This is a genomic window from Nostoc sp. EspVER01, assembly GCF_034530635.1.
Taxonomy (GTDB): Bacteria; Cyanobacteriota; Cyanobacteriia; order Cyanobacteriales; family Nostocaceae; genus Nostoc.
The window spans coordinates 115,344-173,014 of sequence record NZ_JAVRCS010000012.1 but is presented as its reverse complement, the minus strand read 5'-3'; the positions used below and the strand labels follow the sequence as shown (position 1 = coordinate 173,014).

53 protein-coding genes and 2 pseudogenes (2 of these 55 cut by a window edge) are annotated in these 57,671 nt (G+C 42.0%); 26 read left to right on the top strand and 29 right to left on the bottom strand.

The features are described 5' to 3' along the window. From RMX69_RS13495 to RMX69_RS13475, 5 genes are all read left to right on the top strand, one after another. A protein-coding gene (locus tag RMX69_RS13495) for an ABC exporter membrane fusion protein (protein ID WP_322637735.1) crosses the window boundary here: on the top strand, positions 1 to 1,168 show its 3' portion. The gene continues 32 nt to the left of window position 1, outside the view; 1,168 of the gene's 1,200 nt are visible here — the last part of the coding sequence; the start codon falls outside the window, past its left edge; its stop codon occupies positions 1,166 to 1,168. Positions 1,169 to 1,274: 106 nt separating this feature from the next. Continuing rightward, positions 1,275 to 2,447, top strand: coding sequence for an ABC transporter permease DevC (gene devC, locus RMX69_RS13490; protein ID WP_322637734.1), 1,173 nt, complete (start codon positions 1,275 to 1,277; stop codon positions 2,445 to 2,447). Positions 2,448 to 2,535: 88 nt separating this feature from the next. Next, positions 2,536 to 3,234, top strand: coding sequence for a DevA family ABC transporter ATP-binding protein (locus RMX69_RS13485; RefSeq protein WP_289798341.1), 699 nt, complete (start codon positions 2,536 to 2,538; stop codon positions 3,232 to 3,234). Positions 3,235 to 3,745: 511 nt separating this feature from the next. Continuing rightward, positions 3,746 to 4,681: a M23 family metallopeptidase gene (locus RMX69_RS13480; protein WP_322637733.1), complete on the top strand. Its 936-nt coding sequence runs from the start codon at positions 3,746 to 3,748 to the stop codon at positions 4,679 to 4,681. Between the two features lie 121 nt (positions 4,682 to 4,802). Next, positions 4,803 to 5,342: a late competence development ComFB family protein gene (locus tag RMX69_RS13475; RefSeq protein ID WP_190909652.1), complete on the top strand. Its 540-nt coding sequence runs from the start codon at positions 4,803 to 4,805 to the stop codon at positions 5,340 to 5,342. 62 nt (positions 5,343 to 5,404) lie between these two features. Here the strand turns inward: RMX69_RS13475 and RMX69_RS13470 are convergent, their stop codons facing one another. Continuing rightward, complete coding sequence (locus RMX69_RS13470) at positions 5,405 to 6,052, bottom strand: L,D-transpeptidase (protein ID WP_289800067.1); 648 nt, start codon at positions 6,050 to 6,052, stop codon at positions 5,405 to 5,407. A 657-nt stretch (positions 6,053 to 6,709) separates the two neighbouring features. Between RMX69_RS13470 and RMX69_RS13465 the strand changes: the two genes are divergently transcribed. The 3 genes from RMX69_RS13465 to RMX69_RS13455 all read left to right on the top strand — a co-directional run bounded on the left by RMX69_RS13465 (position 6,710) and on the right by RMX69_RS13455 (position 8,665). Next, complete coding sequence (locus RMX69_RS13465; protein WP_289798340.1) at positions 6,710 to 6,862, top strand: hypothetical protein; 153 nt, start codon at positions 6,710 to 6,712, stop codon at positions 6,860 to 6,862. A gap of 365 nt (positions 6,863 to 7,227) precedes the next feature. After that, complete coding sequence (locus tag RMX69_RS13460; RefSeq protein WP_289798339.1) at positions 7,228 to 7,884, top strand: sigma-70 family RNA polymerase sigma factor; 657 nt, start codon at positions 7,228 to 7,230, stop codon at positions 7,882 to 7,884. A 166-nt stretch (positions 7,885 to 8,050) separates the two neighbouring features. Beyond that, positions 8,051 to 8,665: an anti-sigma factor family protein gene (locus tag RMX69_RS13455; RefSeq protein ID WP_289798338.1), complete on the top strand. Its 615-nt coding sequence runs from the start codon at positions 8,051 to 8,053 to the stop codon at positions 8,663 to 8,665. Positions 8,666 to 8,681: 16 nt separating this feature from the next. Here the strand turns inward: RMX69_RS13455 and RMX69_RS13450 are convergent, their stop codons facing one another. Beyond that, complete coding sequence (locus tag RMX69_RS13450) at positions 8,682 to 9,137, bottom strand: gamma-glutamylcyclotransferase family protein (RefSeq protein ID WP_289798337.1); 456 nt, start codon at positions 9,135 to 9,137, stop codon at positions 8,682 to 8,684. A gap of 309 nt (positions 9,138 to 9,446) precedes the next feature. On the opposite strand from RMX69_RS13450, the gene leuS reads away from it, so the two are divergent. The 4 genes from leuS (at position 9,447) to RMX69_RS13430 (ending at position 15,283) form a co-directional block, all read left to right on the top strand. Next, positions 9,447 to 12,065, top strand: coding sequence for a leucine--tRNA ligase (leuS, locus tag RMX69_RS13445; protein WP_289798336.1), 2,619 nt, complete (start codon positions 9,447 to 9,449; stop codon positions 12,063 to 12,065). A gap of 173 nt (positions 12,066 to 12,238) precedes the next feature. Beyond that, a complete protein-coding gene (locus RMX69_RS13440) occupies positions 12,239 to 12,565 on the top strand; it encodes a DUF433 domain-containing protein (RefSeq protein WP_322637732.1) in 327 nt (108 codons plus the stop codon). Between the two features lie 3 nt (positions 12,566 to 12,568). Continuing rightward, positions 12,569 to 12,910, top strand: coding sequence for a DUF5615 family PIN-like protein (locus RMX69_RS13435; protein WP_094352559.1), 342 nt, complete (start codon positions 12,569 to 12,571; stop codon positions 12,908 to 12,910). Between the two features lie 1,218 nt (positions 12,911 to 14,128). Beyond that, positions 14,129 to 15,283, top strand: a complete 1,155-nt coding sequence (locus RMX69_RS13430) for a pyridoxal-phosphate-dependent aminotransferase family protein (RefSeq protein WP_289798334.1) — start codon at positions 14,129 to 14,131, stop codon at positions 15,281 to 15,283. A 340-nt stretch (positions 15,284 to 15,623) separates the two neighbouring features. Here RMX69_RS13430 and RMX69_RS13425 read toward each other — a convergent pair whose 3' ends face one another. From RMX69_RS13425 to RMX69_RS13400, 6 genes are all read right to left on the bottom strand, one after another. After that, positions 15,624 to 15,851 (bottom strand): DUF2949 domain-containing protein, encoded by a 228-nt coding sequence (locus tag RMX69_RS13425; protein WP_012410503.1) that lies wholly within the window; start codon positions 15,849 to 15,851, stop codon positions 15,624 to 15,626. 510 nt (positions 15,852 to 16,361) lie between these two features. Continuing rightward, on the bottom strand, positions 16,362 to 16,868 hold the full coding sequence (locus RMX69_RS13420; protein WP_289798333.1) for a DUF192 domain-containing protein: 507 nt from the start codon (positions 16,866 to 16,868) through the stop codon (positions 16,362 to 16,364). Positions 16,869 to 17,015: 147 nt separating this feature from the next. Continuing rightward, a complete protein-coding gene (gene nblR, locus RMX69_RS13415; protein WP_289798332.1) occupies positions 17,016 to 17,702 on the bottom strand; it encodes a response regulator transcription factor NblR in 687 nt (228 codons plus the stop codon). 280 nt (positions 17,703 to 17,982) lie between these two features. After that, a complete protein-coding gene (locus RMX69_RS13410; protein ID WP_322637731.1) occupies positions 17,983 to 18,900 on the bottom strand; it encodes an NAD(+) kinase in 918 nt (305 codons plus the stop codon). Positions 18,901 to 19,030: 130 nt separating this feature from the next. Then, entirely contained in the window at positions 19,031 to 20,029 is a 999-nt protein-coding gene (locus RMX69_RS13405; RefSeq protein ID WP_289798330.1) for an SDR family oxidoreductase, read from the bottom strand. A gap of 224 nt (positions 20,030 to 20,253) precedes the next feature. Beyond that, positions 20,254 to 20,358, bottom strand: coding sequence for a PetM family cytochrome b6-f complex subunit 7 (locus RMX69_RS13400; protein WP_109009093.1), 105 nt, complete (start codon positions 20,356 to 20,358; stop codon positions 20,254 to 20,256). 205 nt (positions 20,359 to 20,563) lie between these two features. Here RMX69_RS13400 and pdxA point away from each other — a divergent pair, with 205 nt between their 5' ends. Then, on the top strand, positions 20,564 to 21,655 hold the full coding sequence (gene pdxA, locus RMX69_RS13395; protein ID WP_322637730.1) for a 4-hydroxythreonine-4-phosphate dehydrogenase PdxA: 1,092 nt from the start codon (positions 20,564 to 20,566) through the stop codon (positions 21,653 to 21,655). Positions 21,656 to 22,221: 566 nt separating this feature from the next. On the opposite strand, the pseudogene RMX69_RS13390 reads toward pdxA, so the two are convergent. Both RMX69_RS13390 and RMX69_RS13385 read right to left on the bottom strand, forming a co-directional pair. Then, a pseudogene (locus RMX69_RS13390) lies at positions 22,222 to 22,851 on the bottom strand (protein rep). A gap of 138 nt (positions 22,852 to 22,989) precedes the next feature. After that, positions 22,990 to 23,709, bottom strand: coding sequence for a response regulator transcription factor (locus RMX69_RS13385; protein WP_289798328.1), 720 nt, complete (start codon positions 23,707 to 23,709; stop codon positions 22,990 to 22,992). A 1-nt stretch (position 23,710) separates the two neighbouring features. On the opposite strand from RMX69_RS13385, the gene RMX69_RS13380 reads away from it, so the two are divergent. Further along, positions 23,711 to 23,887, top strand: coding sequence for a hypothetical protein (locus tag RMX69_RS13380; protein WP_289798327.1), 177 nt, complete (start codon positions 23,711 to 23,713; stop codon positions 23,885 to 23,887). An 886-nt stretch (positions 23,888 to 24,773) separates the two neighbouring features. Then, positions 24,774 to 25,220 (top strand): annotated as a pseudogene (locus RMX69_RS13375) (rhodanese-like domain-containing protein); the annotation flags it as partial. A gap of 514 nt (positions 25,221 to 25,734) precedes the next feature. Here the strand turns inward: RMX69_RS13375 and RMX69_RS13370 are convergent. The 7 genes from RMX69_RS13370 to alaS all read right to left on the bottom strand — a co-directional run bounded on the left by RMX69_RS13370 (position 25,735) and on the right by alaS (position 34,490). After that, positions 25,735 to 26,364: a ribonuclease H-like domain-containing protein gene (locus RMX69_RS13370; protein ID WP_322637729.1), complete on the bottom strand. Its 630-nt coding sequence runs from the start codon at positions 26,362 to 26,364 to the stop codon at positions 25,735 to 25,737. A gap of 89 nt (positions 26,365 to 26,453) precedes the next feature. Next, positions 26,454 to 27,002, bottom strand: coding sequence for a CAP domain-containing protein (locus RMX69_RS13365; protein ID WP_289798326.1), 549 nt, complete (start codon positions 27,000 to 27,002; stop codon positions 26,454 to 26,456). Between the two features lie 424 nt (positions 27,003 to 27,426). After that, a complete protein-coding gene (locus RMX69_RS13360) occupies positions 27,427 to 27,957 on the bottom strand; it encodes a CAP domain-containing protein (RefSeq protein ID WP_322637728.1) in 531 nt (176 codons plus the stop codon). A 434-nt stretch (positions 27,958 to 28,391) separates the two neighbouring features. Further along, entirely contained in the window at positions 28,392 to 28,673 is a 282-nt protein-coding gene (locus RMX69_RS13355) for a hypothetical protein (protein WP_289798324.1), read from the bottom strand. Between the two features lie 251 nt (positions 28,674 to 28,924). Next, a complete protein-coding gene (locus RMX69_RS13350; protein ID WP_322637727.1) occupies positions 28,925 to 30,082 on the bottom strand; it encodes a class I SAM-dependent methyltransferase in 1,158 nt (385 codons plus the stop codon). A gap of 31 nt (positions 30,083 to 30,113) precedes the next feature. Further along, positions 30,114 to 31,349, bottom strand: a complete 1,236-nt coding sequence (gene trpB, locus RMX69_RS13345; RefSeq protein WP_322637726.1) for a tryptophan synthase subunit beta — start codon at positions 31,347 to 31,349, stop codon at positions 30,114 to 30,116. A 498-nt stretch (positions 31,350 to 31,847) separates the two neighbouring features. Further along, entirely contained in the window at positions 31,848 to 34,490 is a 2,643-nt protein-coding gene (gene alaS, locus RMX69_RS13340) for an alanine--tRNA ligase (protein WP_322637725.1), read from the bottom strand. Between the two features lie 401 nt (positions 34,491 to 34,891). Between alaS and RMX69_RS13335 the strand changes: the two genes are divergently transcribed. Beyond that, on the top strand, positions 34,892 to 35,131 hold the full coding sequence (locus RMX69_RS13335; protein WP_289798321.1) for a heavy-metal-associated domain-containing protein: 240 nt from the start codon (positions 34,892 to 34,894) through the stop codon (positions 35,129 to 35,131). Positions 35,132 to 36,018: 887 nt separating this feature from the next. After that, on the top strand, positions 36,019 to 37,044 hold the full coding sequence (locus tag RMX69_RS13330; protein ID WP_289798320.1) for a GGDEF domain-containing protein: 1,026 nt from the start codon (positions 36,019 to 36,021) through the stop codon (positions 37,042 to 37,044). 192 nt (positions 37,045 to 37,236) lie between these two features. Here the strand turns inward: RMX69_RS13330 and purN are convergent, their stop codons facing one another. Next, positions 37,237 to 37,899 carry a phosphoribosylglycinamide formyltransferase gene (gene purN, locus RMX69_RS13325; RefSeq protein ID WP_289798319.1) on the bottom strand — a complete coding sequence of 221 codons (663 nt, stop codon included), beginning with the start codon at positions 37,897 to 37,899 and terminating at the stop codon, positions 37,237 to 37,239. 25 nt (positions 37,900 to 37,924) lie between these two features. Between purN and RMX69_RS13320 the strand changes: the two genes are divergently transcribed. Then, positions 37,925 to 38,806: a sugar ABC transporter permease gene (locus RMX69_RS13320; protein WP_322637724.1), complete on the top strand. Its 882-nt coding sequence runs from the start codon at positions 37,925 to 37,927 to the stop codon at positions 38,804 to 38,806. An 86-nt stretch (positions 38,807 to 38,892) separates the two neighbouring features. Here RMX69_RS13320 and RMX69_RS13315 read toward each other — a convergent pair whose 3' ends face one another. Continuing rightward, complete coding sequence (locus tag RMX69_RS13315) at positions 38,893 to 39,459, bottom strand: thermonuclease family protein (RefSeq protein ID WP_322637723.1); 567 nt, start codon at positions 39,457 to 39,459, stop codon at positions 38,893 to 38,895. A gap of 296 nt (positions 39,460 to 39,755) precedes the next feature. Between RMX69_RS13315 and RMX69_RS13310 the strand changes: the two genes are divergently transcribed. After that, entirely contained in the window at positions 39,756 to 40,115 is a 360-nt protein-coding gene (locus RMX69_RS13310) for a winged helix-turn-helix transcriptional regulator (protein WP_289798315.1), read from the top strand. A 126-nt stretch (positions 40,116 to 40,241) separates the two neighbouring features. On the opposite strand, the gene RMX69_RS13305 is transcribed toward RMX69_RS13310, so the two are convergent. From RMX69_RS13305 to obgE, 4 genes are all read right to left on the bottom strand, one after another. Then, positions 40,242 to 40,637, bottom strand: coding sequence for a salt stress protein, Slr1339 family (locus RMX69_RS13305; RefSeq protein WP_289798314.1), 396 nt, complete (start codon positions 40,635 to 40,637; stop codon positions 40,242 to 40,244). A gap of 27 nt (positions 40,638 to 40,664) precedes the next feature. Next, on the bottom strand, positions 40,665 to 41,270 hold the full coding sequence (locus tag RMX69_RS13300; protein WP_289798313.1) for a vWA domain-containing protein: 606 nt from the start codon (positions 41,268 to 41,270) through the stop codon (positions 40,665 to 40,667). A gap of 157 nt (positions 41,271 to 41,427) precedes the next feature. Next, positions 41,428 to 42,033, bottom strand: a complete 606-nt coding sequence (locus RMX69_RS13295; RefSeq protein ID WP_322637722.1) for a VWA domain-containing protein — start codon at positions 42,031 to 42,033, stop codon at positions 41,428 to 41,430. A gap of 559 nt (positions 42,034 to 42,592) precedes the next feature. Next, positions 42,593 to 43,621, bottom strand: coding sequence for a GTPase ObgE (obgE, locus tag RMX69_RS13290; RefSeq protein WP_289798312.1), 1,029 nt, complete (start codon positions 43,619 to 43,621; stop codon positions 42,593 to 42,595). A 207-nt stretch (positions 43,622 to 43,828) separates the two neighbouring features. Here obgE and aroA point away from each other — a divergent pair, with 207 nt between their 5' ends. Beyond that, complete coding sequence (gene aroA, locus RMX69_RS13285; RefSeq protein ID WP_322637721.1) at positions 43,829 to 45,109, top strand: 3-phosphoshikimate 1-carboxyvinyltransferase; 1,281 nt, start codon at positions 43,829 to 43,831, stop codon at positions 45,107 to 45,109. An 18-nt stretch (positions 45,110 to 45,127) separates the two neighbouring features. On the opposite strand, the gene RMX69_RS13280 is transcribed toward aroA, so the two are convergent. Then, positions 45,128 to 45,790, bottom strand: coding sequence for a class I SAM-dependent methyltransferase (locus RMX69_RS13280; protein WP_289798310.1), 663 nt, complete (start codon positions 45,788 to 45,790; stop codon positions 45,128 to 45,130). Between the two features lie 180 nt (positions 45,791 to 45,970). Here RMX69_RS13280 and RMX69_RS13275 point away from each other — a divergent pair, with 180 nt between their 5' ends. Then, positions 45,971 to 46,159: a CoA-binding protein gene (locus RMX69_RS13275; RefSeq protein ID WP_322637749.1), complete on the top strand. Its 189-nt coding sequence runs from the start codon at positions 45,971 to 45,973 to the stop codon at positions 46,157 to 46,159. Between the two features lie 211 nt (positions 46,160 to 46,370). Then, a complete protein-coding gene (locus tag RMX69_RS13270) occupies positions 46,371 to 47,309 on the top strand; it encodes a phosphoribulokinase (protein WP_289800064.1) in 939 nt (312 codons plus the stop codon). 326 nt (positions 47,310 to 47,635) lie between these two features. Here RMX69_RS13270 and RMX69_RS13265 read toward each other — a convergent pair whose 3' ends face one another. Both RMX69_RS13265 and RMX69_RS13260 read right to left on the bottom strand, forming a co-directional pair. Continuing rightward, positions 47,636 to 47,902, bottom strand: coding sequence for a hypothetical protein (locus tag RMX69_RS13265; protein WP_289798308.1), 267 nt, complete (start codon positions 47,900 to 47,902; stop codon positions 47,636 to 47,638). Continuing rightward, complete coding sequence (locus RMX69_RS13260; RefSeq protein ID WP_289798307.1) at positions 47,850 to 48,188, bottom strand: DUF6972 family protein; 339 nt, start codon at positions 48,186 to 48,188, stop codon at positions 47,850 to 47,852. The genes RMX69_RS13265 and RMX69_RS13260 overlap by 53 nt, the downstream gene beginning before the upstream one ends. A 269-nt stretch (positions 48,189 to 48,457) precedes the next feature. On the opposite strand from RMX69_RS13260, the gene radC reads away from it, so the two are divergent. Then, positions 48,458 to 49,189, top strand: a complete 732-nt coding sequence (gene radC / locus RMX69_RS13255) for a RadC family protein (protein WP_289798306.1) — start codon at positions 48,458 to 48,460, stop codon at positions 49,187 to 49,189. 284 nt (positions 49,190 to 49,473) lie between these two features. Here the strand turns inward: radC and RMX69_RS13250 are convergent, their stop codons facing one another. The 3 genes from RMX69_RS13250 to RMX69_RS13240 form a co-directional block, all read right to left on the bottom strand. Next, complete coding sequence (locus RMX69_RS13250; RefSeq protein WP_289798305.1) at positions 49,474 to 50,265, bottom strand: SDR family NAD(P)-dependent oxidoreductase; 792 nt, start codon at positions 50,263 to 50,265, stop codon at positions 49,474 to 49,476. A gap of 102 nt (positions 50,266 to 50,367) precedes the next feature. Further along, the gene (locus tag RMX69_RS13245) at positions 50,368 to 51,840 is read right to left on the bottom strand and encodes a lipase/acyltransferase domain-containing protein (RefSeq protein WP_322637720.1); all 1,473 of its coding nucleotides are present in this window, start codon (positions 51,838 to 51,840) and stop codon (positions 50,368 to 50,370) included. 157 nt (positions 51,841 to 51,997) lie between these two features. Beyond that, the gene (locus tag RMX69_RS13240; RefSeq protein ID WP_289798303.1) at positions 51,998 to 53,953 is read right to left on the bottom strand and encodes a hypothetical protein; all 1,956 of its coding nucleotides are present in this window, start codon (positions 53,951 to 53,953) and stop codon (positions 51,998 to 52,000) included. A gap of 720 nt (positions 53,954 to 54,673) precedes the next feature. On the opposite strand from RMX69_RS13240, the gene RMX69_RS13235 reads away from it, so the two are divergent. From RMX69_RS13235 to RMX69_RS13225, 3 genes are all read left to right on the top strand, one after another. Continuing rightward, positions 54,674 to 56,068 carry an NADH:flavin oxidoreductase gene (locus RMX69_RS13235; protein ID WP_289798302.1) on the top strand — a complete coding sequence of 465 codons (1,395 nt, stop codon included), beginning with the start codon at positions 54,674 to 54,676 and terminating at the stop codon, positions 56,066 to 56,068. A 66-nt stretch (positions 56,069 to 56,134) separates the two neighbouring features. Further along, on the top strand, positions 56,135 to 57,601 hold the full coding sequence (locus RMX69_RS13230; protein ID WP_322637719.1) for a cytochrome c: 1,467 nt from the start codon (positions 56,135 to 56,137) through the stop codon (positions 57,599 to 57,601). A gap of 12 nt (positions 57,602 to 57,613) precedes the next feature. Further along, positions 57,614 to 57,671, top strand: the start of a protein-coding gene (locus tag RMX69_RS13225) for a hypothetical protein (RefSeq protein ID WP_289798300.1). It continues 353 nt past the right edge of the window; only the first 58 of its 411 coding nucleotides appear in the window; its start codon is at positions 57,614 to 57,616; the stop codon falls past the right edge of the window.

Genomic DNA, 57,671 nt, shown 5'->3' with positions numbered 1-57,671 from the left:
GTTCCCTAAGTCTATTCTGCGTCCATCCGTTGCTATAGGTATAATTGCATCTTTATTGATTGGCGGAATAAGTTTTTATATAGTAAAACGCTGGCAAAATTATGCAAATCCAGAGGCACAAGTACCAGCAACACAATTACCACAGTTAACAACGGTAACGGCTTTAGGACGACTCGAACCACAGGGCAAGATAATTAAACTCTCAGCTGCGGTGTCTGCGGAAGGAAGTCGGGTAGAAAAGTTGTTAGTAAAGGAGGGGGATAGGGTAAAAACAGGACAAGCGATCGCAATTTTAAACAGCCGCGATCGCCTCCAAGCAGCATTTAAAGAGGCACAAGAACAAGTAAAAGTAGCCCAGGCAAACCTAAACCGCATCCAAGCAGGTGCTAAACGCGGTGAAATTGCCGCCCAAAAAGCTGCGATCGCTCGTCTAGAAGCCGAACGCCAAGGTGATATTAATGCCCAAGCCGCGACAATTGAGCGATTTCAAGCCGAAGTGCGTAACGCCCAAGCAGAAGACGAACGTTATCAGCAACTATATCAACAGGGCGCAATTTCCGCTTCTCAACGGGATAGTAAGCGTTTAAACTTGGAAACCGCCCAAAAAAGCTTGCAAGAAGCCCAAGCACAATTAAATCGTACCCAATCAACTAGTCAGCAACAAGTTAAACAAGCCACAGCAACACTCGATGAAATCGCTGAAGTGCGCGGAGTGGATGTAGAAGCAGCTAAAGCAGAAGTCAATCGTGCTGTAGCAGCTATGAATTTGGCAAAAGTCAATCTTGAACAGGCAGAGGTGCGATCGCCCCAAAATGGACAGGTATTTGAGATCCATACTCATCCTGGGGAATTAGTCTCAAATGATGGCATTGCAGATATTGGGCAAACCAGCCAGATGTATGTCATCGCCGAAGTCTACGAAAGCGATATCGGCAAAGTACATTCAGGGCAGCAAGTGCGAATCTTTGGTGATAACCTCCCGATTGAATTGCAGGGAATCGTAGATCGCAAAGGTTTACAAGTGCGACGACAGAATGTCATTAACACAGATCCCGTCAGCAATATCGACAACAGAGTAGTAGAAGTCCACATCCGACTAGATGAAACTTCCAGCCAAAAAACCGCCACCTTAACCAATATGCAAGTTAAGGCAGTAATTGAATTGTGAAAAATCCGGGATTGGGCATGGAGAAGCGTGCAGAGGAGAAGAATTTTCTCCTCCCTGCTTCCCTGCCCCCCTGCCCCCCTGCCCACCTTGCCCCCACTACCTAATTATGGGATTGTTCAAACAACTGCAACGGCGAACCCCTCTAGGATGGCTGCAACTAAATCATGAAAAAAGCCGTCTTTTAGTGGCATTATCAGGCATTGCCTTTGCGGATCTTCTGATGTTCATGCAGCTAGGTTTTCAGACTGCGCTATATGACAGTAACACCAGACTACATCGCAGTTTGCAAGCAGACATTGTTTTAACCAGTCCCCAAGCCCGTAATTTACCAAGCTTGTCTACATTTTCTCGTCGGCGACTTTACCAAGCAATGGATATACCAGGGGTGAAGTCGGCCCAAGCAATGTATTTCAACAACACAATCTGGAAGAATCCCCAAACGCATCGGGAGACGGGGGTGTTAGTTATTGGTTTTAACCCAGATAAGCCAGCCTTTGATTTACCAGATGTTAATCAGCAATTGCAAGCGATCAAACTACCCGATACCGTCTTGTTCGATCGTGGTGCAAGAGGAGATTATCAAAAAGCGATCGCTCAAATTGACCAAGGTAAAACCCTGACTGCCGAAATTGAAAGGCGCACAATTACCATTAGTGGCTTATTCCAAGTTGGGGCTTCCTTTGGCTTTGATGGCAACCTGATTACCAGCGATCAAAATTTTTTGCGGCTATTTTCTGGGCGACAGTCCAGTAGTGTCAGTCTAGGTTTGATTGTTCTGAAACCAGGCTATGAACCGAAAAAAGTAGCCGCAATGCTCAAAGCCTACCTCAAAGATGATGTCAGAGTATTCACCCACGCTGAATTTATTGAATTTGAGAACAATTTCTGGAGAACAAATTCCCCAATTGGGTTTATCTTCAGCCTGGGTGTATCGATGGGGTTTGTGGTGGGCGTGATAATCGTTTATCAAGTCCTCTCCACCGATGTTAATGCCCACGTTCGAGAATACGCCACCTTCAAAGCAATGGGATATCGCAATTACTACTTGCTAGGTGTGGTGTTTGAAGAATCGTTGATATTAGCAGCACTGGGCTTTTTCCCCGGATTAGGAGTGTCCTTAGTGCTTTACCAACTGACTCGCAGTGCCACAAATTTGCCTATGTACATGACTGCGATTCGGGCATTGCAGGTATTAGTACTGACCATCATTATGTGTACCATTTCTGGTGCGATCGCTACCCGCAAACTCCAAGCCACCGATCCTGCTGATATGTTTTAAATTTGTCATTCGTCATTGGTCATTGGTCATTTGCAAAGGACAAAGGACAAATGACCAATGATGATCGTCACGAGTAATTGAGCTATTTATGACTAGCAAACCCGTCATCTCTATTAAAAATCTCGACCACCACTTTGGTCACGGCTCACTCCGCAAGCAAGTTTTATGTAACATCAACTTAGAGATTAACGCTGGTGAAATTATTATCATGACTGGGCCCTCTGGTTCTGGAAAGACTACCTTGCTGACCTTAGTGGGTGGGTTGCGTTCTGCCCAATCTGGTAGCTTGCGAGTGTTGGGACGAGAACTTTATGGTGCGAACGCTGAACAATTAGTGCAAGCACGACGCCGTAATGGTTATATTTTCCAAGCACATAACTTGCATGGTAGTTTGACGGCACTCCAAAACGTCAAAATGGCTTTAGAATTGCACAAGCATCTTGGGTTAAAAAAGATGCGAGCTAGGTCAGCCCAAATGTTAGAGCAAGTAGGATTAGGAAATCATTTGCATTATTACCCTGATAAACTGTCTGGAGGGCAAAAACAAAGAATAGCGATCGCTCGTGCTTTAGTCAGTCATCCTCAAATAATCCTTGCGGATGAACCCACCGCCGCCCTTGACAGTCAATCGGGACGAGATGTAGTCAACCTCATGCAAAAACTCGCAAAAGAACAAGGTTGTACCATCTTGATGGTTACTCATGACAACCGCATCCTAGACATTGCCGATCGCATCGTTCAGATGGAAGATGGCAAATTCAAGTCAAAAGTAATACTATCAGCCTAAAGTTAATTAGTGTATTCTCTCATTCAGAGTTGATTTATAAAGTAAATCTTAAATTTGGAGTGTCAGAATCACATTTTTCCCTTAATATCATAGTTTTTGGCGAATCAAGACCTACTCTCACCAAATTTTAAAATATTTACGACTAGTCCTATAGTTTAATTTATCCTCACTGACTTACTTACCTAGTTTAAGTAATTTCCCCATACCGATTTCAACCTAACAATGTGATATTAGTGTCCAGTTGAAAAAGTGTCCAGTTGATTCCAAGATTTCCTTCAAGTACTATTTATGTAATGAAAGTTAAATTTTATGCTCATTGCCAATGTCATACACCTTGGTTATTAAAGTTAAGACCAATTTCCTAAGATTACAGATAAAATGATTTGCCCTTGCAATCCATAAGTACCTGGAGAATTTCCGAAAATTTATGGTTATCGGCTTCAAACAGGAAACACTAGCGATAATAAGCTAATCTATTTTCCAATACAAGCAAGGGTTTTTTTGTAATTCTATGATTCTTGAGAATAGCACTAGTAGTTCAAACAAAAAGTTGCTCGGTTTTGATGTCAAAACTTTGACAGCCAACTGCCGTGGAATAAATGTGTTAAAGGGAATATTTGCTGTTCTCCCCATCGCTTTGGCATTGCCTGTAGATGCTTTGCAAGTAAAGGTGATTCCAACTAATCCGAAATTAGGGGATACACTCTCGGTGGAGATTAATCTAGATAATCCAGAGAATGGTACAAATCCAACAGTAGCTAGTGGTAAGAATACATACCCAGCCTTTGAAATTGCGCCTAATCGGTATCGGGCTTTTGTTCCCACAACTCCATTAGAAAAAGCTGGAACTAGAACACTTCGGGTTGCAGGGGATGGTCAAGTGCAAAACTTGGCAGTGAATGTGCTTAATCGCAAATTCCCCGTACAACGCATTACTTTGCCACCTGGCAAAGCTGGAGTGGATGCCACAGAGTATGAACTTAAGCGGGTGGCAGCTTTTAAGGCACTACAAACACCAGAAAAGTTTTGGAATGGAGTATTCCTAAGGCCAAATGCAGGGCGGATGAGTACAACCTATGGTGTGCGTCGCTACTATAATGGTACATTTGCAAAAGACTACTATCATCGTGGTCTTGACTACGCTGGTGCTGCCGGTTCATCGGTAATTTCCCCAGCCGCTGGGCGAGTTGCTTTGGTAGGTAGGGTATCCCAAGGGTTTCGGGTACACGGTAACGTAGTTGGCATTGACCACGGTCAAGGAGTAACCAGTATTTTCATGCACCTGAGTCGTATTAACGTTAAAGAAGGTGATTTTGTGAAAGCTGGTCAACTAATTGGTGCAGTAGGTTCAACAGGCGCTTCTACGGGACCGCACTTGCACTGGGGTCTGTATGTCAACGGACAATCTGTTGATCCAACACCTTGGCGAACTAAGGTCGTTAACTAGTAGAGGCAGAATTGATCGTGTCTTTGCATAATTTGTGTATTTTTTGCTGAGAATTAGGCAAAATAAATTGGATTGATACCGTCCCTACCAAGCTTTGCCAACATAAATGATGATAAGCGTTATGAGTATCGAAAAAATTGTAGAACAAGCTCTCCAAGATGGTTATTTGACACCAGCAATGGAAGCAGAAGTCGGTAGAATCTGTGATAACGCCTCGGAACTCTCAATTGAAGAGTATATGGCGTTGGATCGGCTGATGGGTGCGCTATTGACTGGTGAGGTAGTGGCGGTACCTCGCAAACAATTCATTAACGTTATGGAAGAATTGGTGCTGACAGAAGCGATCGCACGAGTCGCAGAAATTGAAGCCACCAGCGAAAGTTCTTTAGATGTCGGAGATATTGCCGCTTACGCTCTCAATCGGCTACCGCCTTTATATGCTACCACAGAAGAAGGTGCTAACTTCCAGCGCCAAACGGCTCAGGCACAGCTGCAAGACTTAATTTCTCAACAAATAAGTGAGGCGATTAACCGTTATCTCGATCGACCCAATTTCTTCCCAGAACGTCAAGCCTTGGGTAAAAATACTGGTAACGAGGTTGTGCGCCAAGTCAGTGCTTTACTCCAAACATACGCACCTAACTTTGAGCAAAAATTATAATTTTCAGAGTCATTAGTCATTAGTTTTAGACAAAGAACAAAGGACTAATGACTCTTAACTAATTAATCACGGACTAAAACTGTTGTCCCTAAACTTACTTGCTCATATAACAATCGGACATCAGAATTACGCATTCTTAAGCAGCCGTGGGATACAGCTGTTCCTACCAGGTCAACATCCGGCGTGCCATGAAAGCCAATTTCATTCCGTCCATCTGACCAAAAACCAATCCATCTATCTCCCAAGGGACTATCCGTACCAGCCTCAAATACTTTACCAGTAATCGGGTGACGCCAAATTGGATAGTGTCGCATGTGGATCACCTGGAAAGAACCTGTGGGCGTTTCCCAACCCTTCTTGCCGATAGCAATCGGGTAGCTGGCTATCACCTCATCTCCTGCGTATACATAAGTCCGCCGATCGCTTAAATCAACCACCACCTGCGTCTTGACATTTGCCAGCCTACTAGATGGTACTTGTTGGGCTGAAGCCTGAGACCACAAACCTTTTGGCCAACTATCTGCAACTGGATTTTGTCTTTCTACTTGCGCCACCAGCCGCGTCTGAGTTGGGAGGTCGCTTGCTTTAGCTACATTATTCTTAATAATTTGGGGCTTAGTTTGAGGCTTAATGGTAGAAGGCTTGAGTTTAGAAGCCCTACGAGTAGTTGTTTTAACTAGATTCTTCTTAATTATTTGCGACTTCTTAATGGTAGAAGGCTTGAGTGTAGAAGCCCTACGAGTAGTTGTTTTAACTTTAATTATTTTTGATTTAGTTTTAGGTTTAATAGCAGAGGACTTTGGTGTAAACGTCCTCTGGGCAGTCGAGCCTTGGGTAACTTCATCAGGTGGCACAGATCCACCCAGCGCAATTTCCCCCAAACTCACTTGGGAAAGATTCTTGTAGACTCCCTCTGGTCGGCTTCCCTTAAGATTGGTTCGGGTAGAATCTCGCCGCATCGAAGTAGATGCAGACTTCTCATACTGCCGTTCCGCCGTACTAATGCGCCAATGGACAGCTAAGGATAAAAATGCTGTGCCAAAACAAAGCAGCATTACCATACGCCCTACAGATTCGTTTCTTACCATTGCCATCGCCTATTGTTTATCCCTGACATATCCAGCCGAGTAATTGAATGAGTTCATCATCCGATTATCAAAAATTTATCAATACTTATCATTTCCGCTGTAAATCTGCCAACACCTCTGGGCAAACTAAGACTATACAAATTATCCCAGCGGCAAAAATCCAAGTAAGCAACCTCATTCCTCAAAAGTTCTGAGGGTCGTAAGCCTCTCCTCGGACTTTTTAGTGGAACTCTTGAAATGTAGTAATCAATCATTAATGGTGTAGGTGGATGAAAAACCATGTTTGAAAAACTATTGCTAGCGGTAACAATTACATTTTCCCTCAATTTATTTTTTCAAGTTCGCGTACCAGAGCAACATAACTCTAGTGCTGCCTTCAAGCCACAACCAGAACAATCAGCAACTATTCTGGTAACGAAATCAAAAAATTAAATCACCATCTTAGCAACCACAGCAACTTAACTTCCAGAAATTATTACCCGAATTTTAAAGGTATCAAGAAGTTAGAATTACAAAATTTTATCTTCATTTTTATAGCTAAATTTAATTATCTCGATCAAGCGTATATACCCAGTTGCTAAAAGTACTAAAATGTGCATTACATCGCGCCTTTATTCGTTGATGGGTCTTAGGCAACTATGGGAGCAGTATAAGGAAAAGTGGCTCTGCTTATTGCTATAAATGTATCCAAAATTGTATGCTTCAGTGTTCCAGTCATAAATCCGTCACCTGAGCATGGAACTTCTGTCCCATTAGCAGGTCTAATAGATAGGGATGATTTAGAGCCAGTACGATCTATGAGTCAATCGATTACTGTATCCTGGTCAACGGTTGATGCAAAGTATCCAGAAGCATCAGTGCAAGTTGACAAACTCCCTAACCACGATTTAATTTTGCGCTGTCAAGCCGGACTGCGACCAGATCGTGTTGCTTTTGCGGAACTATTACGCCGCTATCAAAGTCAAGTCGATCGAGTTCTATACCACCTGGCTCCAGATTGGCCTGATAGGGCCGATTTGGCTCAAGAAGTTTGGATTCGAGTGTATCGGAATATTAACCGATTACAAGAGCCTGCTAAATTTCGGGGCTGGTTAAGCCGCATTGCCACCAATTTGTTTTACGACGAGTTACGGAAACGCAAGCGGGTTATGAGTCCTTTGTCACTGGATGCTCCCCGTTCCTTAGAGGACGGGGAGATGGATTGGGAAATCGCTGGTGATACCCCAGGTCCTGAAGAAGAACTGACAACTAGAGAATTTTACGAGCAATTACGGGAAGCGATCGCGGATTTACCAGAAGTTTTTCGTACTACCATTGTCCTCAGAGAAATCGAAGGCATGGCTTATGAAGAAATTGCCGAAATCACTGGAGTTTCTCTAGGAACTGTGAAGTCCAGAATAGCCAGAGCTAGATCGAGGCTGCAAGCCCACTTGCAGAATTATCTAGACTCTTAATTTTCTTAATTTACAGTATCTTGCCTCTGCCCAATGGCAGAATTTAAGCATAGATTAAGAATTACTAGAAAGACGTAGATTGTTTCTGCCTTTAGGAGGAAAATCGGCTAATTTTCCCGAAATTCCCGCCCAGTTTACCCGTGTATGAATTGGTAATAATGTTAAGATGACTACTGATTCTCAGTTTTACGACCGTTCTCCTTTGCAACTTCCTCAAGATTTGTCAGATGGAATGGCCAAGCATACCAATGAATCAACGGGTCTTATGGATATGGTGAAGCGCGATCGCTTCGAGTTATTGAGTGCTTACCTCGATGGTGAAGTCACAGCCACCGAACGTAGGCAAGTAGAAGAATGGCTGGCAAATGATGCCTCGGTTCAGTGTTTGTATGCCCGACTGTTAAAACTGCGCCAAGGCTTGCGGACGCTCCCAGTGCCAGCAGCCCAACAGTCGCCAGAAGAGACAGTTCAGCAAGTATTGTCACGTTTGCGCCGCCGCTCCCGTTTAAACTGGATGGTGGGGAGTGCAGCCGTTGCTGCTTGTGCGATCGGTGCAATATCTGGCTTAGTAGGTGGTGGTTCGATGGTGCAACAACTAGCACAACGACCACAAAGAGTACCGATACAAACGTCCTCAGCGTCTATAGTTCCCCCTTCGCCGCTGATGGTGGGGCTAAATAACCCGGTAATTGAAATTCCGAAAGCAGCAGTAGCCTCTCCAGAAAATTCAATTTATCAGGTACAGCCGCAAGGACACGACCCCAAACAGGACATAAACTAATCGCAAAGTTAACAGTTTACAGTTGATAACTGGACTTTGGGGTTATACCACAGCCGCTCCACCAGCCCCCAGGTTGGAGGAAGCCGCCTAATTGATCGACTTCCTGTAAAGTCATTAAATAAACCCAAGCCCAACTATAAGAGAGCGACTGTGGCTCATAAACCTCGATAATTTGTCGATTATAGAGGTTTTCTGGCGTTTGTCTATTGGGCTGGTAATCTTCCAGCACATCTAGCTCATTTAAAATCTTTGGGTGGGAAAAAGAAAGTAAATATCCGTAAACTTGGCTATCCCCTAGCGTCATCGCTGGGTAGCCCATTGGCAGAGAAAATAATTTGCCTTGTACAAGAGCTATTTTGACATCAAAGACTTTGCCAGCACAGTATCTTTTATAGTTAGCTTCACCTGGTTTGAGCGCGCCGTAGACAAAAACCCGCACCAAATCAGACAATTTTATATTTGATTCAACCATTTAAGGGACTTCCAAAAAATAAATTATCCCAAATTATTTGTAGATTTGTAGGGGCGCAAGACCTTGTGCCCCTACCTTCGCGGAGCGTCCCGCAAGGATGGGATGTTTTTTTAACTGAAAGTCCCTAAAACCTTCATCAAATAATTCTTGCGATATCTGAAAGAGTTGCAGTTTGAGCATAATCAGGCTGCTCCTCAACCGCACTGATATATATAAATCTGTGAGTAGTTGACCTACAATATTAGATTAACCTGCTATGTTGACATAGGTAGGTTGACATAGTAAGTAGACCCAGTAGGAGAATTTTTGGTGGATTCCCGATATAACCCAGCAGCAATTGAGGAAAAATGGCAAAAAACATGGGTAGAACTTGGCTTAGATAAGACACCGACAGTTAGCAATAAGCCAAAATTCTACGCTCTTTCCATGTTCCCTTATCCATCGGGCAGCCTACACATGGGTCACGTCCGTAATTATACGATTACCGATGTGATTGCCCGCCTCAAGCGAATGCAGGGGTATCGGGTAATACACCCAATGGGTTGGGATGCCTTTGGCTTGCCAGCAGAAAACGCCGCTATTGATCGTGGTGTACCACCAGCCAAGTGGACTTATCAGAATATGGCTCAGATGCGGCAACAATTGCAGCGTCTTGGTTTATCCATTGATTGGGAATGCGAACTTGCTACCTGTTCGCCAGATTATTACAAATGGACACAATGGATTTTCTTGCAGTTTTTGCAAGCAGGATTAGCTTATCAAAAAGAAGCAGCAGTAAACTGGGACCCTATCGATCAAACTGTACTAGCAAATGAGCAAGTTGATAACGAAGGACGTTCTTGGCGGAGTGGGGCAATAGTTGAGCGCAAATTATTACGCCAGTGGTTTTTCAAGATTACCGAATACGCCGAAGAATTGCTTAATGACTTACATAAATTGACAGGTTGGCCGGAACGCGTCAAGTCAATGCAGGCAAACTGGATTGGCAAATCTACAGGCGCTTACTTAGAATTTCCCATCATTGGGATAGATGAAAAAATTGGAGTGTACACCACACGCCCAGATACCGTTTATGGTGTCAGCTATCTAGTGTTAGCACCAGAACATCCTTTAACAAAACGCGTCACTACAAAAGAACAACAAGCAGCGGTAGAAGCCTTTATTAAAGAGGTTTCCCGTCAAAGTGAGTTGGAACGTACTGCTGACGACAAACCTAAACGGGGTATCCCCACAGGTGGTAAGGCAATTAACCCATTTACAGGAGAAGAAGTGCCGATTTGGATTGCTGACTATGTACTGTACGAGTATGGTACTGGAGCAGTAATGGGTGTACCAGCACACGATGTCCGGGATTTTAAGTTTGCCAAAAATTACGATTTGCCAGTTGATTTTGTCATCGTTTCCCCAGATGATGTTGCAGGTTTTGACTTAACCCCAACATCAGACATTGATGAAGTCACACAACTCATTCAAATTGAATACAACCAGGCATACACGGAACCAGGAATTTTAATTAATTCTGGGGCTTTTACTGGTATGACTTCCACAGATGCTAAACAAGCAATCATTGAATACGCCGAACAACAAGGTTTTGGTAAAGTGCGGGTGCAATATCGCTTGCGGGATTGGTTGATTTCGCGGCAGCGTTACTGGGGCGCACCAATACCTGTAATTCACTGTCCTAACTGTGGGATAGTACCAGTTCCTGATAAAGATTTGCCAGTACAGTTGCCAGAAGAGGTGGAATTTACTGGACGTGGCGGTTCACCTTTGACTCAGTTGGAAAGTTGGGTAAATGTACCTTGTCCAACTTGTGGCACTCCAGCGAAGCGGGAAACGGACACGATGGATACTTTTATTGATTCCTCGTGGTATTTCTTGCGGTTTCCTGACGCTAAGAATGAACAACAGGTTTTTGATTCCAGTAAAATAAACGACTGGATGCCAGTTGACCAGTATGTGGGTGGGATTGAACACGCGATTTTACATTTGTTGTATTCGCGGTTCTTTACTAAGGTTCTGCGGGACAGAGGCTTGTTAAATTTTGATGAACCCTTCCAACGCTTGTTAACACAAGGTATGGTGCAGGGTTTAACTTATCTAAATCCTAATAAGGGTGGTAAAGATAAATGGATTGCTTCTAATCTGGTTAATTCAGCCGACCCGCGCGACCCCCAGACAGGTGAACCGTTGCAACGTCTCTATGCCACCATGTCTAAATCAAAGGGCAACGGTGTAGCGCCAGAAGATGTAATTTCCAAATATGGTGTAGATACAGCGCGGATGTTCATTTTGTTTAAAGCGCCGCCAGAAAAAGATTTGGAATGGGATGAAGCCGACGTGGAAGGACAATTCCGCTTCTTAAATCGGGTTTGGCGTTTGGTGACAGATTATATTGCTGCTGGGGTATCCCGTAAAAAACCCCAATCTGATTTAACTAAGGTAGAAAAGGAATTGCGGCGGGCGATTCACACGGCGATTCAAGCGGTGACAGAAGATGTGGAAGACGAATATCAATTCAACACCGCTATTTCAGAATTAATGAAGTTGAGTAATGCCTTAACTGATGCTGACGGCAAAAATTCACGAATTTACGCAGAAGGTATTTGGACTTTGGTGGTTTTACTAGCACCATTTGCACCACATATTGCTGATGAATTGTGGCATTTATTGGGTGAAAGTGATTCAGTTCATACTCAAACTTGGCCATCATTTGACCCGGCTGCTTTAGTAGCTGATGAAATCACTTTAGTGATTCAAGTTATGGGTAAAACTCGCGGCTCGATTCAAGTACCAGCACAAGCAGATAAAGCAGCGTTGGAAAAATATGCTCGTGAATCAGAAATTGCCCAGCGTTACATCGAAGGCAAAGAGATTAAAAAGGTAATTGTGGTGCCTGGAAAGTTGGTGAACTTTGTAGTTAGCTAAGTACGGCTTTGTGTAAAATCGTGGCGAATTGAGGGTTGAAATTTAAACGCAAAGTGGCGCAAAGGAAAGCGCAGAGGTACGCAGAGAACTCGCTATGAATTAATTAAATGTTGTACTTAGCAATTGATAAAATTGTAAATTTAGCCTGACAAAACATCAGAGGATTTACATCTGTGACACTAAAAGAGTTAGAACAACAACTGCTTGCCCTCAGTCCTGGTGAAAAATTGCAGGCTATACAGTTACTTGCTCAAAGTCTCGGCAACAATTGGCAAGGAATTGAAAAAACTCCTAGAGTCTGTGGTGGAGAGGCTCGCATCGCTAAAACTCGTATTCCCGTTTGGGTACTTGTGGAAGCTCGCGGTCTTGGATATAGTGATGCTGACCTTTTGACGAGCTATCCAACTATTACAGCTACAGATTTAGCTAATGCTTGGGTATATGCAGAAGCTCATCCCAATGAAATCGAATTGGCAATTGAGCGTAATGAGGTAGCCTAATCGATGGCACGGTTTTACGCAGATGAGCAGTTTCCCTTTCCAGTTGTGGAATTATTACGCGCTTTGGGGCATGATGTTTTGACAGTTCAAGAAGCAGAAAATGCAGACCAAGGTATACCTGATGAGGAAGTGCTAGCATTTGCCATAAGTCAAGAACGCTCAATATTAACTATCAACAGAGTTGATTTTATCCGTTTGCATCGTCGTGATTCTAACCACTTCGGTATTTTTGTTTGCACGAATAATCGTAATTGGGAACAATTTGCAGCACGGATAGATGAGGCTGTGGCAACAGAAGAACCTTTGCAAGGAAAACTAATTCGTGTGGTACGTCCAGTCACTTAACAAGGTTTTGACGGAACACACAAATTTTAAAGTCGTAAAGTATATGTTGTTACAATTTTTACAGCAGTAGTTTATTCCTCTGATAGATGTGTATTTAAACACAGATGTATAACTATCCAGAGAGTAGGACTGTTTTATTTATACACAAAAAAGCGCTTGAGAGTTTTGCTCACTCAAGCGCTTTTCTGTAAAAGCTTATACCAACTCACTCGTTTGATGCAACATTTGAAATCTGCAACATTCCCTGAGGAGGGAGTATTACGAGGATAACTTGTGACAAACATGTGGTGAAATGGTATCACTCCTTGCACTAACTAAGAATATCTCTTTTACAAGAATACCGGGGATCTAGTGAGTGACAGTTTATGAACTGAACACTAGTTAAAAACGACTCACCGTGAATAGTAACTAAGGAGACTAAGCACGATTGTAGCAATTTTGTAAGTATAGTATAAAAACTTATAGTTTATTAGCATAGGCGTAGTCTGCTGTCGGCATCGCTTACCACTAAGTGCAGTATCAAAAAGTGCAGCAAGTAGTAGCATAAATATCTCACTGCGGCAAATTAGTCGCTATCAAATAAGCCAGAGAATGCTTGGATATTGGCATCGAAGCGATTTTGACTCAAATAAATCATAGATGAAGGTATTTTTTAGACAATGGAAACCCAAGAACAAATCTTCAACCCAAATAGATTGAAAAGTTTGAGTTGGGTATCTTCTATCTCTTAGCAAACGGTGACATCCAAGTCTTCTGTATAGTGTAGGGGGTTACTTCTTTCATGGAAGCAAAACACAACTTTTTCACCGACAATTACCGCGATGTTCAAAACGATTTCGCGTTTTTCTATAAAAACAACTGAGGTGGATTATGGGTAAATTTTAAGAATTTATCGTACCTATGCCTCATCTAGATAGATGTTTCATCTTTAGCTAAAATAGCCGTTCGCCTACGAGCAGACACCTTAACCTGGCGTCTAGGTGTGTGGTAAGATTGCCTGGAACAGAGGTTTTATCTGAGTTAGAGTCTGGTATAAATTGCAAAGGTCAAGCTGACCGATCATTAACTCCCACAATACTTTTCCTATAAATTTGGAAAATATACAACAAGGCTGGTGACGATCTGAGTGGAATTTGTAGATGAATATCTAAGGATTTGCTATCAGACTTAACCAACTTTCCACAATTTTGACTTTTATTTGACTTTTAGGATAGACACATGAACGATAAGCTGATGCTGATGATTCCAGGCCCTACACCGGTACCAGAAGCTGCCTTACTGGCATTAGCCAAGCATCCGATTGGACACCGTACTAGTGAATTTAGCAACATATTGGCAGAGGTGACAGAAAACCTGAAGTGGCTGCACCAAACTCAAAGTGATGTGCTGATGCTGAATGTCAGTGGTACGGGTGCTGTAGAAGCGGGAATAATTAATTTTCTCTCTCCAGGCGATCGCATTTTAGTTGGTTCTAATGGTAAATTTGGTGAACGCTGGGTAGAAGTTGGCCAAGCCTACGGTTTGAATGTAGAAGAAGTTAAGGTGGAATGGGGAAAACCCTTAGACCCCGCAGTATTTGCTGAAAAACTCCAAGCAGATACGCAAAAGCAAATCAAAGCCGTAATCATTACCCACAGCGAAACCTCGACGGGTGTGTTGAATGACCTAGAAACCATCAACCGCCACGTTAAAGAACACGGTGAAGCTTTAATTATCGTTGATGCGGTGACTAGCTTGGGTGCGTTTAATCTACCCGTGGATGCTTGGGGCTTGGATATCGTCGCCTCCGGTTCCCAAAAAGGTTATATGATTCCGCCCGGATTGGGTTTTGTTTCTGTCAGTGCCAAGGCTTGGGAAGCTTACAAAACTGCGAAGCTACCAAAATATTATTTGGACTTAGGCAAATATCGTAAAGCCACAGCCAAAAATACAACTCCATTTACTCCGCCTGTGAACTTGATTGTAGCGTTACACACCACGTTGCGAATGATGAAAGAGGAAGGCTTGGAGTCAATATTTGCTCGACACGAACGGCTGAAAAATGCTACCCGCGCCGCCATTCAAGGGTTAAATTTACCCCTGTTTGCAGCAGATAGTTCCGCTAGTCCAGCGATTACGGCTGTAGCACCACAGGGAATTGAACCTGATAAGATTCGGTCATTGATGAAAAAACGCTTTGATATTGCCCTAGCAGGTGGTCAAGACCATTTGAGCAATAAAATTTTCCGTATTGGTCACTTGGGTTTTGTGAGCGATCGCGATATCCTTAGCTGCATAGCATCTTTAGAAGTTATCCTCACAGAACTTGGCTACGAAGACTTTACCCCTGGTTCTGGTATAGCAGCAGCAGTTAAAGTGTTTAGTCAGTCCTGAGTACTAAATCAAAAGAGCGAGTTGATAATTTAACTCGCTCTTTAATTTGTATGTAGAGTAGAAACCGTCAAAGTCAAGAGAGCTATATATCAATCTTTGCATAAGTGTAGAGTTGATATGATATACCTCAATTCTCCTAAATGACACCAAGTTGCCCTAGATAGTATTATTTGCTTTGGAGAAAGTCGCACTGTATCTTTGACACCAAACAAGACTAACTTTGGCAACTTTGTATCATCCCAAATTGGCATAAATAGTATTGTTTGAGATTCTGCTAATAGGCATTTGATAGAAACTTTTAATCCAAAGTCTAAAATCTACAATCCAAAATTGGTATAATCTACGCCGTCTCCAGCCAATCATAAATTTGTTCTAATTGCTCTAGAGTAATCAAACCATATTGCCAAAGAATCATTGCCAAAGGGCCTGGGTCTTGCTCCCGATGCCGAAGTGCCACCGCTAATGATGCTGTGGAAATTGCCAAATCTTCTTGCAAAAAATGAATCAGTCGGGAATATTTTGATGGTGACATTTGTATCTCACCTCCTTGTGCAGAATGTATTGTCATATATCAGTTCACCATTACTCGGTAGACAGTAGCCAGTATTTCATCTGTCACTGTGCCGTTATCGGCTATACACCCCAGCACAGTTTTTGTTAATCTGCCTTCAACAGAGGCTTCCTATAGATGGTCTGAGAAATGAAAATTCTCATACAAATTATTTGCTAGCTTATTAAGCAGTATTTTTACTTAATTAAATTGGCTTCATCTTATTTACTTTTGTGTTTTATTTAATTACACAGGTAGTAATAAAGATTCCATAGCCTATACTCTCCTATTGGCGACTATTTACACTTACGCCCAAGGGAATATTTTTGAGACTAAACCTGAAGACTGTGATTTCAGGTTTGAGACAGTAGAATTTTACATTATTACCACAGTTTTTAAATAGTAGCGTTACAAGTGCTATTTGACCACCCAAAGTGACATTTTTTACAAAAAAAACATATATTTCGACCGTATAGGCTCTCAACCGAGTAATTACCCAAATTTCTATCCCCGCAAAGCATCAGAGTTTCAAAACTCAATTTTGAGAATATCGCCCACTTTCAACTTCAATTCGGCAGCTCTTCCAGAACGAAGTTCAATCACCTTATCAATTGGTGTATTGGGGCCATAAGTAGGACAAGGCTCACTTGTACAAGGAGGCGCAGCAGCCTGAATATATTTAACTACACCTTTATGTAGAAATACCATATCCAGGGGTACTGGTACATTCTTCATCCAGAAACTTACTGGTCGTGCTGAAGGGAAGCCAAACAGCATTCCCCGGTCATCTGGTAAAGCTGGTCGATACATCAACCCCATCGCTTGCTGTTCTGGCGTCTGCGCTACCTCTAATTGAATCGTTGTACCATCAGGCACAATGGCTTTAGCAGAAATTGGTAGTTTTTGACCTAAACTTTCTGGTGCTGGAGTTTTAGAACCAGAGGTGGGGCTAGGAGATTTAGCTGTTGTTGGCACAGAACAACCCATCAGAAAAATACTCAGCACTATCGAGAGCAAACTTAGCCAACGAGTCATATAGCTTTTCGATTTTGTAATTTAGACTTCAATTTTACAGTGTTGTAGCCAGAAAAACCCTTTGGTTGGAAGGCAGTAGGACCCAAACATTCCCAATCCGAAACTGGGAATGAGGCAAGGAGATAGGCAAACTCCCGCTACAGTATACTAGGATTCTCTTAAAACGTACCCTACGCCTCGCACTGTTTGAATGAGGCGCTTTTGACCTTCATCTTCGATTTTTAACCGCAAGTAACGGATGTACACTTCAATTACATTCGACTCACCCAGAAAGTCGTAACCCCAAACATTTTCTAGAATTTGTTCGCGGGTTAACACCTCACGAGGATGTTCCATTAAGAATTTTAATAGTTCAAATTCCTTCATTGTCAAGTCAATTGGTCGTCCGTTGTGTATGGCACGGCGAGTTGCTATGTCTAAAATTAAATCCCCAAAGCGTAATTGCTCTGTGGTATCCACATCGGGTTTTAAGTAGAGGCGAATCAACTTCAAAAAGTCTTCTGAGCGGTAAGGTTTGAGGATGTAATCATCCGCTCCAGCTTCTAGACAAGCTACACGATCGTCAACTGTATCCCTTGCCATTAAAATTAATACAGGCGATCGCATACCAGTGCTTCTCATATTTTTGCACAATGATAGTCCTGATTCTCCTGCTAGCATCCGGTCTAAAACAATTAAAGCAGGTTGGCGATCACGACAGTGTTCTAAACCACTCGTCGCATCATGAGCCAAAATTGATTCATAACCTGCTTCTTGCAAATCGCAAGAAAGCTGATTTGCAAGGCTCTCATCGGTTTCAATCACCAAAACACAGGGACTTTGAGCAACTGTCATAACAATTTGGGATATTGGATTTAGGATTGTAAAGATATTCCAGAGAAAATCTTTACATCAGTTATAAAGTGCAATTACGAGCTTTTAGTGATGTAGCAATTCTGATTTGACGCGCTGCTAAGGATGTTTTAGCACGTTCAGGTGTCAGCTATCGAATTCTCGGATGCAATCTTAATAACTAACTCCAAATTCCATCTCCATACCAGTAATTCTGGAAGGAAATCAGTAAATGGGGCATTGGGGGGCACAGGAGAAATAACTAATGCCCAATGCCCAATGCTTACGGTAATTCGACAGAAGTTGGTTTAGCGATATGTGGTAAACCCCAACCTAATTTTTCTCGCAAAATTCGGAAAAACTCAGGCTGTTGCAGGCGAATAAATCGGGCACTATATTGCGATCGCTCCATATATACTCGATCTTCTGGTAATATATAGCACCCTCCATTCCCATCTACTACCATTACCAGTCGAGGGATATTGACTGGGTAGATATTGACCGATTCAGTATCTGGAAATACCAATGCTCTAGAAGCTAGGGAATGGGGACAAATGGGTACTAGTTGTAAAACAGGTACGCCAGGAGTTACCACTGGGCCACCAGCACTCAATGAGTAAGCTGTAGAACCAGTAGGCGTAGAAACAATCACACCATCTGCGGCAATATCTACTGGCGCATGATGCCCTATGGCAATTTCAAAATGGCACATAGAGGTCAAAGGTTCTCGGTGTAGCACCATTTCATTCAGGCATAGGGCTTCCCATAGCACTGAATCATCCCGAAACACTTTGACATTGAGCATAGCTCGTTCTTCAATTTCATACTCACCTGCCATCGCCTGTTCTAGTGCTTGGGGCAATTGATTCAGGAAAGTTTCCGTCAAAAATCCCATGTGGCCGGTATTCACTGTTAGCAGTGGAATACCACAAGGGGCTACTTGACGAGACGCTGCTAGAACAGTGCCGTCTCCCCCCAATACCACTGCAAACTCCATATCTGAGTCAAAACCAGGGGGTGTCAGACCATCAATGGGGGTGTGGCACACAGGACTCTCAGGATTAGGGTAGCCCAGTATACCACCAATACTCGATGTGATACATACATTCCAACCGGCTGCGGTTAGCTTGTCTTTCAACTCAATAGCGACACGGCCCGCTATCGGTTTAACGTCATTGTAGATAATGCCTGCTTTCGGCACACTCAAATATCCAAGTTTAGGCGATGCTCTGTATTATGTAATCGTTACACATTTTTGGTCATGTAGTCATTAATCTAGAGTCAAATATCCAGAGTCTAGAGTTTTACGACTAATGTCTGTTTTGTAATGACTATTGACTATTAGCTTTTGAAGATTGTTTAAAAGGAGTTTTTTTAGGTTTCTGCTTTTTATTTTTATTTTTTTGGTAGTCTACTTCTTTGAGCTTCTTCATGATTCGGCTGAAGTACTCTTGGAGATAACTTTCTAGGGTTGTGGTTTGTTGCGGATCTAAACCAAACACTGTGTATACATCATCCATTGAAGCATTTAACTGTTTACCACTAGCCAATACTTCTGTAAACGCCAGCCTGTCTGCTACGTTCCATCCCCACTGAAAGAATCGCATTATGCCCCGTACAGCACGCAGTAAGGTTATTGGCATCCGCGTTACTCTGGCATCTTTTCCAGATAAGCGTTCGCACAGGTTGATAATTTCTTCTGCACTCCATGCACGAGTACCGACTACAGGAAAAGCTTGGTTTTCCGTTTCTGGTACACTCAATGCTCGGATAGCAAACTTAGCAATGTCCTGAGTGTCCATATAAGCGATAGGAGAAGAATTACCTGTTACCCAAACTGGCTGTCCTTCCAAAATGGGAATTCCATACTGACCGATTAACCCTTGCATAAACCCAGCTAGCCGCAAGATGGTATAATTCAAGCCTGACTCAGCCAAGAATAGTTCTGTACACCGCTTAATTTCCATGAGCGGCACTTCTGGATATTTATCAGCATCTAAAATCGAAAAGAAAATAAAACGCTCAACACCCGCTGCTTTTGCTGCTTGAATCAATGCTACTTTGCCTTCCCAGTCCACTTGTTTGATACTCAATGAATCTGTAGGACGAGAGGTTGAGGCATCAATAACTTGGGTTACACCAACTAAAGCTTCCGCTAGGGTATCGGGGTAACGTAAATTTCCGGGGACGAGTTCTGCACCCCATTCTTTAAGAAAAGCTGCTTTTTTACTGCTGCGGACAAGACAGCGTACTTTATATCCCTCATCGATAGCACGACGAGCCACTTGTCTTCCTAAGGTGCCAGTGGCACCGACGATTAATAATGTCATGAGGGTTGTAATAAATTTTAATGTTTTATGAAAAGAATGTTATCAGAATAACCTATGCAAACAAAAGTTTACATCTTTTCTCAGAAAATCAATTTATTTGGATGTACTCATGGGAAAATAGCTGTCCGATTAACGGACAAGCTTTTTTCTCATTTCAATGAAAAAGGGAGTGGGGAGTGGGGAGTGGGAGAGTAATAACTCCTAACTCAGAACTCAGAATTCAATTATTCTTCTCCGCCTTGAATTTTCAGTAACAACGCGCCTAAGCCCCAGCCTACGAAGATTAAACCGAAAGACAATAGAGCTGCATTCAAAATTTCGCCGCCCATTAGTGTGATTCTCCTTATGCAAATTGGTGTGTAAACTAGGTCTACCAGAAGCTTTTCAACAGTTGCTAGGATTAGACCTGTGTAAACAATTTTAAACTAGTTTAGCAGGTAATCCCTACTGGCTTGGGGGGCAATCCCTACTGTTGGCAAAAGCAGAGATGGGTAAATCGAAAAGATTTAATGATAATAATTATGAAGAGATTTTATGTATCAAAATAATCAAGGTGGTTTAATAAATTTTGTGAAAGAGAATCGTCCGCGTTTGGCGCTGACGCTCGGAGATCCGGCGGGGATTGGGCCGGAGGTGATTTTGAAAGCTTTAGCCGATCCAGAAATTCGTAAAAAATATGACGTTACAGTAGTGGGTAACGGAGATTTGCTGGCACAGATTTATCACAAACTGAATTTAACTGAGAATTTAGTAGCTTTGGCAAATCCAGATGAGTTGTCAGTCAGCGATGTGCAGTTGGATGAAAAAATTAAAGATCAAATTATTTCAGGAATAGGTAATGCAGCCAGTGGTGCGGCTAGTTTTGCGTATATGGAATATGCGATCGCTCAAACACTCGCTGGTAAATTTGATGGTATTGTCACAGGGCCGATCGCTAAATCTGCTTGGAAAGCCGCAGGATATAATTATCCAGGGCAAACAGAACTTTTGGCACAAAAATCAGGTGTTGACCGTTTTGGGATGTTATTTGTGGCGCGATCGCCCCATACTAATTGGACACTCCGCGCCTTACTTGCTACCACACATATTCCCCTGCGTCAAGTAGCTGATACATTGACACCGCAGTTGCTGACACAGAAATTGGATTTGCTGGTGGAGTGTTTAGAGAAAGATTTTGGTATATATAGAGGGAGAATTGCGATCGCAGGTTTGAATCCCCACAGTGGCGAACAGGGACAACTTGGACATGAAGAACAAGATTGGTTAATTCCCTGGTTGGAGCAAGAGCGACAAAATAGGCCACAATTACAGTTAGATGGGCCGATACCACCAGATACGATGTGGGTTAAACCTGGTCAAGCTTGGTATGGAAATTCTTTAGTACAAAATCCCGCTGATGGCTACTTGGCACTTTACCACGACCAAGGCTTAATTCCTGTGAAGCTGATGGCGTTTGATCGGGCAGTTAATACTTCTATTGGTCTTCCTTTCGTTCGCACTTCACCCGACCACGGCACAGCGTTTGATATTGCAGGTAAAGGAATTGCTGATGCTACGAGTATGAAAGCAGCAATACATTTAGCGGCTGAGTTGGTTGGTCAAAGATTGGCGGCGACAAAACTATGAATTATTTCATGATACCAATTCTCTATGAAGATGCACAGAATAACACACTTGAAGCTCTATGCTAGACAAGGTAATTATTCTCTGCAGGCTCACATAGATTTGGTATGAGGAAATTACTGGATGCATTGGGATTACAGCTAGCAGTAACAGTGAAGTCAGTATGAGGTGATTTTTTAAGCTTCGCGCTGAAGAAATCATGAATAGGCAAATGCCTAAAAGTATATGAAGGAAATAAATAAAGAGTTGTATTCCAATAGTCGTGGAGTGGAATAGACTTTAAATATTTTTTCTTATAGCGAAAATTTAACCGGCTAACACTTGATAGAAGTGAGGAAATCCAGTTGTTTACTCATTGAGTGGATAGGACTTCCTTTTTTTTGTTCATTTTGGGTTGAAGATTTTTTGATTTTTAGGAGCTAATTATGAATTTTGATAACATTGAAGATTTTGGTTTCGATCTTAAAAGTTTTCGTGACTGGTGTGAATATCAATCTAATATGAAGTCAATGCCTTCTAGTAAGATTGCTTTTGGTCGAACTCACAAATGGTTTGGAAACGAGGTAATACTAGTACACCCTACTGAAATACGAAGGCGGCACTATTGCCAAAATATGTAAATGCGGGTGTGCCGAGACTCCATCTTTACCTTTGGTAACTTCTATGGACTTTACCCAACCTTTCGCAGGTCATGCTTTCAATTCAGTGAGTCGCTTAAAAGCCTTATTTATAGAATCCAAGTTTTCCTTGAGTTCTTCAATCTGGCAATTCTTTACAGTCAAGGTAATAAACAGCCAACGGTGTTTGGGGTAATCAGTGACAACCTGTGGGAGAATTTTGTAAGCTCTTGCTTTCCACATTAGCGATCGCCGCCACTGACAGACTGGACAATGACGAACCCTACAGAATCGGGCATCTGATAGTTTTAAGTTGAGAATACCTTCCGATTCGTCAAGTACTAATTGAAATTTCAGCAACTCGGAACAGATTCTCATCCGCCAAGCATACTGCTGAAAATAATGTTCGTCTGCTTTGGCGTAATAGCGCAAGACTTTATCAGTATTAGCTCTGTGCTTGTCCCAAATTTTACCTATAGGCGAAACTTCGGTTAAGCTCTGGACATTTTGATTTTTCTGAAACTTGTCTTGAGACGATATATTAAAAGCAATAAAGTTACTATCTGAGGCTTGAGCAGACACGAAATTACCAACTCAGTTTGTATCAACGTCCAAAATTAACGCAAGTTATACGGTCAAGCCTCAGTAAAAGTATTTAAGTAAGCAATAAAACAATGCTGACTAATTCTTTGTTATAAACTCTTTCTGAAATCGAAAAGCTCAGGAAGTAGTATTTTCGTCGGGCGCTTCAAACTTATAACCATAGCCCCGCACAGTTTTAATAAACTCCGGTATGCTGGGATCGACTTCCATCTTTTTGCGAAGCTGACCAATATGCACATCAACCACCCGGCCATCTCCTACGTAATCGCAACCCCAGATTTTTTGGATTAGCTGTGGACGACTCCAAGCCTGATTAGGATGACTTGCCAAAAAATGTAAGATATTAAATTCCAGCGCTGTTAAGGCAAGAGTTTTATCGTTAAGTGTTACCTCGCGTCCCTCTGGATTAATTACTAGCTGCTTGAAAACGATACGTTGTGTTGGGGAGGGATTGATGTAGCGTATCCGCCTCAAAAGAGCCTCTACTCTAACTTCAACTTCTGCAAGACTAAATGGTTTAGTCATGAAATCATCAGCACCTGCGCTTAAGATTTTAATTTTATCAGCCTCATCAGTCCTACTAGTCAATATCAGCACTAAAACATTAGTACGACTCTGCATTTCTTGGCAAAGGCTATAACCAGTAACATCCGGCAAATTCCAATCCAGAATTACTAAAGCTGGGTTGAATTGCTCAAACAACGATAAGGCAGTCTTACCATCTGCTGCGGACTCTATTTGATATTTCCGACTTAAAAAACGATAGACGAGATTTCGCACGCCGAAGTCGTCATCAACAATCAGAATTTTGGGAGTAGTAGCAGTAACCATAACCATAATGCTGTCTATTGTAGATTGGGCGATTTGCTGTTGTGCCAGCTTTACTTTACGTGTTTCTGTTAAGTACCATCGCTACTGTAGTACTTGTATACATTTAATTTTCCATGAAGCCGATCGCAACCTCAGCAATCATCATGCCGATAAAATTTATAATTATGGCATGATTTTTGCATAATTTTGAATTTGTATTGTATAATGTTAAATTTTTACATTTGGGGTAAGTGTAATTAAAAACCATCTCCGTAATCGCAAATAGTCAAAAGACACATCCAGAAGCGACGGCAATTGATACAACTTTAAAAGGGTAACGCACTCCCTGATTAATTAGGTCTCTATAAAGGCTCACAAACTAACTTATCAGCCAATCTAGATTCTCAACTCCTACTTACTCGACTGTACTATAAACAATAAATATGTTCTCTTGAAGAAGGTCTACGAAAATCTACCCTGGTGCATTTACATGTAGCTGCCCTCTTAAGCATATACTATACTACAAGTCTGAGCCTGAACTATGACAAGCCAAGGAATGAAAGCATCGCCAGAAGGTATATAGGGCGTCAAAACCAGCTTTAACAGACAAAAGCAGAATTACTCTAGCAATATTATGATGTCAATAAATTGCTGGGAGCTTGTTTCAATAGTACTGCTGACAGCAGAATTCAGAAGTAAAACACCCTTTATATTTGGGTAACAGATTTAGCGTATGTACCTCACAAACTTCTGATGTCCTGTATATAACGCTATAAGTATGGCAGAAAATTGAGGAGACATTATTATTGGCGATCGCTGATATTAAAAAGGTATCAATTACTATATTTATCACTAAATATTTTTCATTTCAAACTAATGTTTTCTCGATTCATGAAGAATTACGTAAAACCTAAAATATTGTCTGTCAATACTATCAAATGGCATTATTTACAATTGATTAATTGGTTGATTTTCTGGAAAATACTCAGTCTATCTGAGGAGAGAGTTTAAGAATACTCATACCAGAGAAAGAGCAATTAAATATCTTCAGTTCGCTAAATTGCTATTAATATCGTCAGCAAGGAAAAATTATGGTTAATAATTTAGTAGGCGGCATCATTCCCCCACAACCACCAATAGAAGCACAAACTGATGCTCATGTCCTGAAGAGTCGTTTGGAATGGGGTGAACCAGCTTTTACAATTCTGGATGTGCGCGATCGCTCGACCTACAATGAAGGTCACATTATGGGAGCAATGCCAATGCCAGCAGATGAATTGGTACAACGCGCAGTACCTTCTTTAGATAAAAGCCGTGATATTTACGTTTACGGTGCCAACGAACAAGACACTGCCCAAGCCGCACAACAACTGCGTTCTAATGGATTTGAGCATGTCTCCCAACTCAAAGGTGGTCTTGGCGCATGGAAAGCGATCGGTGGTCCAACAGAAGGGATTGTTGAATCAAAAACTCCCGCAGGTGCAGATGACTACAATGTTGTAGATCGCTTAAAAAACCACCAAGAAAATCTGCAAAAGGGCGGTACTAGCGCCACAGAATCCATTAAACAGGGAGCAAGTAACCTTAAAGAAGGCATTCAAGAAGGAGCCAGTAACCTTAAAGAAGGCATTCAAGAGCAAGCAAGTAACCTCAAAGAAGGCATTCAAGAGGGAGCAAGTAACCTCAAGGAAGCTGCTAGTGAATCTAAAACTCCTAGAGACACCAATGATTCCAATGTTGGCTCTTAGGCAAAAAATACAGCAGAATTCAAAATTCAGGAGCGGAGCCGGAGACGCTCCGCCTCCGGTCAGAATATAGAAGTAAAACAGGCTTTATACATACCTGGCTTTGAGACAAATCGTTGTTTACTTCACTAATTTGAAATCTGCTGTAACTTAGAATGAGGGTTTGTAGTAAGCACTTTAGTGAGTGCTTGGTAAATAACGACTTTAGTCCTTACTACGAACCTGCTTATCTATCAATTTCAACTTGACATATAACTAGTCGGGATTGACGAGCGATAAAAATTTCTTGTCACTATTCCCTATTCGATTAGTGTTCAAATAGATCCTTGAATTGCAACAAATCTAAAGAAACTATAGTTGGTAGAAACTCAAAACATTCTTGAGCAATTTGCCAACGTTCTTCTCGTTTGAGCATTTGTATTAACTTCTGCTGCACGCTAAGTAAGTAGCGCACATCATTGGCAGCATAACTTAGTTGAGCTTCAGATAAGCTAACGGCATTACCCCAATCAGAACTTTGAGAGCTTTTATCTAGTTCCACTTGTTCTAACTCTTGTACAACGTCTTTTAGTCCGTGACGATTTGTGTAAGTACGGGCTAATTTACTGGCAATTTTGGTACAAAAAATTGGCCTTACCTGAATCCCCAGATTGGCTCGCAAAGTGGCCAAGTCAAATCGAGCAAAGTGAAACACTTTCACAACATTGACTGCTTCCAAGAGTTTTTTTAAGTTGGGGGCGTCAGTTTGTCCTTTGGCTATGCGGATTGCAGTCACTTTCCCTTCAAGATTGCACAGTTGGACGAGACACAAGCGATCGCGCAGGGGCAATAATCCCATCGTTTCTGTATCAACTGCGATCGCTGGAGATTCTAAATACTGGCTAAGGGTTGCGTCACTGAGGTCGCGATCGCTCACCTGAAAATCTGGTAATGTCATCAATTGTTCAAAAATAATAGCAGTGTCCAGCAAAAAAAAGTCTTGTCAGACACTACATTATTATTGTGCAAAAAAATCAAAAATTAAATCTACCTAGCCCGAAAAAACAGTTGTGTTAGGTAGACTTCGCCTTGATTATTAGTAGCAACGCCAATTCCAGTCAGGTTGTAATTTCCTTTAAGGTTCTTTAGGTGTCCAGGACTTTTGATCCAGCCAGTAACAGCTTCCTCCACAGGGTTGCTATATCCCCGGTTAAAAGCTACATTTTCCGCTGCACTGTTGTAGCGAATCGGGATAGCTTTGACTCGCCCTTCAAATCCCTGATGGCTAAATGGGGTTTTGCCTTTAGCCATATTTTGACTATGAATTCTGGCTTGTCGAGTCAAATTTGTATTTAAAGTCAACTTTGGCAGTCCTTTAGAAACCCGATATCGATTAATTTGGTCAAATACTGATTTTTCTAGCTCAGTAGTTTTAAAAGTAGGAGTCGATATTGCAACCTGACTAGAAAAAAGCGACAACAGCTTATTACGGGTGGATGTATTCGTAGAAGTATGATTTGGTATCGGAGCAGTCGTTAATCCACTAGCAAGGACAAGCGCACTTAAAGCGATGCCAAAAGCAGTTTGTCGGAACATGGAGAATTGCGTAATGTGTAGAGATATAAGACTTCTACTTTACCTTATTGTTCCGAAGATATATACCACAATACTATTAAGTAATGATGAATTTCGGCAATTTGGCTACATCCTTTACAAGTAACACAAACAATCATTTCCAATTGTCAGTACTTCAATCGATCGGCTTGATGAAAATCACGGTTAATTTTGCTAATAATTTCAGATTCTCATGAATTATCAAGCAAAAGCTTTACTAACAGGTTAAAGTCTGGGGAATTTGAGAAAAAACCTCAACTTTACCAAATCTAACGCTATGTGCAATTTTTACTCAAACCTAATCTCCTTGCCTAATAATAACGGGTAGAATTCAAAGCCTTTCTCTATTTGCAGCAGAGAAGAATGGAAGTGAGGTCAGAATATTAAGTTGCACATAGCGTCAAACCTATGAGCGAATGAATATTTGTGTGAAGTAGATTGCGCCTTGACTGTTTTTGGCGACACCAATCCCCGTCAAATTATAATTACCTCTGATATTGGCAAGATGCCCTGGACTTTTGAGCCAGCCTTGAACAGCTTTTGTGGCAGGATCGCCATATCCCTGGTTATAAGCGACATTTTCAGCAGCTCCTCTGTAAGAAACACCGGTTGCATTCAGACGTTCTGAAAATCCACTATGCCCAAAGGAAACTGTACCATTAGCCATGTTCTTACTGTGAAGCCTAACTTGATTATCGATGGCAGAATTACGAGTTAGCGCTGGTAGCCCTTGGGAAGCCCTGTAGTTATTGATTTGGTTAAAAATCGACTGTTCTATAGCAGCAGTGTCCATGCTATTTGCTGCAACTTGATTAGTGTTATTCGATACATTAGAAGGTACTGGCGTACAAGCTGGATTTGTTGCAGAAGTAGCGATCGTTCCACCACTGAGAGCAATAGTGCCTAAAACAACGCTGTAAACTATTTGTTTGATCATTTGTTGGTAGTAAAGTTTTAGACAATGTAACCAACGAATATCAATGTGACAAATTGCTTATAGGTTTAAATTGCTCTATTTGTGGGCTTTTTTGCTCAAAAACTACTAGCGAACGTTTAAATTCATGATTTAACGCAAAATTGGTACTATTTAATCAATAGTTGTCTTCTACCATTAGTATGATTCTTTTTATCCAAGATTCCGCATTTAGACTGTCATATAGTGTAATTACTAGATTTTTTTGAATTTACAAGTTCCATATTATGCTTATTAATCTTCATAAATTCAGTTATTTTACTGTACTTAAGTATATGAAATAGCTTTTTTATGTCAAAAAAGCAGTAAAAACCGATTGTGATAGTTGAAGATGCGGAATGTCGGATAAAAAATGGCTGGATTTATTCAGCCATTTTGCTACGTGATTTTAACTAGGTTTATTTAAGGGGTTCTAACTCTTCCTGTATCACACGCAACACCCGTGCAATATATTCTGCACGCCACTGTTCCCGTTCCTTGGTTACTTTGACATCCGGCTCGTAAGCTTCAATCTCACTAGCCGATAAAATACCTTTCACCTCTAGCAACCGTTCAATAGTGTCTAGCCGCTCATGCAGCACGGACACCTCACCAGTCAAAGCCATGATGATCGCTAACAATTTATCAGTTTGCGGATTTTCTAAGTAAACAGGTCGTTTACCCTTGGCTATTTTTGTCATCCTGATACCAATTCTCCAAAAATAAGATCTAGACATACAAAACGAGAAAAGCCAGATAAAATCTGACTTTCTCAATTACGAATTACGTTAGGGATCTGCGGATTAATAGTGTCCCAACCAGGCGGGTTTCGACTGCGCTCAACCCTCAGATGTCGAGAGTTGAGCGCAGTCGAAACTCGGTTTATTGGTACTTTATTTTCACGCAAGTCCCTTAGCGTAGCAGGCCATAGCCCATTACGAATTACGAATTCTTACTTAGTTGCGGCAACCACAAACCAAGTGCCTTGGGTGGCTGAGTTACCATTTTTAAACAGGCCATTAGTTTCTTTTGCTTTCCATGCCCCATTCGGGACAAATTTCTCGAATGTCTTATCTGCTGCAAAACCAGCCTCAGTAACTAAGGGTAGCAAATCTAAATCGCGTACAGCACTCCAGAAAGGTTCGTTGTTGTTAGCGGTTTCCCAATCATAAATAAACTGTGTATAAACATCCATGTGATGATATAGGGGTGCTTCTAGATGAATCATCATGCCACCAGGAGCCAGTAGACGATAAGACTCTTGCATAACTTTACGCACAGATGACGGGGGGATTTCATGCAGCAAAATGTGAGAAACCACTAAGTCAAATGATGCATCGGGGAAGTTAGTATGTTCGGCATTTTGCTGAGAGAAGTGTACCCGTTTTCCCAAGGCTTCGGCTCTTGCATGAGCATAACGCAGTATAGATGCGCCTATATCTATAGCATGGACTTCTGCATCTGGGAAACCATCGACATAAGGTAATGTGCTATTGCCAATAGAACATCCCATATCAAGGATTTTTCTCGGTCGAAAGTTGGGAAACTCTGCTAAAAGGTAGTTTTGGACTATAGATAGCCCCATATCATCGTTGAGCGGCCCCAACCAACCGAGTCCATAAACGTAAGCGCCGCGATCGTAGGTTGCACCGGCTGCGACATCATCGGCAGTGAATTCACTGTGATATCCTCCGGGCATACAGTGAATGTCTACAGCCTTTTGATAATTAGGTATTTGAAAATTTGGATCTAGGGTTAAAGTACCCAGTTCACCACCCTTATCTTTGGCACGCTCAATCAACTCTGGTAGTTGTCTGTCAACGTTGGCATTTACTGCATCCCATAACATTTCCTGGTTAATGCGTTTTAGGGCACCAGTCCAGCGATAGTAGGGTTGGTGCTGCATTACTTCCCGAATTTCATAACGATTCTGGGGAGGGCGCTGATGTTCTTGTTCAAACTTCGGCTTGGCTAGTTTTTCATAAATTTCTTTATTACCAGGAGATATATTCCTGAAAATGTGCATTTTCATAGTTTGCACAAAGTTTTGGCGTGCCAACTCGTCGTGAGTGGGTTGCGGTAACATTGGGTGTTGGAATTGTTGATCCATTATTGTTTTTTCCCAAATATTTTATGTAGATTTACGCTGGATACAATAACTTGGCTACTGTTTGTACATCCTTGTCACCACGTCCAGAGCAGTTAATTACAATCCGAGGACTGCCGGTTAGTTGAGGACAGAGGGTTTCGAGGTAAGCGATCGCATGGGCTGTTTCCAATGCCGGGATAATCCCTTCTAATTTCGATAATCGCTGGAATGCCTCCAAAGCCTCTGCATCCGTCACACTATAGTATTCAGCGCGACCAGTATCCTTTAAATAGCTATGTTCTGGCCCCACACCGGGATAATCTAACCCCGCACTAATTGAGTGTGCCTCAATGATTTGCCCATCTTCATCTTGCAGTAGGTAGCTCATAGCTCCGTGCAACACACCAATTCGTCCTTTTGTCAAGGTAGCTGCGTGTTTTTCGGTATTGACACCTTCCCCGGCTGCCTCAATCCCAATGAAGCGTATAGAAGACTCATTCATAAACTCATAGAAGAGTCCCATCGCATTGGAACCACCACCGACACAAGCCAAGAGAATATCAGGTAATCCACCCCACTTTTCCATTGCTTGGGCGCGGGTTTCTTCACCGATTACTGCATGGAAATCACGTACCATCATTGGGTAAGGATGGGGGCCTGCTACCGAACCCAGGATGTAGTGAGTAGTTTCCACATTTGTCACCCAATCTCGGATTGCTTCGGAAGTAGCATCCTTCAAAGTTCCGGTTCCCGCCTCCACCGGACGAACTTCTGCCCCCATCAACCGCATTCTAAAAACGTTCAAAGCTTGGCGTTCCATATCCTGAACACCCATATAAATTACGCATTCCAGCCCAAAACGAGCGCAAACTGTGGCTGTAGCAACTCCATGTTGTCCGGCACCCGTTTCAGCAATAATTCGCTGCTTACCCATGCGTTTCGCCAACAATACCTGACCAAGGGCATTATTGATTTTGTGAGCGCCAGTATGATTTAAATCTTCACGTTTTAAATAAATTTGTGGCCCGGTGCGATCTGGCCTAGCATAATGAGCAGTCAGGCGTTCAGCAAAATACAATGGTGTGGCACGTCCTACATAGTCTCGTAACAACTGCTGTAGTTCTGCTTGAAAACCAGGGTCATTGCGGTATTGCTGATAAGCTGTTTCTAATTCAGCCAAGGCAGGCATGAGGGTTTCAGGTACATACTTACCGCCAAAGCGTCCAAAGCGGCCTAGCGTATCTGGAACCTGAGCAGTTGAACTTGGAGATAGAGGAGTGGTAGTCACAGGCTGTTTTTGATGACGGGAATGACTTAATTATTATAGAAAAGTCTGGGGCGTATCTGGGGGATGGGGAGGAAGTAGGGGGCAGGGGGGGCAGAGGAGAATAATAAATAACAATAGACTTCTTGGCATTTGTCGGTAAAAGGGTAAGGGGGAAAGGGGAAAGGAACAATAAAAACATGAGTCCCTTTAACATGAACCCCTTTTCCCGCCTATGAGCAAAAATTACTTTTGCAAGAGACTCCATGAGCTGCGCTCACAAGGAATAATGAAAATGTCTTTTCCTCCTGCCTCCTGCCTCCTGCCTCCTGCCTTCTGCCTCCTGCCTTATTTTCAAGGCAGGTCTAATATATCTGCCTTGAAAATCAAACATGACTTATGCAAAGTAATAGTTGAAACCCTGATTTTTAAGTAGGGGCAATTCATGAATTGCCCCTGAGCGCGTGTGCCTAAGTTCTATAGAAAATGGGGCTGGAGATTAGGTTTCGCCTTAGTAGCTTATTAAGCTAACGCGGACTTTAAATCACTTTCTGCTTGTCCCAACGCATCTGGTAATTTACTTGCATCGCGTCCGCCGGCTTGGGCTAGGTTTGGTCTTCCGCCGCCGCCGCCGCCGCAGATTTTAGCGATCGCACCCACAAATTTACCAGCTTGCAAACCTTTTTTGTTCACTTCTGGACTAAAAGCTGCAACTATACTCACTTTCCCAACTTCTGGAACAGAACCCAGTACCACCGCACCGTTACCGATTTTTTGCAACAAGCGTTCGGCTGCGGTCTTCAATGATTCTGGATCGACATCTTCTAATTGGGCGACAATAATTTTAGAATCGCCTACGGTTTGGGCTGTTTGTAGCAAGCTGTCTGATTTAGCGATCGCTAACTGTACCTTCAAGGTTTCTAATTCCTTTTGGCTATTTCTCAGTTCGCTTTGCAGACTTGTGATTCTGTCTGGTAATTCTTCAGGTTTAACTTTAAAGCGATCGCTCAAATCTTTAACTACTTTATCCCGCAGGTTGAGATAATCTAGGATTGCTGGCCCCGAAACGGCTTCAATCCGCCGCACTCCAGAAGCCACGCCAGCTTCCGAGATAATCTTGAAGACGCCAATTTCAGCAGTATTACTTACGTGAGTCCCACCGCATAGTTCCATTGATACGCTAGGAAAGTCAATCACGCGCACTTCCTCACCGTATTTTTCTCCGAACATGGCAACAGCACCCCTAGCTTTCGCCTCGGCTATTGGTAATACTTCCACTTTCGCAGCATGAGCCTCAGCAATCCAACTGTTCACCTGTTCTTCAATTTGTTGCACTTCCTCTGCTGTCAACGCGCGGGGACAGTTGAAGTCAAAGCGCAACCTATCAAATGAAACCAGAGAACCTGCTTGAGATATGCCATCATCAACAATTTTCTTCAATGCCGCTTGCAATAGGTGCGTTGCGGTATGGTTAGCTTGGGCGCGACGGCGACAAGCTGGATCGATTTGGGCGGTGACGCGATCGCCTACGCGCAGTGTACCGCGTTCGATGCGTCCGAAGTGAACAAAGAAATCAGATTCTTTCTTCACGTCTTCTACGCGAACAACGATACCATCACCAGAGATATAACCGCGATCGCCGATTTGTCCCCCAGATTCAGCATAAAATGGCGTTTTGTCAAGGACAATTTGCACTTCTGTCCCCGCTTCTGCTTCCTCTTGGCAAACACCTTCTACTAATATCGCTTCAACTTTCGCAGTTGCAGCAGGTTGGGTATAGCCGATAAATTCGGTGACTTTAATGTGTTCTGCTAATTTGTCGAGAGAACCTTGTACAGTTAAATCGATGGTTTCATGTGCTGCTTTGGCACGTTCCACCTGTTTTTGCATTTCGATATTGAATCCCGCTTCATCGACTGTCAGATTATTTTCCTCGGCAACTTCTTGAGTCAGTTCTAAGGGAAATCCGTAGGTGTCGTAGAGGGTAAATGCGCTTTCACCGCTAATTTGAGTTTCCCCTCGCTGTTTCACCTCTTGGATGATTTCTTCGAGGAGTTTTTCGCCTCTATCCAGAGTTCTGAGGAAATTAGATTCTTCCCGTTGCAACTCAGCTTTAATTGCTGCTTCCCGTTGGCGGACATTGGGGTAAGCTGATTCTGAAAGAGCGATCGCAGTTTCGGCAACTTGGGTAGTAAATTCGCCAGAAATTCCAATTAATCGCCCATGACGCACCACCCGCCGAATTAACCGCCGCAGCACATAACCCCGTCCCACATTGGAAGCGCGAATTTCATCAGCAATCATGTGGATGACAGCCCGAATATGATCGCCAATGACTTTTAGGGAAGTTTTGGTTTTTTCATCACTGCTGTGGTAATCAACACCAGCAATTTGCCCTGCTGTTTGGATAATTGGAAAAATCAGGTCAGTTTCGTAGTTATTGGGTACTTTTTGGAGAATTTGCGCCATTCTATCCAAACCCATGCCGGTGTCGATGTTTTTGTTTTGCAGCGGCGTTAAATTCCCGGAAGCATCCCGGTTATATTGCATGAAGACGAGGTTGTAAAACTCGATGAATCGAGAATCATCTTCTAAATCGATATTTTCGTCACCGCGTTCTGGGTGGAAATCATAATAAATTTCGGAACAAGGGCCACAAGGGCCAGTCGGCCCAGATACCCAAAAGTTATCATCTTCACCCAAGCGTTTAATTCTCGCTACCGGCACACCGATTTGATCGCGCCAAATTGCAAAAGCTTCATCATCATCTTCAAAAACGCTGACGACGAGATTTTGGGGGGAAAAGCCAAAGACTTGCGTGGAGATTTCCCAACCCCAAGCGATCGCTTGTTCTTTAAAATAATCACCAAAGCTAAAATTACCCAGCATCTCAAAAAAGGTGTGATGCCGTTTGGTGCGTCCGACATTCTCAATGTCGTTGGTACGGATACACTTTTGCGAAGTCGTAGCCCGCTTAAATTCTGGTGTGCGCTGCCCTAAGAATATTGGCTTAAATGGTAGCATCCCCGCGATCGTCAGCAGCACGGTTGGATCTTCTGGCACGAGGGAGGCACTTGGGAGAATTTGGTGTTCCCGTTGAGCAAAGAAGTCGAGAAATATGTTGCGAATTTCGTTACCGCTTAGGTACTGGGGATTTGAAGACATAGGTGTTTTTAACTTTAGACTTTAGACTTTCGACTTAGGCGTAGCGGCACTAGTAGTACGCCAAGGCAACTTGGCGGGGTAAGGGGAAAAGGGGAAAGGTTTTTAATCCCTTCCCCTTTTCCCTTTAACCTTTCCCCAACCTCCACCTGGCATTTTTGGGTTGGCAGACTACTAGGTAGGTGTATTTTCATAAATAGCTTTATATATTCTTGCATTTTGTTTCATATTACTGCCAGCGAATTCTGCCATTGGGTGAGATATATACAGTTACTATGATGTTTTTACACTACTATCGAACTTTGGCAGGATGTGCATAGGCGTAGCCCGTTGTAAACATCGGATTTCGATGCTTAAAATTAATCATTAAGAAATAGTTTAAAATTCCCATACTGAGGTAGCAAATGGCACTAAAACTGAAAGTATCAGATATTACTTTTGAAGAATGTGCCGAAATAATTACTGAGTCTATCTACGTTATGGAACCTGAGATCAAAGTGAATGTTGAGATTAACGCTAAAACTGTCACGGTGGAGTCCGAAACTTCTGAGGAGTCAATCAAACAGGTAATTGTTGCTGCTGGTTACGCTGGAGAAGGTTATCGTTCGGATTCCAGCTTTTCACAGAAGAAGTTTAGACTTTAATATCTCAAGCGACGCTAACAAAATTTTTTATATTTTACGCCTGTAGAAAGGCGGAATAGAAATAACTTCCCCAAATTAGTAACAGGTTTTGACATAATTTTTTTATTTAGCTTTGTTTTATAAATTTATGATATTACAGCAAATAAAAAAAAATGTGAATTAAGTAAATAGGAAAATCTAGAGAAAAGATAGGCGCAAATATTTTATTTCTCCTGCTAGCGCATTGTTTTTTGGAGGTAAAATTTTACTTAAATTATAAAATTTTACCCGACAACTTCTGTCTTTATTTAGATGGTAGGTAAGCCCCAAAACGCCACTGTACATAGCAGGAGGTAGTTTTGCTGTGTATATTATATATATTTTAAACACTTTCTTAATATGCGATCTAAGCCTAGTTTATAAATAAAAGGGCTAAAAGGTTTCATGATAAATAATATTTTGAATTGCGTAATAAAATTTCAGATTGAATAATTCAATTAAAAAACTTTATTTTTTCTTCATTTTTCTACTTGAGAATAAATTTATTTACATAATGCCATAGTTATTGCAAACTATTTATTTCGGTAATTCTATCATGGAAATAGTACTTAAGAATCCACAACAATAGTTTTTATGCATTTAAATAATATTCAGTATTTTCACTGTTTTAAAAATAAACTGTAAAGAAGACATTAGTTGTTATAAATGAATATTTCCAAAACGGCAGTAGTAAATCTAAAGTCTTGAAATGAGATTAAATTTGGAAGTTCACTATCTAATAGATGCTGAAAAAACAAGATGTAAAAAAATATAATTTAGCCTAGAACATCATATTTAGTATTAGACACAAGAGCAGTAGTGACCCAAGTGAATTTATTTAAAATTTAAATAGGATTAAAAATAAAGCAATGAATATTTCTATTCTGGTCTTTGGAAAAAATAATTTTATCGCCACACTTCCAGATCAGATCCGTTATGCGACTGCTTTTAGTGTAGAAGTTATAGACAATTTGGATCGAGCCGTGTCGCAGATTAAAACAACACCTCCTGATATAATCCTGGTGCAAGCTAGCCTAGATGGCAGCATGGAATTGTGCAATTGGTTGAAAGATCAAACAAAATTATCGTGGATATATTGTATTCTCTTCGAGGATCGTTCCCAGCAACTGAATGATAGAAATAAGGGTTGGCACAGGGAATTAGAAATGAGTGCTGCGGCCTTAAAGCAAGGAGCCGATGCATATATTTGGCATCTTATTGAAGAAAAAACAGACTATAGCTTGGCGGAGTTGACTGCCAATCATGGACTAATACTTGCTCAATTGACAGTTGGTTTGCGGAAAGCACAAAAATACCGAGATTTGATTCGGACAAATGATATGTTATCTGCGATCGCCTTAGCCGATTCGTTGACAGAATTAAATAATCGTCGTGCTTTAGAATGGGACTTACCCAGACAAATTCAAAGAGCCAGGACTCAAAAAACTTCCCTGAGCTTGATTATTCTGGATGTAGATCATTTTAAGAAAGTGAACGATACTCATGGGCATTTAGTAGGCGATCGCATCTTGCAAGTATTATGCCAACGTTTGCGCCACAATCTGCGCTGTCAAGATACAGCATTCCGCTATGGTGGCGAAGAATTTGTAATTCTTCTAGCTAACACTACCGATGAGGAAGCACTATTAGTAGCCCGTCGTCTCAATCGCGTAGTCAGCGACGAACCATTTGCACTCAACAATAAACTGACAATTAATGTCACCATTAGTTTGGGTACAGCCTCTCTGCAAGCTGAGGATGATGAGAAAGGAGAGAGTCTGCTGTATCGTGCCGATCAATGTCTGTTACAGGCTAAAAATTCTGGGCGTAATCGGGTGATTAACTCGAACTACATATCTCATCATGGCTCACATTTGAAAGCTGTTTCTTCTTGACATCCTCACCGACGTAAAGGCGCTCTTAAGAAGGAGTAATGAGTAATGAGTAAATACCCATTTTTCATCCACTATGAAACTCATTACTCCTTACTTTAAAGCATTGTGTGAAGCACGGGGCTTCTCTACGAGACGCTTCGCGAACAGACCCAAATATGTGGTGAAAGAGAGGAGCGTCTAATCTATGTATTTTTACGTTACCCTTAGTGTAACTTTTGACGAAGAAGCTGCCAGAGCGATCGCTAATGGTAAAATTCGATGTTCCTGAATTTGAATCCTGGCGTGGAGTGTTTCTGCTGTATCATCCGGCAATACTGGGACTGCGGCTTGCATTAATATTGGGCCGCTATCCATTTCTAAACAAGCTATATGCACTGTACAACCAGTGATTTTTACCCCAGATGCCAAGGCTTGTTCTACAGCATGGATTCCCTTGAAACTAGGTAACAAACTAGGATGGATATTAATAATCTTCTCAGGAAAGGCATCAATGAAAACTGATGTTAATAGTCGCATCCACCCTGCCAAAATCACCCATTCTACATCGTAGTGCTGCAATGTCTGCACAATTTTATGATCAAACTCTTCTCGGTTTTGATAGTTGCGGTGATTTAATAAGACAGTTTCTACACCTCTATTCGCTGCTCTGAGGGCTGCTTTCGCCGAGGGATTATTGTAAATTAAAACTTTAATTTGGGCATTTAGCCGCCCATCTTGGATAGCTTGGGCAACTACATCAAAATTGCTGCCATTCCCAGAAGCCATAATTCCCAGTTTTAAAGGGGCGAATTGTTGGTAATTATCGCTAATGTTGGGAGAAATTAAGCTCAGGGTAGAATCAAGGCGGAGAGTCATAACAGCTAGGAGGGTTAATTTATAGATGCCAAAAATATATACTAAGTCGTGGTTGGATAATGATACAGTAGCCGCGTGGATTTTTCTCGCACCAGCACTACTTTTGCTGGGTGTGTTTATCATTTGGCCAATCGTCTATTTGTTCTATCTCAGTTTTACTGCTGGTAGTTTCAGCTTAAAAGGTATTTATTGGATAGGCTTAAAAAACTATTGGCGCTTGCTACTCGACCCCGATTTCTGGCAAGTTCTGGGTAACACCTTTTATTTTACTATTGCCACTATCATTCCTAGTTTAGTTATTTCCTTGGGATTGGCAGTACTATTAAACCGTTCCATTCCCTTGCGGGGCATTCTGCGGAGTGCTTATTTTCTACCTTCAATTATTTCACTTGTGGCAGCTGGTTTGGGATTTCGCTGGCTGTTTCAAACATCAGGGCCGGTTAACGGACTTTTAGATTTTTTTGGGATTTCAGAAATCCCCTGGCTAGGAGACACCTTTTGGGCAATGCCGGTAATTATTTTAATGAGTATTTGGAAACAACTCGGTTTCAATATGGTAGTTTTTTTAGCAGGGTTGCAAGCAATTCCTCCCAGTCGTTATGAAGCAGCAGACTTAGATGGAGCAAATGCTTGGCAACAATTTTGGTATATTACTTTGCCCGGATTGCGCCCGACTGTGATATTTGCAGTCATTACTACCGCAATTTTTACATTGCGGAGTTTTGAGCAAGTTTTTGTGATGACTGGTGGTGGGCCACTGAATTCGACTAATCTGCTAGTTTACTACATTTACCAAGAGGCTTTTGGACAGTTTGATTTTGGTTATGCAGCAGCAGGAGCGACTGTATTATTAGCAGTAACGTTGGTACTAGTTTATTTGCAACTGCAAACTTGGGGAGAGGAGTAGGGGAGGCAGGGGGGCAGGGGAGCAGAGGAGCAGAGGGGAATTTTGGAAGTTGCTAAGTTATCGCGCAAATATGCAATGCCGAGTTTTTACTTTTTATATAGGCTGCGATATTCCCAAGGATTTATAAATTTAGTATCGCTCCAAACGCCGAGCCGTTGTTCCTTCGCTTTGGCTTCGGCTTGTTGAACTAAGTCTTTACTAGGACACTTATTTAAATAGGGACGATACACTTTTGCTAAACCTTCTTGCAACAATACCTGTTGTACAAAAGTGCCATTTTTTAAACGGACTTCAGCAATTTTACGCCCATAGCGATCGCTATCGGTAATATTCAAAGTCACGCGATCGCCTCCTTGTTGTACCAGTTGTTGCACCCGTTCTTGGGCTTTTACACCCCAAGTAAATTGATTGCGATCGCTAGTGCGTTTACTTTGCTTTTCTTTGTTGGTATGAGCTATTTCTGGCGCATCTACACAAGCAAAGCGCACGGTAAAGTTTTTGCCATTGGTATCTTTGACTACTAAAGTATCGCCATCACTGACTCGCTCAACTGGTTCTCCAGAATTTCCAATAAAGCGATCGCAGCCCATCAAACCCCAAATTATGATAGTTACACAAAGCCAAAATCGCACTGGTTTAGTTAATTTCTCCATCCAAACTTACCTGCATGACCTCTGTGGAATGATACTAGCAAAATACAAAGATATATTTGTTAATTATTGACATAGTTCCACAGGCAATTCAAAAAGCGATCGCACTTTGATTGCTTCTGTTACAGTAATCATCAAACATCTGCCTCCAGTTGACTGTGGAAGACAGCAAGTATCTACTGTATTGTCATATTCCCGCACCTGCTACACTAGTTATGAAAGACCTAAAACAAGTAATAATCAAATAACTAGCGGTACACCCAGCAAACCTGAGTCAGGTGATTCCTACAAAAGAAACTATGAAAGCTGAAGCAGAAAACCATTTCAGGCTGACTTGTGAAGTAGAAACTACCCTAAAAGTGATTGGTGGACGCTGGAAAGTTTTGATTATTAGAGAATTAATGACTGGTGTAAAACGCTTTGGTGAGTTGCAACGAGCTTTACCTGGAGTTACGCAAAAGATGCTAACCCAGCAACTCAGAGAAATGGAGGAAGATGGAATTATTCATCGAGAAGTTTATCCCCAAATCCCACCCAAGGTAGAATATTCACTGACACCTTTAGGAGAAACTTTGCAACCAATTCTCTATGCTATGCACGACTGGGCTGTGCAACATTTAGGTAAGAATTCAGGAATCAGAATTCAGAATTCAGAATAGTTAAAGAATTAGGAGAAAATTTGATACATAAATGTACTAATTATTTGCACTTACTTAACTTAAACAATAATTGCTAATTTTCAATTCCAGCAAGCACATTGATGAGCAGGATATTGAATTTTTAATTCATTCATTGCTTTTTAAATATTCAATTGCTGCCTCTAATTTTGAAGGGTAACTTTCAGCAAACCTTTCAAACCAAAGTCCTTCAGACGAAAGCGGATCTACTTTGGTTAACCATTCTTTCGCCTGCACTTTTAAACCTTCTAGTTGTTTGGCTTTAAGTTGTTCTTGTCGAATTCGTTCCTGTTCTAGTTCTTGCTGTCTTTTTAATTCAATAGCAGCATCCTCTTCGGCAAAATCAGCCTTAACATCTGCCAAAAGCTTATCCATAAAAGATGCCGACTTTGGCGATGATGGAATAAACGATTTGGCTGTGGCTGATTTTGACTGCTGCTGTTGTGGTTGTACTTCTTGACATTCAGTTTGGAGTTCAGCTAATAGCTTATCAATGGAATCCATTTTTGCAATTCCTAATAAATAATATAGCTAGTCATTAATAGCATTGAGTAGCACTTCCGATAGACTCAAATCTTCCATATCTTCCATAGTAATGGTGTCACAGATATCAAACTTAGCACCAGCACTTTGGAGTTCATCATCTAAGACTTTGAGAAAGCGGGTAGCTTGTTGATCTGTGCCAACTTGAATAAAAGAAATAGCTAATTCTTCATCTCGTTCGATGCGACGAGAAGCTTCAATAATTACCCTCATGACTGCTTTGCGATCGTCCGGTTCACCATCAGTAACCACTAAAATTGTTTCACCATTTGGCTTGGTTTGACCGGCTGCTTTGCGTTGAAGGTAATCATCAGTTGCATGTTTTAACACACTTGCCAAGTCAGTTGTACCAGAGGGATCGTTCTCTCGAAAAATTTGTGATACCTTGTTGGATGTGACATTTTCGTATCGTTTAAATTTACCAGAAAATACATAGATAGTGATACCATCTGGGTCAAATTGCTCACATTTACTAGCTAAAGCTAAAGTAGATTCTTGGGCTGCAACCCATCTAGTTCTACCACCCTTTTGATCTTGGGTTGCCATGCTACCGCTTTTGTCAATAATCAAGGTATAATCACGATTTTCTAGCATTATTCAATTCTCCAATCTAGAATTAACAGTTATTGAACGATGGGCGATCGCTAAACATAGAGCAGATTTCTAGTTAGTCAGGTATACAAGGGAAGTCTGCTACCCAAGTATAAAGCGTGTTTGACTCCTGAATTCTGAATCCTGAATCCTGCTATATTTAGTCAGTTATTGCGTTCGTCAATACATCTACAAGACTCATTTCTTCTAAGTCGTCTAAAGTAACGGTATCGCAAATATCAAATTTAGCGCCGACACTTTGCAACTGGTCATCCAAAGCCTTGAGGAATTTAGTTGCTTGGGCATCTGAACCTACTTGAATGATCGAAATTGCTAATTCTTCATCACGTTCCATCTGACGAGTCGCATGAATGATGACTTCAAACACAGCCTTGCGATCGTCTGGTTCACCATCGGTGATGACTAAAATTGTCTCTCCGTTTGGCTTGGTTTTACCGGCTGCTTTGCGTTGAAAGTAGTTATTGAGGGCATCCTGAAGTACACCTGCTAAGTTTGTTGTGCCAGCAGGGTCATTTTCGAGAAATATCTGGCCGACTTTGGCTGAAGTCACATCATCGTAGCGTTTAAATCTTCCAGAAAACACATAAACGGTGATGCCATCGGGGTCAAACTGTTCGGCCTTTCTGGCCAATGCCAGAGTAGACTCTTGAGCGATTTCCCATCTACTTCTACCACCCACTTGGTCGGGTGTGGACATACTGCCGCTTTTGTCAATGATTAAGGTATAGTCGCGATCGCTCATCATAATCTTCCTTTGATTGTTACCCTGTGGTTCTAGTCTAATCCACGAATTTAACGATACCGTAAGTACTTTAAGGTTTCGTATCAATTGTGCTACTCAAAAAAGCCGCATCACAGTTGATGAATGCGTTGGCAACGATCGCTACTGTGATTTTGTTGGTCATAGCCAAGAAGAATTAATTGGCAAGTCAGACTATGATTTTTTTTGCAAGTAGAAGCTGATGCGTTCTGGGAAATAGATGAACTGGTTTTCACGACAAATATTACTAATGAGAACCAGCATCTTTTTACTGATGCTCAGGGTACGACAAGGCACTGAGTTTGTGATTAAGATTCCCCCGATCCAGGATAAGCCAGCATAATTCGTAATTGATAAGTAGTAATTACGAATTACGAACTTGTACTGAGCGTCTTGCCCTGAGCGTATCGCTAAAGCGAAAGCTCCGCTAACGCGTAGCGTCTCGTAGAGAAGCCGTTGGCGTGGTAACAGAGCGTAGTCGTTCGCGCAGCGTCTCGTAGAGAAGTGCAGCCTCTCGTAGAGAAGGGAGCCGAAGTATTACGAATTAGCTAAATACTTCCACTTCTTTAGGAACCTTCATTTGGTCGAGAATTCCCCAAATTTCCTGTAACATCGGCTCTAACCCGGTGCGAGTAACTGCTGAAATCACAAAAACCGGGGCGTAGGAGAGATGATTAAGTTGGGTGGCTAACGCCTCTAAATCGACGGTTTCCCGATCGACTGCATCAATTTTATTCAGCGCCAAAATTTGCGGACGTTCTGCTAAACCCCTTCCATAAGCTTGTAATTCTTCCTTAATTGTGTTGTAGTCTCTAACCACATCATCACTAGTGGCATCAATCAAGTGAAGTAGCACCCGCGTGCGCTCGATATGGCGCAAGAAATCATGTCCCAGCCCTGCCCCATGAGCTGCTCCCTCAATGAGTCCGGGAATGTCGGCGAAAACAGTACCATCGCCAGTGGGTTTTCGCACTACACCCAAATTTGGAATCAGGGTAGTAAAAGGGTAATCTGCGATTTTCGGACGTGCAGCGGATAAAGATGAAATTAAAGTGGATTTACCAGCATTTGGTAAGCCAATAATCCCCACTTCTGCCAAAAGTTTTAACTCTAGGCGCAGCTGCTTTATTTCCCCTGGTAATCCTGGGAGGGCATATTCTGGGGCGCGGTTACGGTTGCTCAAGAAATGCTGATTTCCCAGTCCGCCTTTACCACCTTGGGCAATCAGCAAAGTCTGCTTAGGCTCAATTAAATCTCCCAGCAGTTCGCCAGTTTCAGCATCATAAATAGTTGTACCGCAGGGAACTTCAATAATTAAATCCTTTCCTCCTGCTCCGGTGCAGTTACTTGGCCCGCCACGAGTCCCTTTTTCTGCCTGAAAGCGATGGTTATATCTGAAGTCCAACAAAGTTTGTAGGTTTTCATCGGCAACGAAAAATACCGAACCACCTCGTCCTCCATTACCACCAGAAGGGCCACCAGTCGGCACGTATTTCTCTCGCCGGAAGGCGACAATACCATCGCCGCCTTTACCAGCTTCAACTTCAATTTTTGCTTGATCGATAAATTGCATCTTTCTAGAGTCCTGTTAGCGGATAGCTAGGGTTTAACCCGTGCTGAATTATGAGTTGCGAGTTATAGGGGAGTTATAAATTATAAGTTTTAAAATCTTATTCCTCACTATTTACTTGTAACTCACACTCCCTCCTCCCCTGCCCCTTTTGGTCAAGATATGGGAATATTATAAAGTTGTAGCTAACCGCCTACGTAGAGGTTTAAAGTGGATACCATTGCAATTCCTGCTCTAAATCGGCCAGTGGATGCCACGGTAGAAATTCCTGGTTCTAAAAGTCTGACCAATCGGGCGTTGCTTGTCGCTGCTTTGGCGCAAGGTGACTCCATTTTAGAAAATGCCTTATTTAGTGAAGACAGCGAGTATTTTGCTAAATGCGTAGAGCAATTGGGCATTCCCATTACTTTGAATCCGCAACTGGCACAAATTCAAGTGGCGGGAAGGGGAGGCGAGATTCCAGCTAAACAGGCAGATTTATTTGTGGGTTTGGCAGGTACAGCAGCACGGTTTATTTCGGCGCTGGTGGCACTGGGGAATGGTGAATATCGCCTAGATGGCGTTCCCCGGATGCGAGAACGACCGATGGGCGATTTGTTGACGGTGCTGCAAACGGGTGGAGCAACCATTAACTTTGAGGGAAACTCCGGGTTTATGCCGTACACCGTCTATAGTCGGCAATTCGCTGGCGGCAATTTTCGGGTGAAAGCGAACCAAACAAGTCAGCAACTTTCGGCATTGCTGATGATTGCGCCTTATGCTCAACAAGACACAATTATTGAGGTTGAAGGTACGTTGGTTTCTCAGTCTTACGTCAAAATGACCTGTCGTTTAATGGCAGATTTTGGCGTGGAGGTGATTCAAATCGGCGATAATCAATTTCAGATTAAAGCAGGTCAACGTTACCAAGCTCGACATTACACAGTCGAACCCGATGCGTCAAATGCCTCTTACTTTTTTGCCGCCGCCGCTGTCACGGGTGGACGGGTGCGCGTCAAACATTTGACCAAACAATCCTGTCAGGGTGATATTCTCTGGCTGAATGTTTTAGAACAAATGGGTTGTCAAATTAAGGATGGGGATGATTACACCGAAGTGACGGGGCCGAAGCAATTGCAAGGTATCGATATTGATATGAATGATATATCGGATCTAGTGCAAACATTAGGAGCGATCGCACCCTTTGCTAGTTCACCGATTACCATTCGGAACGTGGAACATATTCGATATAAAGAAACTGACCGAATTAAAGCTGTTGTCACAGAATTGCGGCGGCTAGGAGTTGAAGTTGAAGAATTTGCAGATAGACTGAAAATTCAACCTGGCCCTATTACCCCAGCGGCGATTGAAACCTATCACGATCATCGAATGGCAATGGCTTTTGCTGTCACTGGCTTGAAGGTTCCAGGCATTGTAATTAAAGATCCTGGTTGTACAGCGAAGACTTTTCCTGATTACTTTACCCGATTCTTCCAAATGTTAGAGCAATAAGAGCTATTTTCGCTCAACTTACTTTTTCAGTGCCAGAGTTAAGCCATCTGCGATCGCTAGTAAACTAAGATTAACTCGTTGGTCTTGATGCAGTTTTTGATTAAAAGCACGAATTCTTTTAGTTCTATTATCTTGCACTTGGGGGTCGGCAACCCTACCTGACCAGAGAACATTATCGATCGCAATCAATCCCCCCGGACGCACTAATTGCAGCGATCGCTCATAATAAGCATCATAGTTGCTCTTATCTGCATCGATAAAGGCAAAATCAAAAGTTTCTGCTTCTTGTGTTGCCAGTAGCCAATCCAAAGTCTGCAAAGCTGGGGCAATATGCAATTGAATTTTATCCGCCACACCTGCTTGTTGCCAATAACGTCTAGCGATCATTGTAAATTCTTCACTGATATCACAGGCTACCACCTTACCGTCCTTCGGTAACGCCAATGCCACCACCAGGGAACTATAACCTGTAAATACCCCAATTTCCAAAGTTTTCTTCGCTCCTAGCAACTGCACCAGTAACGCCAAAAACTGGCCTTGTTCGGGAGCAATTTGCATTCTCCCGATTGGATATTGGGCTGTTTCTTGCCTCAGTTGGGTTAAAATTTCTGGTTCTCGCAGAGAGACTGACAGTAAATAGTCATAGAGGTTTTGTTCGAGTCCTAATGTTTTAGTTGTCATGGGCATTGGGCATTGGGCACTTGTACTGAGTTTCGACTGCGCGGAAATCGAGCGAAGTCGAGATTCAACTACCGCGTAGTCGAAGTATTGGGCATGGAAAATAGGAGACTACCCGCATTTCTCACAAGCTTAAGGCATTTGATGGAGCGAGGAGGAGTAATGAGTAAGGAGTAATAAGTAATAAGTTTTTACTCATTACTTATTACTTATTACTTCTCCCCCAATGCGAAAACTGTATGGACACAACTGGATATCTGGCATCAACCATCAGCACAAAAAGCTATAGATGCAGGACTTAATGTGGTTATGAATGCTTGTATCAAAATTGAATATGTGCGTCTGAAAGTAGGATTAACACGGGATGTTTAGTTTTTATGCGTACAGATATTCTAACAATTATGTAAATTGTTATTGTTATGCAACGCCGCGTAGTTTACCACCGTAGGTATCTCACACACATTTTATGTGTAGAGATATTGCATACCAAGTCTTTGTTTGAGTTACTTGCTTAAACCCTTCTAGAATAAAAACTATTGTGGGTATTTTATTACTAAACTTGTTTTTATTATCGGAGGTTATGATGAGCCGTCCAATAATTCTTGGTATTGTCGGTGACAGCGCGGCTGGTAAAACAACGCTAACGCGGGGAATCGCTCAGGCACTCGGCCCGGAAGATGTCACAATCATCTGTACAGATGATTACCATCGTTATGATCGCCAACAACGTGCAGAAATTGGCATCACTGCCCTCCACCCCGATTGCAATCACTTAGATATTATGCAGCAACATCTGTCGCTGCTACGCACAGGACAACCAATTCTCAAGCCAGTTTATAGCCACAAAACAGGCACATTCGAGGCGCCGGATTATATTAAGCCCAGTAAATTCGTGATTATCGAAGGATTACTCGGTTATTCTACTCGTGCCGCCCGTGATTCTTATGATGTTAAAGTCTATCTTGCGCCTCCTGAAGATTTACGTGCTAAGTGGAAAGTCAAGCGAGATACGCAAAAGCGTGGCTACACACCGGAACAAGTACTAGCGGAACTAGAAAAGCGCGAACCAGACTCAGCCCAGTTTATCCGTCCCCAACGGCAATGGTCTGATATAGTAATTAGTTTCTATCCACCCACTGATGAAGATGATGAAACCAATGGACACCTGAATGTCCGGCTGGTACTGCGTCCGACAATTCCACATCCAGATTTTACCGCAATTACCAACTCTAGTTCCAGCAATTCTGACTCAGCTATCCGCCTGGGACTAGATAGGGATATGTGTAAGCCAGTAGATGTTTTAGAAGTTGATGGTCATGCCACTTTAGAACAGGTGAATAAGCTAGAGCATATTATTTGTTCTGATATGCCTCATCTACGAAATATTTGCGATCGCGAAAGTAATCCAGAACTGGGTAAAATTGCTGGTACAACTGGAGAAACACTGCAAAGTTATCCTCTGGCTTTGACTCAGTTGATCATTACCTACCACATGCTCAAAGCAACGCAAATTTATCAGTAATCAACGAAAATGAATGGGTTTAAAGGGTTTGCGATCGCCTGTAGTATTGGGCTGCTGAATTATGCGATGCCTATGGTGGTCACTGACTTGTACTGAGCGTCTTGCCCTGAGCGTATCGCTAAAGCGAAAGCTCCGCTAACGCGTAGCGTCTCGTAGAGAAGCCGTTGGCGTGGTAACAGAGCGTAGTCGTTCGCGCAGCGTCTCGTAGAGAAGTGCAGCCTCTCGTAGAGAAGGGAGTCGAAGTAGCTTGCCGTTGGCGTGGTAACAGAGCGTAGTCGAAGTGCAGCCTCTCGTAGAGAAGTGCGGTAAACTACCAATTTGCTTACTCAAATTTCAGGTGCACAAACGCGCCCTTCAATCGGCTCATACTCATCTTCTAGCAACCAGAGTTGAGCCTCTTCGTAACTTAAACAAGTAAATATGACTTTATAACCCTCGGCGGGATCGTATACGCAACACTTTCCTTCACGATCGACAAGAAGTAACAACACATAGGGAGGCGACAGCATTGCATCAATCCAGACTTCGGCAAACTCCCAGTTATTCTGCACCGGGCCGGGTGCGGGGAATGACGTGATATCGATTTTCTGCATCAATTTTCACCTCTGCATAAAATAGCGGGATGCTTGACCCTTCTGGACTGATTCTGTAACCAATGGCTTCAGCAAAAAACAGACCATAACGCTCGTATCCCCGAACAGTTCCAGTGTACTCTCCTCTTTCTATCAGAGCTTGAGTAACTCTATTCATTGTGGCTTCATCGTTGAAAACATGAGCGGATCTTCCTCGTCTCAACAATGTTTGCATTTGAGGGGTATCTGGTAAATGTTTATAAATGTGTCGAGGATCGAAAATAATTTCACGCTCAATGCCACTCATAAAGCTAGATATTTGTGCCCTATGAGAATATCACGCTCCATCTTCTTGAATTTTAGAGTCAATAAAACCTTTGAGATTGTTGAATAAATCATCGAACATAGCGATCGCCCTAAATCATCTTTTTTTAGTCTTCCCTTTAAAAGTTGCAAATGAAATTACCTATACAAACTTACCAAGGTTAAAGATTTTCTCAAATAAAGATGATTTTGAGAGCAAACGAGGGATAACTAAGGATAGTTCTATGTGTGGTGCTATTTTCTTAGTTTAATATGACCTATTGCCTCAGAATTGCCGACCTACCTACAAATGAGCGTCCGCGTGAGCGATTAATGACGCATGGTGCAAAAATTTTAGCCACAGCCGAATTAATCGCAATTCTTCTAGGCACTGGTCAAGGGCCAGGAAAACTATCTGCTGTGGGTTTGGGACAATATATCTTGAGCGAATTAGGCAAACATCAACGCGATCCTTTAGTAGTTCTGCGAGAAGTTAGCCCTGCTGAGTTAATGCAAATTTCTGGTGTTGGCCCAGCGAAGGCGACAAGTATCTTAGCAGCAATTGAACTGGGTAAACGTGCCTTTCAATCTCGCCCTAACGATGGCACATTAATTGATAGCCCACTTGCTGCTGCTGCTACCCTCAGCCAAGATTTGATGTGGCAGGTACAAGAACGTTTTGCAGTGGTGCTATTAGATGTCAAGAATCGTTTGCTGGGTACGCAAGTAATTACTATTGGCACTGCAACCGAAACCCTAGCTTCTCCCCGTGATATTTTTCGAGAAGTTATTCGTCAAGGTGCAACGCGGGTAATAGTTGCCCACAACCATCCTTCTGGGAACCTTGAACCTAGCCAAGAAGATATAGAATTGACGCGTCAGTTATTATCAGGGGCGCAGCTTTTGGGCATTCCGGTACTAGATCATCTGATTTTGGGCAATGGCAATCATCAAAGTTTACGGGAACTGACAACCTTGTGGGATGAGCATCCACAGGGGGATTAAAATAATTCGTAATACTTCGACTCCCTTCTCTACGAGAGGCTGCACTTCTCTACGAGACGCTGCGCGAACGACTACGCTCTGTTACCACGCCAACGGCTTCTCTACGAGACGCTACGCGTTAGCGGAGCTTTCGCTTTAGCGATACGCTCAGGGCAAGACGCTCAGTACAAGTTCGTAATTCGTAATTAAAGACTTGTGAGAATGGCAAGCCGCAGATCCCCGACTTCTTAAAGAAGTCGGGGATATTGTTTCTGATGTTTGATTTAGGATTGCTATGCTACAACTTATTTGCTTTCCTGCATACTTCTGACTAGTTTTGTTACTAGCTTTCTGGGAGTAAATCTTACAGATTCAGCGAGGAGCTTATTTTTAATTCCAGGAACGACAACAGTTTTGTTTTCAAATAGACCGCGATAACCGATTTGGGCTACTGTTTCCGCAGTCATAATTTTTTGACCGCTTACCAACTTTGAGTCTTCCATTGCGGCTCTTTGTTGAAAACCAGATTCGGTAGGGCCTGGACAAAGCGCCGTTACCGAGACACCTGTACCTTCTAATTCATTAGCGATCGCTTCTGAGAATGATAAGACATAAGCTTTACTAGCGTAGTATACTGCCATCAGCGGCCCTGGTTGAAAAGCAGCAGTGGAAGCTAAGTTTAATATTTTTCCAGATCCCCGTTTAACCATACCTTTGAGAAATAACTTGGTTAAATGTGTCAGACATAAAACATTAACCTGTAGCAATTGCATTTCAGCATTCAGGTCAATTTCGTTAAATAATCCATAAGTAGCAAACCCAGCATTGTTCACCAACACATCAACATTGATTGATGCTTGTTCTAGCTCCCTGAAAATTTCTTCTGGGGCTGATGGGTTAGATAAATCTTTGGAAATAACTTTGACATCAATGCCAAATTTCTTTTTAAATTCCTCGGCGATTTTATTCAGCTTGTCCACGCTTCTAGCTACCAACACAAGATTGTAACCATCTTGAGCAAATAATTTCACGAATTCATAACCGATGCCGCCAGATGCACCAGTAATAAGAGCCGTTTGTTTGCGATTAGTCTGCATAATTCTTCCTCTCTTAACAGCTTGAAAACAAATGAGTCATTAGTCATTAGTCATTAATTCTTCTCCCCTTGCCTCCCCTGCTCCCCTGCCCCCCTGCTTCCTTTATTTCCATTGGGAAATTTCCAAGCGAACTGCCGCATTTGTTCCTAAGACTTTTTGCCCACGTTCAGGTAAGGAAACATACGCAACATATACACCTGGAATGGATTCGGAAGTCGGATTTAACTTTGTTACTGGCTCTTTTTCTTCAGAATTCCAACTGTATTGAGCTTCATAACTGCTATTTGATTCGGCAACATCAGTAATTAGATAGTCAGACCACAAAGGCACTTGGTCGAGATGACTGTCACGTAACCAATTCTTCTCTTGTTTTGTGAACGAATGCAGTGCTAAACGCAGGGCATATCTACAAGTATTATCGTCACTGGCTGAGTTTCTTGGGATTAAGAAAGCTGTAAATAGCGGAACAGGTTTATCTGTTCGAGTTAACTCTTGTGTAATTGGGCAATAATGAGCGATCGCTTGCTCATATATTGGAATAGGAAGACCACGCAAAGCCACCCTAGTTTCCAATTGATAAAAATTCTTGTCCAGGTTTTTTAACTCAACATTGCTCAAAGAGAGTTTCACCTGGATATCACCAAACAAAAATCGTTGCAGGTTTTGATAACCTTCTTCAGAGTTCAATATACCATAACGTCCCCCATGAGAGCGATGAACATAAGCACGATGAGATCCCGCAATATAAGCTTTATCGATCTGAACTAGGCCATCACTTTTGACTCCCACAACCTTGCGTGAAAAACCAAAACCTTCTTCATAATCATGTGCATTAGTACCAATCAAAGAAAAAACGCGGTCTGGTGGAAATGCATCCTCTATGCTTTGTAGTTTTTCTAGTTGAAAGTCATCGGGTAATTCAGTTGTTGGCTTGATACCAGGTGTTAAATACTGATACATTCGCTGAGGGCCAAAATCATCAGAATTATTCAATTGAAACTTGTCTCTCAAGTTTTCCAGCAAGCCACTCCCAACCTCAAAATAAATACCGCCATGAGGTGTACCGTAGGTAAAGAATTTGTCAATGTGATCCGCAGCTTGTTCGCCTTGTTCTGGATAAATCTTTTGAATCAAGCTGCGACAAACAAGACCTCCCATTGAGTGGCCAACCAGATAAATTTTGTCAGCACCAGTCGTTTTCTTGACATTCTGGATCAAGTCTCTTAAACCCTTGGCAATCTCCTCCATCTCTTGTCGAACTACACTTGAGGAGCCAAAACTAGGTGTAGATATATCATAAAATCGATAGATCCAAATAGTTTGATCCAGTTGACCAGACAATCTTTTAATCTGATTGCTCACATTCTGATTGTCAACAATCGGTTGATAACCATGATCGGTCATTAGCCGCAGCAATGGACTCTCGAAAAAAAACTTCTGAGGATTTTCTTCCTCATCTACTCGAATATGAGTTGAACCACTATTAAATCCATAAAAGGGATCGTTGACTGTTTGCTCAACGTCTTTTTGTGTACCTGCATATCCACGAACAAAGACGATTGGTAAATACTGCATAATATATATCCTTGCTATTTAATCAATATTTTTTCTCGTTCCCAGATTTAACCTGGGAACGAGTGCAGAATATCAAGACAAGTTGTCTTAGTACAACATTGTATTAATTCGTAGCGAATTCTCTGTATTTAAAACACTACGATTTTACAAGCTGTACTTAAAAAGTTTTTACGAACTCAATTAAGGCTTTCTTATCTTCATCTGGGAGATTTGAGCCAAAATAATGACCCTCATCTTCTACAAAGTCAGGAGATTTGTTGGCTCTTAAAAGTACACGTGCCAACTTACCCTTAATGCCACCGCCTGGTTTCAAATCTTGGAAAAGGCTGCTGAGATTGAGAGATGTAATCGCCTCTCTAATATTGATGCTTGCTAGCAAATTCACAGGTGTACCTTTAGGAACAGGAAGCCTAAATCTCGGATTCGGATCTCCTGGGGGAAGCTCTAATTTAGTATCTTGAGATGTCCTGCTGATAATTCCCTCGCGTTTTTCAGGCCATAGCAGCTTTTCCATCGCATCCGTATAGGCTTCTACACGTCCTTTCACTGAAGGATCTTCGTTATAAAGTCCTAGTGTGTTGTTATGCAGAAGTGGTGCTGTTGCCCAAATGCTCACTAGTGAAGGTGTACGGTAATATCCCAAACCGCCGTCAGGTATCTTAAATTCGATGGGTTTTTTCTCATCGAAGGGGTTGTACAGCGTCAAAGTACCTGGTGAAGGCAGTTCTTTGAACGTCTTCGACGAGAACTGATCCCAAATATGCCCTTTACTGGCATTTGTCCCTAGCGATCGCGCCGCATTAGTCCCAATTAGTGTAACTGGGTAACGCTGGTCATCAGACAAGAAGTTGTGGTCGAGGAAATTACTACTGAGTACAGACTCTTCGTACCATTTTTGAGCCTGTTCGGCGTCAGCTGCAATTTCAGCCGGTGGCTTTTTGCTGGAATGACAACTAGCGCAAGTGCTAGCAAAAACCAGCTTGCCACGTTTGAGAACTTCCTCATCTTTAGTCAAGAACTCTTCACCACCTGGTGCATCTTTCAGGTGCATCGGCTTGATGGTTTTTAAGAATGCTTCGGCATCAGCCATACGTGCTTCTGTCTGTCTCCAGCCTTCGCACTCCTTCCGCGCCTTTTCGATATCAAAAGGTTTTTGGGGAGTTCTGCCTAATAAAGGCTCATGGAGAGTTGTCCAGTAATCGCCGCACATCCCAATGTTGACGTAGACGCGTAGTGAGGCATTTGCCACTCCTGTAGAGTCTGCACCATCCTTGAGAATATGATTAACATCCTTGGTTGAACCATCATTCATTACCTCTGGATATGTGGGGCGATCGCCTAAATTAAAAATGGCATTAATCGCATTCGGATTATTGATGTGATCGGTGGCAATCCGAGAAGTATCAGAAGTTCCAGGTCTTTGAGAATCAAGTACTTGCTTAACAAAACTATTTTTTCCAACGCTGGATGCAAATAATTTATTTTCCTTAATGTACTGATTACCCAATGCTGCTACCAGGTTTTCCCATTTTGGATGTTCCTTGTCTTTGGGTGGATTGAGAGGATCTAACGCTACATGACAGATGGCGCAGGACTGCCCGATCACGTATGGAGGCTCAATTTGTGAGTCTTTGGCATATTCAACAGGGTTCCATTTCGCCGAGTCGAAGTTGGGGTTGGGAAACTTACGCAACCCAATTACGCCAGTTGAGAGCGGATCTTTACATTTATCTAGCAGCAATCCGTATTCATCTGGTGCTGTCGCCTTTTCACATCCAGGATCATTAATTGCGCCAAAACGTTGCAATCGCTCGTCATGCATACGTGAGTCAATCAGCTTTAGCAAGTCAACACCGCCATGTGTTCGCTTCGCTAAATCGCGATAGTACTTAGCATTACCACCAGTCCATAAGTACCAAGTGCAACGACCCCGTTTCTCGGCATCTGTCAAATTCTCCTTGGTGTACTCTGGGAGATAACCGATGCCCTCGCAATTATCTGGGTATTCAGATACACCCGTACCTGAATACCCTGTACTTATGGATGTAGGTATTTCACTATACTCATCGGCTAGAGCTGTAGACGTTCCATAAAAGCCGCAGACTATAAACATAGTCGCGAATAGGAGGAGCAGACAGCCCTTAAAAATTAGACTTGTCTTTTTCATAAAACTCTCTGGTCATAACACCTAAACCTTTCCCACTGCACCTCACGTTTGCAGAGGTACACTAATGCTTCATCACCAATTTCCCATTTTCCAGATTTAGTCTTGGGAGATTTTGATGATTAATGTACCCTACTGAGGTTCGTTATATATGAAGTTACTACACAAATTTGCAAAACGTCATCAATAAACTTTTATACATTTCTAAATCAAAAATTTAAAAAATTGTAAATTTACAATGGTGTTCAATAACCAATTTGCTATGGTTATATCGATTTCCTACCTACTTGGTTAAGTTTGTAACAAATTGTTAGCAGCTACTTTTAAGGTTGCCTTAACCTTTTAAGACAAATAAAAGACGGAAAATTTCACTTTTTTTAACAATCGCTCTGTAAATCCCGTAGGTTTACAAATTGCAAAAGTCTTTATATAACTGTAAAAACCAATAAGGATAAATATCCATGCTGAAACTGGTTAAGTAAATTTAAGTAACAAAAACTTAATACTTAGCGCTCCCATCCGAAAACCTCCACTGTAGATTTGTAGACATAAAAACTTGCCTTCCCAGAGACACTAGAAATAATAGTTCTCTGGCGAGACTGTTAGTGCTACGAATAATTTTGACTTCTAATTTTATTGCCGAAACAATATATAAAGCCAGAGAAACACATGGAAAACGATATTATCTTTGAACCATTGAGATTCCGTAATCTCACAGTAAAAAATCGGATATTTCGCTCAAGTATTTCTGGAAGATGGGATAACTATGATGGTTCAGGAACTCAAGCCCGAATCAACTGGGAAGAAAAGTTTGCTCGTGGTGGTGTAGGAGCGATTATTAGTTCCTTTGTTCCAGTCGCCATCCGGGGAAGAATTATGCCCAATTACGCCACCATTAACTGTGATGAGCGCATTCCCTTTTGGCGAAAAGTAGGAGAAAGAGTCCACGAATATGACTGTAAATTTATTTTGCAATTAAGTCATTCAGGGCGACAGCAAGATATTGGTGGTGTAGAAAACTTAGGAAAAAAAGCCTTAAGTTCCACTAGCCAAACTGAGCCATTCCACGGCTTTTTGTGTCAAGCGATGACACTAACAGAGATTAAAGAAACAATCCAATACTTCGCCGATGGTGCTAGACGTGCCCGTGAAGCAGGTTTGGATGGAGTAGAATTGCACAGTGCTAATGGATATCTTTTTAATCAATTTCTCAGTTCTGGAATTAACGACCGTCAAGATGAATATGGTGGTTCATTAGAGAATCGAGCGCGGTTTTTGCTAGATGTAATTAGAGCAATCCGCAAAGAAGTAGGCAACGACTTTCATCTGCAATTCAAAATTAGTGCCGTTGACTATAACAACGCCGTCACCTTTTGGGAAAAACCAGGTAATACCATAGAAGATTCTATCCAAGTTTGTCAATGGGCAGAAGAAGCTGGGGCTGATGCGGTCCATGTGTCAACTGGTAGCTTATTTCCTCACCCGCTCAATCCCATTGGTGATTTTAATTTTGATGTAATTACTAGAACTTATGATGCCATGTTGTCAAGTGGTGTCGAAACCACACGCAACTACATTTTATTTCGCAAAGCATTTTTTCATCCACTTTTCAATTTTTTATGGAATCGTGTGAAAAAGCAATTGCCTCCTCAAGCATTTAGCGGTGATGATGTAAAAGACCCGAAAATTAAACAGCTACTAATAGAGAACCAAGGCAGAAACTTACTAGATTCCAGAGAAATTAAAAAGCACGTTAATATTCCTGTATTATGTACAGGTGGTTTACAGCAAGCTTCTTATATTCGTCAGGCAATTAATGATCAGTATTGTGATGGCGTCACAATGGCTCGTACCTTAATTGCTAATAATGACCTAGTTAAATCTTTTCAAGCAGGTAAAGACCTGGCAGATAAACCCTGTACTTATTGCAATAAATGTCTGCTGAATGTAATTGAAAATCCCTTGGGTTGTTACGAGCAGGATCGCTTCAATAGCTATGAAGAGATGATGGAAGAAGTAATGTCAGTCTTTCATGAAACTCAGTTTGCAAATTTATCTAGATAAAAAAGCGATGCGGATCACATCGACAATTTCGCTTATAAATAATCTCGACAAAATGGGGAGTGTTTCATGACTGAACAAACAAACCCTACTCTACTTCCAACCTCAATCAAGGGACTCTTTAAACGGATTTGGGTTGTGATTGTAGGTATTGTAGCAGTAGCAGTATTTTTCCTTTGGCCTGTTTTGTCCAACTCCCCAGTGGATTATGCTGATATTGAAAACCACTTTAAATATGGTTCAATCGGCAGCGAACCCATCAATGGCATACCTTACTGGATTTGGAAAGTTTTACCAGAATTATTCTCAGATAAATTACCTGGAAAAGGTTATACTTCTTTGGGATTTATCAAAGAACCTGATAAAGATTTGCCTATAGGTTTTTCGCAACGAAGAATCTTTATCGATAGAGTTGGGTTGAATTGTGCTGTATGTCATACAGGAACGCTGCGAAATACCCCTAATAGCGAACATCAAGTCATCACGACAATGCCTGCTAATGTGGTTAATTTGCAGGGATATATCAAATTCTTATCAGCAGTTGGTGCAGATGAGCGCTTTACTGCTAACCGGATGTTGCCAGAAATTGAAAAAATCAGTGGTGGTCTTAATCCCATTGAAAAATTACTTTATCGCTTCATTGCAATTCCTCAAACTAGAGACGCACTAATTAATCAGGCATCTCGACTTAAGTTTGTTGAAAAACAGCCAGATTGGGGGCCAGGAAGAGTAGATACTTTTAATCCTTATAAAGCAATTCAATTTCATTTCCCAATGGATAAATTGCGTGAGGATGAACTGATTGGTACTTCTGATTTCCCTTCCGTTTGGAATCAAAAACCCCGTGAGGGATTGCAGTTACATTGGGATGGTAATAACACTTCCGTTGATGAACGAAATAAGAGTGCAGCTTTAGGCGCTGGAGTCACACCCACAACAATCGATTTACCTCGAATTCAGAGAGTTGCCGATTGGCTTTGGGAACTACCACCACCAAAATATCCCTACGAAGTTAACGAAACTATAGCAGCAAAGGGAGAACAACTTTTTCAAAGCAATTGTGCTAGTTGTCACGCTTTTGGTGGTGCATATACAGGCAAAGTTGTCCCAATTCAAGAAATTGGTACAGACCCTCATCGTCTCGACTCATATACCTACAAAACGATGTCTAACCAAAATACTCTGTATACAGGGTATCCGTGGCGCTTTAAGAATTTCCGCAAGACTAATGGCTATGCAAATATGCCCCTTGATGGTGTTTGGTTACGTGGCCCTTATTTGCACAATGGCTCAGTCCCCACCTTACGGGATTTACTAGAAACACCAGAAAATAGACCTAAAGAATTCTATCGTGGCTACGATGTCATTGACAGAGCAAAAGTTGGCTTTGTATCTGATGTCGGTGTAGAAAACGGTAAGCAATACTTTAAGTTCGATACCACAAAACCTGGAAATAGTAACAGTGGTCATTTATATGGAACCGATCTTCCTACAGAAGATAAAGATGCACTAGTTGAGTACATGAAAAAGCTTTAAAAGGATAAAAAAATGAATAATTACGCTAAATGGTTTAGTCGCGTTACTTGGGTTGGCATTATTGTTAATA

Coding starts and splice junctions, on each gene's coding strand:
- RMX69_RS13480 (WP_322637733.1), top strand. CDS start 3,746: ATGATTCTTGAGAATAGCACTAGTAGTTCAAACAAAAAGTTGCTCGGT.
- RMX69_RS13335 (WP_289798321.1), top strand. CDS start 34,892: ATGGCACTAAAACTGAAAGTATCAGATATTACTTTTGAAGAATGTGCC.
- RMX69_RS13355 (WP_289798324.1), bottom strand. CDS start 28,673: ATGACAAAAATAGCCAAGGGTAAACGACCTGTTTACTTAGAAAATCCG.
- radC (WP_289798306.1), top strand. CDS start 48,458: ATGACCTATTGCCTCAGAATTGCCGACCTACCTACAAATGAGCGTCCG.
- RMX69_RS13485 (WP_289798341.1), top strand. CDS start 2,536: ATGACTAGCAAACCCGTCATCTCTATTAAAAATCTCGACCACCACTTT.
- RMX69_RS13460 (WP_289798339.1), top strand. CDS start 7,228: ATGAGTCAATCGATTACTGTATCCTGGTCAACGGTTGATGCAAAGTAT.
- RMX69_RS13365 (WP_289798326.1), bottom strand. CDS start 27,002: ATGTTCCGACAAACTGCTTTTGGCATCGCTTTAAGTGCGCTTGTCCTT.
- RMX69_RS13370 (WP_322637729.1), bottom strand. CDS start 26,364: ATGACATTACCAGATTTTCAGGTGAGCGATCGCGACCTCAGTGACGCA.
- RMX69_RS13245 (WP_322637720.1), bottom strand. CDS start 51,840: ATGCAGTATTTACCAATCGTCTTTGTTCGTGGATATGCAGGTACACAA.
- RMX69_RS13385 (WP_289798328.1), bottom strand. CDS start 23,709: ATGGTTATGGTTACTGCTACTACTCCCAAAATTCTGATTGTTGATGAC.
- RMX69_RS13405 (WP_289798330.1), bottom strand. CDS start 20,029: ATGACATTATTAATCGTCGGTGCCACTGGCACCTTAGGAAGACAAGTG.
- RMX69_RS13420 (WP_289798333.1), bottom strand. CDS start 16,868: ATGACTCGTTGGCTAAGTTTGCTCTCGATAGTGCTGAGTATTTTTCTG.
- RMX69_RS13230 (WP_322637719.1), top strand. CDS start 56,135: ATGACTGAACAAACAAACCCTACTCTACTTCCAACCTCAATCAAGGGA.
- RMX69_RS13465 (WP_289798340.1), top strand. CDS start 6,710: ATGTTTGAAAAACTATTGCTAGCGGTAACAATTACATTTTCCCTCAAT.
- RMX69_RS13320 (WP_322637724.1), top strand. CDS start 37,925: ATGCCAAAAATATATACTAAGTCGTGGTTGGATAATGATACAGTAGCC.
- RMX69_RS13425 (WP_012410503.1), bottom strand. CDS start 15,851: ATGACAATACATTCTGCACAAGGAGGTGAGATACAAATGTCACCATCA.
- RMX69_RS13270 (WP_289800064.1), top strand. CDS start 46,371: ATGAGCCGTCCAATAATTCTTGGTATTGTCGGTGACAGCGCGGCTGGT.
- RMX69_RS13310 (WP_289798315.1), top strand. CDS start 39,756: ATGAAAGCTGAAGCAGAAAACCATTTCAGGCTGACTTGTGAAGTAGAA.
- RMX69_RS13400 (WP_109009093.1), bottom strand. CDS start 20,358: ATGGGCGGCGAAATTTTGAATGCAGCTCTATTGTCTTTCGGTTTAATC.
- RMX69_RS13260 (WP_289798307.1), bottom strand. CDS start 48,188: ATGAGTGGCATTGAGCGTGAAATTATTTTCGATCCTCGACACATTTAT.
- RMX69_RS13240 (WP_289798303.1), bottom strand. CDS start 53,953: ATGTTTATAGTCTGCGGCTTTTATGGAACGTCTACAGCTCTAGCCGAT.
- obgE (WP_289798312.1), bottom strand. CDS start 43,621: ATGCAATTTATCGATCAAGCAAAAATTGAAGTTGAAGCTGGTAAAGGC.
- RMX69_RS13435 (WP_094352559.1), top strand. CDS start 12,569: ATGGCACGGTTTTACGCAGATGAGCAGTTTCCCTTTCCAGTTGTGGAA.
- RMX69_RS13330 (WP_289798320.1), top strand. CDS start 36,019: ATGAATATTTCTATTCTGGTCTTTGGAAAAAATAATTTTATCGCCACA.
- RMX69_RS13315 (WP_322637723.1), bottom strand. CDS start 39,459: ATGGAGAAATTAACTAAACCAGTGCGATTTTGGCTTTGTGTAACTATC.
- RMX69_RS13295 (WP_322637722.1), bottom strand. CDS start 42,033: ATGATGAGCGATCGCGACTATACCTTAATCATTGACAAAAGCGGCAGT.
- RMX69_RS13265 (WP_289798308.1), bottom strand. CDS start 47,902: ATGCAGAAAATCGATATCACGTCATTCCCCGCACCCGGCCCGGTGCAG.
- RMX69_RS13475 (WP_190909652.1), top strand. CDS start 4,803: ATGAGTATCGAAAAAATTGTAGAACAAGCTCTCCAAGATGGTTATTTG.
- RMX69_RS13430 (WP_289798334.1), top strand. CDS start 14,129: ATGAACGATAAGCTGATGCTGATGATTCCAGGCCCTACACCGGTACCA.
- RMX69_RS13380 (WP_289798327.1), top strand. CDS start 23,711: ATGCTGTCTATTGTAGATTGGGCGATTTGCTGTTGTGCCAGCTTTACT.
- RMX69_RS13450 (WP_289798337.1), bottom strand. CDS start 9,137: ATGGTTGAATCAAATATAAAATTGTCTGATTTGGTGCGGGTTTTTGTC.
- RMX69_RS13305 (WP_289798314.1), bottom strand. CDS start 40,637: ATGGATTCCATTGATAAGCTATTAGCTGAACTCCAAACTGAATGTCAA.
- RMX69_RS13350 (WP_322637727.1), bottom strand. CDS start 30,082: ATGGATCAACAATTCCAACACCCAATGTTACCGCAACCCACTCACGAC.
- pdxA (WP_322637730.1), top strand. CDS start 20,564: ATGTATCAAAATAATCAAGGTGGTTTAATAAATTTTGTGAAAGAGAAT.
- RMX69_RS13300 (WP_289798313.1), bottom strand. CDS start 41,270: ATGCTAGAAAATCGTGATTATACCTTGATTATTGACAAAAGCGGTAGC.
- RMX69_RS13235 (WP_289798302.1), top strand. CDS start 54,674: ATGGAAAACGATATTATCTTTGAACCATTGAGATTCCGTAATCTCACA.
- alaS (WP_322637725.1), bottom strand. CDS start 34,490: ATGTCTTCAAATCCCCAGTACCTAAGCGGTAACGAAATTCGCAACATA.
- nblR (WP_289798332.1), bottom strand. CDS start 17,702: ATGACAGTTGCTCAAAGTCCCTGTGTTTTGGTGATTGAAACCGATGAG.
- RMX69_RS13250 (WP_289798305.1), bottom strand. CDS start 50,265: ATGCAGACTAATCGCAAACAAACGGCTCTTATTACTGGTGCATCTGGC.
- RMX69_RS13455 (WP_289798338.1), top strand. CDS start 8,051: ATGACTACTGATTCTCAGTTTTACGACCGTTCTCCTTTGCAACTTCCT.
- RMX69_RS13280 (WP_289798310.1), bottom strand. CDS start 45,790: ATGACAACTAAAACATTAGGACTCGAACAAAACCTCTATGACTATTTA.
- devC (WP_322637734.1), top strand. CDS start 1,275: ATGGGATTGTTCAAACAACTGCAACGGCGAACCCCTCTAGGATGGCTG.
- RMX69_RS13360 (WP_322637728.1), bottom strand. CDS start 27,957: ATGATCAAACAAATAGTTTACAGCGTTGTTTTAGGCACTATTGCTCTC.
- purN (WP_289798319.1), bottom strand. CDS start 37,899: ATGACTCTCCGCCTTGATTCTACCCTGAGCTTAATTTCTCCCAACATT.